The following is a 57,671-nucleotide window of genomic DNA, read 5'->3' as shown; positions in this document are numbered from 1 at the left end:
GACCGCCTCGAGCGGCAGCTCGACGCCGAGGTCACCACGGGCGACCATGATGCTGTCGAAGGCATCGATGATCTCCTCGAGCGCGTCGACGGCCTGGGGCTTCTCGACCTTGGCGATCACGGGGAGGCGCTTGCCCTCTTCGTCCATGATCTCGTGGGCCCGGACGACGTCCGAGGCGTTGCGGACGAACGACAGCGCGATGAGGTCCGCACCGATGCGGATGCCCCAGCGGAGGTCGGCCTCGTCCTTCTCGCTGAGGGCGGGGACGTTCACCGCCACGCCGGGGAGGTTGATGCCCTTGTTGTTCGAGACGGTGCCGCCGACGACGACCTCGGTGCGCACGCGCACACCGTCGGTGTCGAGGACGCGCAGCCGGACCCGGCCGTCGTCGATGAGCAGCGGGTCACCGGGCTTGACGTCCTGCGGCAGGCCCTTGAACGTCGTGCCGCAGACGTCCTTCGTGCCGGGGATGTCCTCGGTCGTGATGGTGAACTCATCACCGACGGCCAGCTCGTGGGGGCCGTCCGCGAACTTCGCGAGACGGATCTTCGGACCCTGCAGGTCGACGAGGATCGCGACGGGCTTGCCGAGCTCCTCGGCGGCACGACGGACGTTGACGTAGTTGGCCTCGTGCACGCTGTAGTCACCGTGGCTGAGGTTCAGGCGGGCCACGTCGACCCCGGCCTGGATGATCTGCTTGACGACCTCGTAGTCGGCGGTGGCAGGTCCGAGCGTCGAAACGATCTTTGCGCGTCTCAATGGATTCCTTCGTGTGGTGGTGTGGCTTCGGGAACGACGAGAGGCCACCAGCACCCTATCGAGTGCGGGTGGCCTCTCGTCTACGGGGAGGGGACCATCAGACCGAGATCGCCCGGTCCGTCGCCTTGACCGGGGCCGGCAGGATCGTCGAGCCCTCGAGGTACTCGTCCACCTTCGAGGCAGCGGCGCGGCCCTCGGCGATCGCCCAGACGATCAGGGACTGACCGCGACCGGCGTCACCGGCGACGAAGACGCCCGGCTCGTTGGTCGTGTAGTCGGCCTGGCGGCTGACCACACCCGAGACGCTCGTCGGCAGACCGAGCTGCGGCTCGAGTGTGTCGGTCTCGGGACCGGTGAAGCCCAGCGCGATGAGTACCAGGTCCGCCGGGATCTCCCGCTCGGTGCCGGCCTTGGGGACACGACGGCCGTCGAGGTACTCGGTCTCGGCCACGCGCAGGGCGCGGACCTCACCGGCCTCGTTGGCCAGGAACTCGACCGTGGACGCGAGGAACATGCGCTCCCCGCCCTCCTCGTGGGCGCTCGTGACCTCGTAGACGGTCGGGAACATCGGCCAGGGCTGCTCCGACGGACGCTCGAGCGGCGGCTGGTTGCCGATCGCCAGGTTCGTCACGCTGAGCGCGCCCTGCCGGTGGGCGGTGCCGATGCAGTCCGCACCGGTGTCACCGCCGCCGATCACGACGACGTGCTTGCCCTCGGCGCTGATCTGGTTGTCGACGACCGTGCCGGCGTTCGCGCGGTTCTGCTGGACGAGGTAGTCCATCGCGAAGTGCACGCCGGAGAGATCGCGGCCCGGGATCGGCAGGTCGCGCGGCACCGTGGCGCCGGTGGCGACGACGACCGCGTCGTAGCGGGACTTCAGGTCGTCCCAGGTGATGTCCCGGCCGATCTCGACGCCGGCGCGGAAGCGGGTGCCCTCGGCCTGCATCTGGGCGAGGCGGGCGTCGATCTGCCGCTTCTCCATCTTGAAGTCCGGGATCCCGTAGCGGAGCAGCCCACCGATGCGGTCGTCACGCTCGTAGACGGCGACGGTGTGGCCGGCACGGGTGAGCTGCTGCGCGGCGGCCAGGCCGGCAGGACCGGACCCGACGACGGCGACGGTCTTGCCCGTCAGGCGCTCCGGCGGGTGCGGGGTGACCCACCCGTTCTGGAACGCGTCGTCGATGATCGACACCTCGACCTGCTTGATGGTCACCGGCGGCTGGTTGATCCCCAGCACGCAGGAGGCCTCACACGGGGCCGGGCAGAGGCGACCGGTGAACTCCGGGAAGTTGTTCGTCGCGTGTAGCCGCTCGATGGCCTGACGACCCTCGCCGCGCCAGGTGAGGTCGTTCCACTCCGGGATCAGGTTGCCGAGCGGGCACCCCTGGTGGCAGAACGGCACGCCACAGTCCATGCAACGACCGGCCTGACGCTTCAGCGCACCGGACTCCTGCTGCTCGTAGACCTCTTTCCAGTCCATGAGGCGGACCGGCACGGGGCGGCGGGGCGGCAGTTCACGTTCCTGGACCTTCAGGAACCCCTTGGGGTCAGCCACGGGTCACCTCCTGGGTGCGGGTCGAGCGGGTCGAGCGGGAGTGGGGAGAGCGAGTGCGGTCAGCCACCGGTGACCTCCAGGATGCGGTTCCAGACGACGGTGCCGTCCGGGTCGAGGCCCTCGTCGACGGCCTGGCGACGCAACTCGAGCACGGCCGCGTAGTCGCGCGGCAGCACCTTGACGAACTCGGACAGGTCGCCCGAGTCGAGCAGACCGGCGGCGATCGTCGAACCGGTCTCGTCGGCGTGCCGGCGGAGCAGGTCGGTGACGATCTCCACGTCGGCGCTGTCCAGCGGCTCCAGGCGGAGCTCGCCGGAGGCCAGCGCGTCGGTGTTGACGAGTTCGTGCCGGAGCCCGCGGACGTACGCCGTGCCTCCCGACATGCCGGCGCCGAGGTTCCGGCCGGTCTCGCCGAGGATGAGCGCGAGCCCACCGGTCATGTACTCGAGCGCGTGGTCGCCCACGCCCTCGACGACCGCGGTCGCGCCGGAGTTGCGGACCAGGAAGCGCTCCCCCACGATGCCGCGGATGAACATGCTGCCCTGGGTCGCGCCGTAGCCGATGACGTTGCCGGCGATGACGTTCTCGGCCGGGTCGAACCCGACGTCCTCCGCCGGACGGACGACGATCTCGCCACCGGACAGGCCCTTGCCGACGTAGTCGTTGCTGTCGCCGATCAGACGGAGCGTGATGCCCGCCGGCAGGAACGCGCCGAGCGACTGGCCGGCCGACCCACGCAGCGTGATGTCGATCGAGCCGGTCGGCAGGCCGTGCTCGCCGTGCCGGAGGGTGACCTCGTGCCCGAGCATCGTGCCGACCGCGCGCTCCGTGTTGCGGATCGGCAGGTCGAGCGTCAGCGTGCCGCCGTGCTCGAGCACGTCGGACGCCTCGGCGATGAGTCGAACGTCGAAGTGCTGCTCGAGCTCGTGGTCCTGGGCCCGGCGGCGGCTGCGCGGCTCGTCGGGGGCGAACTCCGGTCCCTTGAGCACCGGCGCGAGGTCGAGCCCCGAAGCCTTCCAGTGCTCCACCGCGCGGTCGACGTCGAGGGCGTCGGCGTGACCGATCGCCTCGTCGAGGCTGCGGAAGCCGAGCTCGGCGAGGAGCTCGCGGACCTCCTGCGCGATGAACTCGAAGAAGTTCACGACGAACTCCGGCTTGCCGGAGAAGCGCTTGCGGAGCTCCGGGTTCTGCGTCGCGACGCCCACCGGGCAGGTGTCGAGGTGGCAGACGCGCATCAGGATGCAGCCCTCGACCACCAGCGGGGCGGTGGCGAAGCCGTACTCCTCGGCGCCGAGCAGGGCGGCCACGACGACGTCGCGACCGGTCTTCATCTGCCCGTCGACCTGCACCGTGACGCGGTCGCGCATGCCGTTGAGCATGAGCGTTTGCTGCGTCTCGGCGAGACCGATCTCCCATGGTGTGCCGGCGTGCTTCAAGGAGTTCAGCGGGCTGGCGCCGGTGCCCCCGTCGTGACCGGAGACGAGCACCACGTCGGCCAGGGCCTTCGTCACGCCGGCTGCGACCGCGCCGATGCCGGACTGGCTGACGAGCTTGACGTGCACGCGGGCCGAGGGGTTGGCGCGCTTGACGTCGAAGATCAGCTGCTTGAGGTCCTCGATGGAGTAGATGTCGTGGTGCGGCGGCGGCGAGATGAGGCCGACGCCCGCGGTGGCGTGGCGGGTGCGGGCGACCCACGGGTACACCTTCTGCGGGGGCAGCTGACCACCCTCGCCGGGCTTCGCGCCCTGCGCCATCTTCAGCTGGATGTCGGTGGCGTGCGTGAGGTACATGCTCGTCACGCCGAACCGCCCGGAGGCGACCTGCTTGATCGCGCTGCGCCGCTCGGGGTCGAGCAGTCGCTCGACGTCCTCGCCGCCCTCGCCCGTGTTCGACCGCGCACCGAGACGGTTCATCGCGATCGCGAGGGTCTCGTGCGCCTCCTGTGAGATGGACCCGTAGGACATCGCACCGGTGTTGAAGCGCTTCACGATCTCGGCGATCGGCTCGACCTCGTCCAGCGGCACCGGGGTGCGGTCGCCCGCGGTGAAGCCGAACAGGCCGCGCAGCGTCATCAGCTGCTCGGACTGGTCGTCGACCGCCTTCGAGTACTCGCGGAACACGTCGTACCGGCGGGCACGGGTGGCGTGCTGCAGGCGGAAGACGGTGTCCGGGTTGAACAGGTGCGGCGGTCCTTCGCGGCGCCACTGGTACTCGCCGCCGGTCTGCAGACGCTCGTGGGAGAGCACCGCGCCGTCCTGCGGGTACGCCTGGGCGTGACGTTCGGCGTTCTCGGCCGCGATCACGTCGACGCCGACCCCGCCGAGGATCGACGACGTGCCGGTGAAGTACCGGTCGACGAACTCCTGGCTGAGCCCGACCGCCTCGAACGCCTGCGCGCCGGCGTAGCTCGACACCGTGGAGATGCCCATCTTCGACATGATCTTCAGGACGCCCTTGCCGAGCGCCTTGATGACGTTCTTGACGGCCTGCTCCGGGGTGAGCCCGGTGATCATGCCGGAGCGCACGAGGTTCTCGCACGTCTCCATCGCCAGGTACGGGTTGATCGCCGAAGCGCCGTACCCGATCAGGGTCGCCACGTGGTGCACCTCGCGCACGTCGCCGGCCTCGACGATCAGGCCGACCTTCATGCGCTGCTCGGTGCGGATCAGGTGGTGGTGCACGGCGGCGAGCAGCAGCAGGCTCGGGATCGGCGCGCTCTCGGCGTTGCCGTCGCGGTCCGACAGGACGATGAACTGCTTCCCCGACTCGATGGCCGCGTCGACCTCGTCACAGACGGCCTGGAGGCGCTGCTCCATCGCCGTCTCGCCGGCGTCGACCCGGTAGAGCCCACGGATCGTCACGCTCAGGTGCCGACCGGACGCCGTCTCGAAGTGCTGGACCTTCGCCAGCTCGTCGTTGTCGATCACCGGGAAGTCGAGGACGATCTGCTTCGCGTGCTCGGGTCCGGCGCTCAGGAGGTTGCGCTCCGGCCCGAGACCGAGACCCATCGACGTGATGACCTGCTCGCGGATCGAGTCGAGCGGCGGGTTGGTGACCTGCGCGAACTGCTGCGTGAAGTAGTCGAACAGCAGGCGCGGGCGCTGCGACAGCACCGCGATCGGGGTGTCGGAGCCCATCGCACCGAGCGGCTCGGCCCCGGTCTGCGCCATCGGACGCAGCAGGACACGGACCTCCTCCTCGGTGTACCCGAACGCCCGCTGACGACGGGTGACCGAGGCCGGGGTGTGCACGATGTGCTCGCGATCCGGCAGGTCGTTGAGGTTGATGCGGCCGGACTCGAGCCACTCGGTCCACGGGCCCGAGGTCGCCAGGTCGCGCTTGACCTCGTCGTCCTCGATGATCCGGCCGTTCTCGGTGTCCACCAGGAACATCCGGCCCGGACGGAGACGCCCCTTGCGGACGACCTTCGCGGCGGGCACGTCGATGACACCGGTCTCGCTGCCCATCACGATGAGGCCGTCGTCGGTGACCAGGAAGCGACCGGGACGCAGCCCGTTGCGGTCGAGCGTCGCGCCGACGAGCGTGCCGTCGGTGAAGGTGATCGCGGCCGGGCCGTCCCACGGCTCCATGAGCATCGAGTGGTACTCGTAGAACGCCCGGAGCTCGGGGTCCATGTCGGTCTGGTTCTCCCAGGCCTCGGGCACCATCATCGACATCGCGTGCGGCAAGGACCGGCCGGTCAGCGTCAGGAGTTCCAGGACCTCGTCGAACGAGGCCGAGTCGCTCGCACCGGGGCTGACGATCGGCAGCAGCGGCGCCATGTCACCGAGCAGTTCGCTCTCGAGCTGCGACTGCCGCGCTCGCATCCAGTTGCGGTTGCCGCGGACGGTGTTGATCTCGCCGTTGTGCGCGAGCGAGCGGAACGGCTGCGCGAGCGGCCACGACGGGAACGTGTTCGTGGAGTACCGCGAGTGCACGATGGCCAGGCGGGACGCGAAGCGCTCGTCGCTGAGGTCCGGGTAGAAGGGCTCGAGCTGCAGCGTCGTGACCATGCCCTTGTAGACCATGGTGCGGCTGGACAGCGACATGAAGTACAGCTCAGTGCCCTGTTCCGCGCGCTTCCGAAGTCGGAAGGCCTGGCGGTCGAGTTCGATGCCCGAGCGGAGCGCACCGTGCTCGTCGTGGTGGGTCGACGCGACGAAGACCTGCTCGAAGGCGGGCATCGCGGCGCGGGCGAGCGTGCCGAGGACCTCGGGCCGGACCGGCACCTCGCGCCAGCCCAGGACACGGAGCCCCTCGGCGACGGCGAGCTGCTCGACCGCGGCCTTGGCGTCCGCGCGCGCGTCGGCGTCGAGCGGCAGGTAGGCGGTGCCCACGGCGTACTGCCCGGCGTCCGGCAGGTCGAAGTCGACCACGTCGCGGAAGAACGCGTCCGGCACCTGGCAGAGGATGCCGGCGCCGTCACCGGTCCCGGCGTCGGACCCGACCGCACCGCGGTGCTCGAGGTTGCGGAGCGCGCCGAGGGCGGCGTCGACGATGTCGTGCCCGGGCGTCCCGCGGAGCGTCGCCACCATGGCGAGACCGCAGGCGTCCTTCTCGTTCGCCGGGTCGTACATGCCGGCGGCGTCGGGGATCGCGGAGAACCGTCGGTGCGGCGAGCGGAGCCCGGACGGGGCTGACGCGCCGTTCGGGACTGCAGAGGGCTGGGGTGGCAGGAGCGCCATGGGGAACCGTCCTCACGAGGAAGTGGAACAGGGACAGCGATGGCCCGGTGGTGCGTTCCGCCCGAGCGGGCGGGACTGGTGCCCGTGCTCGCCGTCAGGCTGTGCCCTGACGGCGTGCGAGGAGTGGGGTCCGCTTGTGGCGGACCGCAAGCGCGGTGTGGTGCTGCGTTCGGGAGAGGCTGGGGACCTCAGTGTCGGTCGGCGACGGCGGCGACCGGCTCCGGATCGGCGACACCGGTGGTGGTGTCGTGCTCCGAGTAGGTGTCGTCCGAGTCTACATCGGACTTCGAGCGAGGCTCGCGACCCGGCAGGTACGGGCTCGGCTCCTTGCCGACGTGTCGTCGGGTCTGGATCGCGAAGATGATGATGCCGAGCAGGATCGCGGCGAAGGACATCCAGACGTTGGTGCGGATGCCGGCGAAGGTCTCGCTCGTGTCGACGCGGATGGACTCGAGCACCGAGCGGCCCAGGCCGTACCAGACCAGGTAGAGCGCCATGACGCGGCCCCACTGCAGGCGGAAGCGGCGGTCGAGCAGCAGGATCAGCACGGCGCCGACGACGTTCCAGATGATCTCGTACAGGAACGTCGGGTGGAACAGCACGCCCTCCGGCAGGCCCTTCGGGTACGCCGGGTTGGTGGCTTCGATCTGCAGACCCCACGGCAGGCTCGTCGGCATGCCGAAGAGCTCGTGGTTGAAGTAGTTGCCGAGACGACCGGCCGCCTGGGCGAGGAGCACACCGGGAGCGGCGGCGTCGATGAAGGCCGAGAAGCGGAGACCCGCCATGCGGCAGCCGATCCAGGCGCCGACCGACCCGAGGATCAACGCCCCGAAGATGGCGAGCCCGCCCTCCCAGATGTAGAAGATCGAGAACGGGTCGATGCCCGGGCCGAAGTAGTCGCTGACGTGCGAGAAGACGTGGAACAGGCGACCGCCGATGATGCCCGCCGGCACCGCCCAGATCGCGATGTCGATGATGATCCAGCGCTCGGCGCCGCGGGCGTTCAGCCGGTTGTTCGTGAGCAGCACGCAGATGACGATCCCGATCAGGATGCAGATCGCGTACGCGTGGATCCGGAAGTCGAGCGGCAGCGTCACGTTGAACGTGTCGTGCAGCCACGCGGTCAGGTCGAAGTACTGCCAGGCCGTGCTCGGGCTCGGGATGCTCAGGAGGGGCATGTGCGACTGTCGCCTTTCACGTGTGGAGCTGGTCAGCCGGTGGGGCTGGCGGCCCCGTGCGTTGCGGGCCTCCGGGCCCGGTCGGCCCGGATCACTGTAGCGCGGGTCAGCGCCGTGCTGCGCCGGACGACAGGTCGGCGGCGCGGTCGGCCACCCCGGTCACGCCGAGGTCGGCGAGGGCACGGACGAACGCCGAGCCGATGATCGCCCCGTCGGCGTACTCGAGCACCTCGGCGACCTGGTCGGCGGTGGATATCCCGAGGCCGACACAGGTGCGCTGGACGCCGGCGTCGCGCAGGCGCGAGACCACCGTGCGGGCTGCCGTGTCGACGCCCACCCGGGCACCGGTGACGCCCATCGTCGAGACCGCGTACACGAACCCTCGGCTGCGATCGACGGCCTGACGCATCCGGGTGTCGGTCGAGGACGGCGCAGCGAGGAACACCCGGTCGAGCCCGGTGCGCTCGGAGGCGTCGATCCACTGCTGGCCCTCGTCGGGGATGAGGTCCGGCGTGATGAGACCGGCGGCACCGGCGGCGACCAGGTCGTCGGCGAACCGTTCGACGCCGTAGCGCAGCACCGGGTTCCAGTAGGTCATCACGAGGACCGGCACGTCGACGCGCTCGGTGATCGCGTTGACGGCGTCGAACACCTGGGCGACCTTGAAGCCGTTGGCCAGGCTCTCCTCCGCCGCCCGCTGGATGACGGGGCCGTCCATGACGGGGTCGGAGTACGGCAGGCCGAGCTCGATGACGTCGACGCCGTTCTCGGCGAGGGCGACGGCGGCGTCCACGCTGGTCTGCAGGTCGGGGTAGCCAGCGGGCAGGTAGCCGACGACGGCCCCGGCGCGCTCGGCGTTGGCGTGGTCGATCGTCTCGGCGACGGTCCTGTTCGTGCTCACGACTGGACCGCCGTCTCGTCGAGGATGCCGAAGTACCGGCTGGCCGAGGCCACGTCCTTGTCGCCACGACCGGACAGGTTCACGAGGATGACGCCCTCGGGCCCGAGTTCCTTGCCGAGCTTGATCGCGCCGGCGAGGGCGTGCGAGGACTCGATCGCCGGGATGATGCCCTCGGTCCGGCTCATCAGCCGGAAGGCCTCCATCGCCTCGGTGTCCGTGATCGGCTCGTACTTCGCCCGCCCGATCGACGCCAGGTACGCGTGCTCCGGACCGACGCTCGGGTAGTCGAGCCCGGCGGAGATGCTGTGGCTCTCGATGGTCTGGCCGTCCTCGTCCTGCATCAGGTAGGACTTGGCACCCTGCAGCACGCCTTCGCGGCCGAGCGTGATGCTGGCCGCGTGCCGACCGGTCTCGACGCCGTCACCGCCCGCTTCGAAGCCGTGCAGACGGACCGACTCGTCGTCGAGGAACGCCTCGAAGATGCCCATCGCGTTCGACCCGCCACCGACGCACGCGGCGACCGCGTCCGGCAGGCGTCCGACGCGGTCGAGCACCTGCTGCCGGGCTTCTTCGCCGATCACCTTGTGGAACTGGCGGACCATCTCCGGGAAGGGGTGCGGACCGGCGACGGTGCCCAGCAGGTAGTGGGTGGACTCGACGTTCGCCACCCAGTCGCGGAGGGCGTCGTTGATGGCGTCCTTCAGGGTGCGGGAACCGGTCTCGACCGGGATGACCTCGGCGCCGAGCAGACGCATCCGGGCGACGTTGAGTGCCTGGCGCTCGGTGTCGACGGCACCCATGTACACGACGCAGTCCATGCCGAACAGGGCAGCCGCGGTCGCGGTGGCGACACCGTGCTGGCCGGCTCCGGTCTCCGCGATCAACCGGGTCTTGCCGAGGCGGCGGGCGACGAGCGCCTGCCCGAGCACGTTGTTGATCTTGTGCGAACCGGTGTGGTTCAGGTCCTCGCGCTTGAGGATGATCCGGGCACCACCGGCGTGCTTCGCGAACCGCGGCACCTCGGTGATGATCGAGGGGCGGCCGGTGTAGTCGCGCTGGAGGGTGTCCAGTTCCTCGCGGAAGGACGGGTCCGCCCACGCGGTCCGGAACGCGGTCTCGAGCTCGTCGAGCGCCAGGACGAGCGACTCGGGGACGAACCGCCCGCCGAAGTCGCCGAAGTAGGGGCCTTGCAGGTCACGGAGTGAGGTCACGGTGGTGCTCCAAGGAGTCCGGTCTGCACCGGACGGGTTGTCAGCCGTCGATGAACGACGCGAGCGTGGCGGCGGGGTCGGCGCCGGTGACCAGCGCTTCCCCGACGAGGACGACGTCGGCACCGGCGGACCGGTAGTGGGCGACGTCGGCAGGGGTCTTCACGGCGGACTCGGCCACGCGGACGACCCCGTCGGGGATGCGGTCGGCCAGGGACCCGAAGAGGTCACGGTCGAGCGAGAAGTCGGTGAGGTCGCGGGCGTTCACCCCGAGGATGCGCGCACCGGCGTCGAGGCCACGGGAGACCTCGTCGGCGGAGTGCGCCTCGACCAGGACGCGCATGCCGAGCTCCTCGGCCAGGCCGTGGAGCTGCACGAGGGTCGGCTGGTCGAGTGCCGCGACGATCAGCAGCACGATGTCCGCCCCGGCCGCACGCGCTTCGACGACCTGGTACGGGTCGGCGATGAAGTCCTTGCGGAGCACCGGCACCCCGACGCGCGCCTTGACGGCTTCGAGGTCGGCCAGGCTGCCGAGGAACTTGCGGCCCTCGGTCAGGACGCTGATCGCCGAGGCGCCGCCGCGCTCGTAGTCCGCGGCGAGGGCTGCCGGGTCGGCGATGGTGGCCATCGCGCCACGGGACGGGCTCGCCCGCTTGACCTCTGCGAGGATCTTCACCCGGTCGCCGGGGGCCAGGAACTCGAGCGCGTCGAGCGGCGAGGCCACCCGGTCGAGGTCGCGTTCGACGTCCGCGTACGGACGGTCGAGCCGACGAGCGGCCGCGTCCTCGAGCGCCCCGGCGACCAGGCTCTGCAGCAGGTTCGTACCGGGGACGGACGGGGTCGGCGCGGGCGTTCCGTTCGGGGTTGCAGCCGACATGCGCTCAGCCGCCGTGGTGCTTGGTGACGTACTTCGGTCCGTTCACGCCGTAGCCGGCCTTGCCCATCGCGAAGCCCACGATCAGGCCGATCACGACGACGGCGGCAGACGCCCACACACCCCAGGCGAGGTCGAACCAGAAGCACAGCGTTCCGGCGGCGAAGCCGATCAGCATGATGACGACGGCCGTCCAGGCCGCCGGCGAGTGGCCTTCGCCGAGTTCTGCGGGCTCAGTGTTGCTCACGGTGCTCCTCGTTGTCGCTGGCGCCACCGGTCGGGCGGCGCTCCGTCGATCCTACCGTGTCCAGGGTGTCGGGCTGCCCGGCGGCGGCGTCCCCCGCGGTCGGGTCGACACCGGCGCTGAGGTCGTCCCAGTCGACCACCGCATCGCGGACGACGGGTCGTCGGACGGCGTCCGCGCCGGACGCCGGACCCCCGGCGGCGGTGGCGGACCCGGGCGTGGCGGCGTCGCCGTACTTCCGGCTCGGACCGGGCCAGGACCGCTGCAGGAACAGCACCGCGACACCGAGGAGCGCGGCGAGGACCCCGCCGATGATCCCGACGACCGGCCAGAGGCTGACGTCGACGCCGGTGACGACCCGTCGGACCGCGCCGACGTCACTGACTCCGGCCACCGAGCCGATGGCGCTCTGTGCGGCGGCGACCGGGTCGGACAGGGCGGTCACACCCGAGACGACGACGGCCACCCCGAGCAGGACCTGCACGACCGCGAGCACGACCCGGACCACGCGCCCGGCGATGGTCATGGCGAGGAACAGCGCGAGGCTGGCGATCGCGACGGCCGTGTACTGCGGGACGACGGTGGCGCCGTCCGCGTCGACGGTCTTGACGACGGCCGCGGTGTGGTCGAGGTGCACGGTGAACCAGGTCTGCGTCCACGAGAGCATCACGAGCCCGGCGACCAGCAGCCCGATGACGACGACGAGTGGGCGGGAACGCTTCACGGGGTGACCACGGTCATCCGGTTGGCGGTCGCCACGGCACGCAACGGAGCAGCGGCCTTGTTGACGGACTCGAGGTGCTCGCTCATCGGGTCCGAGTCCGCGACCAGTCCGGCGCCGGCCTGCACGCGGGCGACGCCGTCCTGGATGAGGGCGGTGCGGATCGCGATCGCGACGTCGGCGTCCCCGGCGAAGTCGAAGTAACCGACCACCCCCGCGTACGCCCCCCGCTTCGCGGGCTCGAGCTCGTCGATGATCTGCAGCGCACGCGGCTTCGGCGCTCCGGAGAGCGTGCCGGCCGGGAAGGTCGCGCGGAACACGTCGATGGCGGACATCCCCGGGCGGATCGCGCCCTCGACGCTGGACACCAGGTGCATGATGTGGCTGAACCGCTCGACCGTCATGAACTCAGTCACGGCGACGGTGCCCGGCTCGCACACCTTCTGCAGGTCGTTGCGGGCGAGGTCGACGAGCATCAGGTGCTCGGCGCGTTCCTTCGGGTCCGCCAGCAGCTCGTCACCGAGTCGGACGTCCTCTTCCGTGGTGGCGCCGCGCGGCCGGGAGCCGGCGATCGGGTGCGTCATCGCCCGACCGTCCTGCACCTTCACCAGGGCCTCCGGCGAGGCGCCGACGATCCAGAACGGTTGGCCGTCGCGTCCCTCGAGGGACAGGAAGTACATGTAGGGGCTCGGGTTCAGCGTGCGGAGGACCCGGTAGACGTCCAGCGGGTCGGCCGTCACGTCGTGGTCGAACCGCTGCGAGATGACGACCTGGAACACGTCGCCGTCGCGGATGAACTGCTTCGACCGCTCGATCGACGCCGCGTACTCCTCCGGGGTGGACCGGGAGCGGGCGGTCGGCTCGGCGATGTCGAACGCCTCGGCGACGGTCGCGATGCTCGGCTGCACCAGGTCGGCCTGCATCCGGTCGAGTCGGGCCTGCGCGTCCGACCACAGGGTGTCGGCGTCGTCGGTGCCGTCGTTCAGTGCCGTCGCGACCAGCAGCACGAGCCCGGTGCGGTGGTCGAGGGCGGCGAGCTCCGACACGAACGAGAGCGCCTGTCCGGGCACGTCGAAGTCGGCCGGCGGCGCGTCCGGCAGGTGTTCGAGCTGCCGCACGGCCTCCCACCCGATGAAGCCCACGGTGCCGCCGACGAGCGGCGGCAGACCGGGGACGCGGGGCGTCGCCCAGCGCTCGTGGAGTCGCGCCAGGACCTCGAGCGGTTGCCCGTCGAGGGACCCGACGGCGCGCTCCGCGGAGATCCCGGTGTCGATCCAGGCGGCACGGTCGCCGTCCTGGGTGAGGACACCGAAGCTGCGGACGCCGACGAAGGACCAGCGCGACCAGAGCCCGCCCTGCCCGGCGGACTCGAGGAGGAACGAGCCGGCGCGACCGTCGGCGAGCTTCCGGTAGACGCCGACGGGGGTCTCGCTGTCGGCGAAGAGCGCGCGGACGACGGGGACCACGCGGTGGCCCTCGCGGACGAGCCCGTCGAAGTCGTCGCGGAGTGTGGTGCGGGGCGAGTCGCTCATCGTGCGACACCGCCCGTCGCCGTGCCGGGAGCGGAGGCCTCCACCGTGTCGGGCGCCGACGCCGTCACCGGGTCGAGCGGATCGACGTCGAAGCACCGGTGGGCCCCGGTGTGACACGCGGCACCGACCTGGTGCACCGTGACGAGGAGCGTGTCGTCGTCGCAGTCCAGGGCGGCGGCGCGGACGTACTGGGCATGGCCGGACGTGTCGCCCTTGCGCCAGTACTCGCTCCGGGACCGCGACCAGAAGGTCACCCGGCCCTCGGTCAGGGTGCGGCGGAGGGCTTCCCGGTCCATGTACCCGAGCATGAGGACGTCCTTCGACGATTCCTCCTGCACGATGGCGGGGAGCAGTCCGTCCGCACCGAAGCGCGCACGGTCGAGGACCGCTTCGGTGCTGGTGCTGGTGCTGTCGGTCATGAGGGCACCAGCCTACGGCCCCGCCCGGCGCGCTGGCTGCGGACGGGCACGCCGGACGGGAGGCCCGACCCGGCTTGCCGGGACGGCGTCAGCGGACGACGTGGCCGGTGGCGCGCAGCGCGTCCTTGACGTCGCCCACGGTCATCTCGCCGCGGTGGAAGACGCTCGCGGCGAGGACCGCGTCCGCACCGGCGTCGACGGCGGGGGCGAAGTGGTCGACGTGCCCCGCGCCTCCCGAGGCGATGACCGGCACCGAGGACACCGCACGGACCGCGGCGACGAGCTCGAGGTCGAAGCCGTTCTTCGTGCCGTCGGCGTCGATCGAGTTGACGAGGAGCTCCCCCGCACCGCGCTCGACGGCGTCGTGTGCCCAGGCGATGGCGTCGATGTCGGTCTCGGTGCGGCCGCCGTGCGTCGTGACCACGAAGCCGGACGGCATCCGGTCGGAGCGCTTGACGTCGAGCGACAGGACGACGGCCTGTGCGCCGAACCGGTCGGCGATCTCGGAGACCAGCTCGGGCCGGGCGATCGCGGCGCTGTTGACGCCGATCTTGTCCGCGCCGCACTGCTGCAGCCGGGCGACGTCGTCGACGCTGCGGACCCCGCCGCCGACCGTGAGCGGGATGAAGACCTGCTCGGCGGTGCGGGTGACGGTGTCCCACATCGTGGCGCGGTTCTCGACCGTGGCGCCGACGTCGAGGAACGTCAGCTCGTCGGCGCCCTGCTCGTAGTAGCGCGCGGCGAGCTCGACCGGGTCTCCGGCGTCCTGCAGGTCGAGGAAGTTGACGCCCTTGACGACACGGCCGCCCGAGACGTCGAGGCACGGGATGACGCGGACCGAGACGCCGCCCAGGGCGGTGGCGCCCGCGGGAGCGGCGGTCACAGGCGTGCGGCGTGGATCGGGCTGACCAGGATCGCCCGGGCGCCGAGGTCGTAGAGCGCGTCCATGATGAGGTTGGCGTCGTCGCGCGGGATCATCACGCGGACGGCCGACCAGTCGCGGTCGTGCAACGGCGAGACCGTCGGGGACTCGATGCCCGACGCGATCGCGGTCGCCTGCTCGAGCAGGGCGGACGGGATGTCGTAGTCGAGCATGACGTACCCGCGGGCGACCAGGACGCCCTGCAGCCGGCGGCGGAGCACGTCGATGCCGGCGATCGTCTCGTCGGTGGTGATGAGCACCGCGGTGGACTCGAGGATGACCGGGCCGAAGATCTCCAGCCCGGCGGCGCGGAGCGTGCTGCCGGTGGAGACGACGTCGGCGACGGCGTCGGCGACCCCGAGCCGGACGGCGCTCTCGACCGCGCCGTCGAGCTTGACCAGGGTGGCGGTGACGCCGTGCTGCGCGAGGAACTCCCCGACCAGGCGGGGGTAGCTCGTCGCGACGCGGACGCCCTCGAGGTCCTGCAGCGTGCTGTACCGACCCGGCGCGCCGGCGAACCGGAAGGTGGAGTCCGCGAAGCCGAGCGCGTCGACCTCGTGCGCGGTGGAGCCGGAGTCGAGCAGCAGGTCGCGGCCGGTGATGCCGACGTCGAGTGCGCCGGAGCCGACGTAGGTGGCGATGTCGCGCGGGCGGAGGAAGAAGAACTCCACCCCGTTGCGCTCGTCGATGAGGTGCAGCGCCTTCGGGTCACGGCGACCGGCGTACCCGGCCTCCCGCAGCATCTCGGAGGCGGTCTCGGACAGTGAGCCCTTGTTGGGCACGGCGATGCGGAGCATCAGGTCTGCTTCCTGGAGGTGGTGTCGGTGACGGGTCTGCGGTGCGCGGGGTGACGCGCTCCCTACAGATGTCGCCAGATGTCCGCCGGGGTCAGGCCCTTCGCGATCATGAGGACCTGCAGGTGGTACACGAGCTGCGAGATCTCCTCCGAGGTGCGCTCGTCGCCCTCGTACTCGGCCGCCATCCAGACCTCGGCGGCTTCCTCCACGATCTTCTTGCCGATCTGGTGCACGCCGGCATCCAGTTCGGCGACGGTGCCGGAGCCGTCCGGGCGCGTGCGCGCCTTCTCGGTCAGCTCCGCGAACAGGTCGTCGAACGTCTTCACTCCTTCAGGCTACCGGTCCGCGAGGGCCCGCTGCGCCGCCGCTCGGAGTTCGGTGATGCGCGCGGCCGGCTCGCCGCCGTAGACCGCGGAGCCGGCGACCAGGGTGTCGGCGCCGCTCCGGACCGCCTCGGGCACGGTGTCGACCGCGATGCCGCCGTCGACCTCGAGCCAGACGTCGAGTCCCGACGCGTCGACCGCGGCCCGGGCGTCGGCGAGCTTCGGCATCACCGAGGTCATGAACGCCTGCCCACCGAACCCGGGTTCGACGGTCATGAGCAGGATCATGTCGTAGGCGTCGAGGTGGTGCAGCACCTGGGTGACCGGGGTGCCGGGCTTCACGGCGACGGCGGCGCGGGCCCCGTTCGACCGGATCGCCGCGGCGGTCGCCACCGGGTCGGTCGCCGCCTCGAAGTGGAAGGTGACGCTCGATGCCCCGGTCTCGGCGTACTTCGGTGCCTCGGTGTCCGCGTCGGTGATCATCAGGTGCACGTCGAGCGGCACCGGCGACACCTGCTGCAGGCGCTGGACGATCGGCAGGCCGAGCGTCAGGTTCGGCACGAAGTGGTTGTCCATCACGTCGACGTGCACCATGTCGGCGGTCTCGATGCGGTGCAGTTCGCGCTCGAGGTTCGCGAAGTCGGCGGACAGGATGCTCGGCGAGATGCGGATCGTCACCCGACGAGCCTACCGGCCGGCGCCGGGCCGGCCGTCGGACCGTCGGTGGTCGGACGACCCGGCGGTCAGGCCGTCCGACGGAACAGCGCGATGAACATCGCATCGGTGCCGATCCGGTGCGGCCAGAGCTGCACCGTCCGGCCGTCCGCCACCTGCGGGTCGCGGGCCGCCACCGAGCGGACCACCGAGGCGGTGTCGAGCTGCTCGAGCAGGTCGCCGTGGCGGCGCATCAGGGCGTCGACCTGACCGCGCGTCTCGGCCAGGTGCGGCGAGCACGTCACGTACGCCAGCGTGCCGCCCGGGGCGAGCACCCGGACCGCCGCCTCGAGCAGTTCCTCCTGCAGGACCGCCAGTTCGGCGACGTCCTCCGGTTGCTTCCGCCAGCGGGCCTCCGGACGCCGACGGAGCGCGCCGAGCCCGGTGCAGGGCGCGTCGAGCAGGATGCGGTCGTAGGTGACACCCGCACCGTCATGGCCGTAGCGGCGGCCGTCGCCTTCGACCACGGTGACGGTGTCGCGGAAGTCGCGGAGGGCCTCCCGGACCAGTCCCACCCGGGCCGGGACGAGCTCGTTGGCGGTGAGGGTGGCACCGGCCTGCGCGGCCTCGGCGGCGAGGAGCGCGGCCTTGCCACCGGGGCCGGCGCACAGGTCCAGCCAGCGTTCGCCGGCGTGCACCTCGGACGATCGCGACAGTGCGAGGGCCGCGAGCTGGGACCCCTCGTCCTGCACGCGGAGACGGCCGGCGGCGACGCCGGGGACGCGCGCCGGGTCACCGGTGACGCCGCGGATGCCGACGGGCGAGACCGGCAGGTCGGGCGCGGGTGAAGCGGGCTCCGTAGCGCTGTCGCCGTCGCGGTCGGGCTGGTCGTGGTCGGGCTGGTCGGCCGCGTCGGCGTCGTCGCTGGCCGGACCGACGGGAGACTCGTCCCCCGCCACGTCGTCGTCCACCGTCGTGCGCGTGGTCGCCTGCTCGACGTCCTCCGCCGTGGCGACACCGGGCAGCGCGGCGAGCTGGACGCGCGGTGCCTCGTTGTCGGCGGCGAGGAGCGCGACGAGTTCGTCACGGGACCGTTCCGCGGCCAGGGCGTCCCGGAGCGCGGAGACGACCCAGACCGGGTGCGACCAGCGCGTCGCGAGGAGGGCCTCGCCGCCGAGGCCGGCCGTCACGAGGGCGTCCCACTCTTCCGGGGTCTTGCCGGCGACCTTCCGCATCACGGCGTTCACGAAGCCGGTGGCGCGGGCGACGCCGACCTCGCGGGCGAGCTCGACCGTGGCGGAGACCGCGGCGTGCGTCGGGGTCCGCATGCCGAGGAGCTGGTGCACGCCGAGGCGCATCACGTCGAGCACGTCGGCCTCGATGAGGTCCGCCCGGCGCCCGGACGCGACGGCGACGACCACGTCGTAACGGCCGATCATCCGGATCGTGCCGTAGGTCAGCTCGGTGGCGAAGCCGGCGTCGCGGGCGCTGAGCCCGGCACGGCGGATGCGCGTCGGCAGGAGCAGGTTCGCGTAGGCGTCGTCGACCTGGACGGCGCGCAGGACGTCGAACGCCACACGCCGGGCGCTGACCTGACGGGGCTCCCGCGGCCGGCCCCCGGGTCGTCCGCCGGTCCGCCCGACGCCGGCGCCGCGCTGGCCGGCACCGCCACCGCGCTGGCCACCGCCGCTCCCGCCGCGCTGGCCGCGCTGGCCGCGCTGGCCGCGATCGTGTTCCGCGCTCATGCGAGCACCTTCCCGTCGAGCGGTCCGAGCCCTCGGGCCCAGGCCGCGGCGTCCATCGCCTTCTTGCCGGCCGGCTGCACCTCGGTCAGCACGAGCGGTTCGTCCGCCGTCCCGACCAGCAGGGCACCGTCCACGAGCCGGAGCGCACCGGGGGCGAGGTGCGGGGCGGTGTCCCCCGAGCCTCCCGGGCGGCCGTCGTGCGTCGCGAGCCGGTGCGTCCGCAGCAGCTTCACCCGGGTCTCGCCGAGGTGCGCGAACGCGCCCGGTTCCGGGGTGACGCCGCGGAGCCGGGCGTGCACCACGGATGCCGGGGCGGTGAAGTCGGTGCGGCCGTCCTCGAGCGTCAGTTTCGGGGCCGTCGTCGGCGATCCGACCTGCTCGGTCGCCGTCGCCGTGCCCGCGGCGAGGGCGTCGACGACCCGGACCACCACGTCGGCGCCGGTCTCCGCCATCGCGGCGAGGACCTGGCCGGAGGTGGCCTCCGGGTCGATGGTGAACGGCTCGGACGCGTAGACCGGACCGGCGTCCAGGGCCTCGACCAGCTGGAAGACGGTGGCCGCGGTGGTGGTGTCGCCGGCCATCACCGCACGCTGCACGGGGGCGGCGCCGCGGTACGCCGGCAGGTCGGAGAAGTGCAGGTTGACCCAGCCGAGGCGGGGCGCGTCGAGGGCCGGGCGGCGCAGCAGCGCGCCGTAGGCGACGATCACGCCGAGGTCGACGTCGAGCGCAGCGATCCGGGCGGTGACCTCGGCGTCCACGCGGGAGGCCTCGATCACCGGCAGGCCCAGTTCCGCCGCGACCTGCGCGACCGGCGTCGGCGTGAGCACGCGCTTCCGGCCCTGCGGCGTCGGCGGGCGGGTGAGCACCGCCGCGATCTCGTGGTCGGACGCCGCCAGGGCACGGAGTGTGGGGACCGCGGCAGCGGGGCTGCCGGCGACGACGAGACGCATCCGACCAGTCTCCCACGCGGCGCACAGCCGCAGAGGCAGCGCGCCCGGCACGGAACTGTCCTCGGTGCGAGGATCCACCGCGCCGCCGAACGTCACCGTCGGCGCACGGGTACGTTCACAGGCGATTCCCGGAAAGGAACGAACATGACAGACCGACTCTCCACCCCAGCACCCACCAGCTTCGCCGAGACGCCCGTGCAGAAGGGCGCCCTCGTCGTCGGCATCGTCTTCCTGCTCGTCGGCATCGCCGGCTTCATCCCGGGCCTCACCTCCGGTGACCTCGGCGGTGCCGGCAACGACTCGATGGGCATGCTGCTCGGCATCTTCCAGGTGTCCGTCCTGCACAACATCGTCCACCTGCTCTTCGGCATCGTCGGCGTCCTGGCTGCTCGTCGTGCCAGTGGTGCGCGGCTCTACCTGGTCATCGGTGGCGTCGTCTACTTCGTGCTCTGGATCTACGGCCTGTTCACCGCGAACAGCGACAGCGCGGCGAACTTCGTGCCGCTGAACTCGGCCGACAACTGGCTGCACCTGGTCCTCGCGATCGGCATGGTCGCCCTCGGCGTCGTGCTCTCGCGTGGGCGTCGGGCACCGGTCGGCGCGGAGCGCACCGCCCGCTGACGCGACGCGGCACATGACGGGAGGCCCGTGGCGGGATCGCCACGGGCCTCCCGTCATGTCCGGGGCAGCGTCGGCTCAGACCTCGGAGAACGGTTCGGCGTCGTCCATCCGGACCCGGAGCGCCGGGGCCGCACGTCGCTTCGTCCCGCCCTTGACGACCCGCCGGGTCGACGACCGGCGGATCACCTCGGCCTTGAGGGTCGCGGCCACCTCGGTGCCGTGCCCGTAGGGGAACCGGACGATCGCCCGCACCGTCCCCGGGGTCGGGTCGTCGACGGGCACCGGACCGAGGACCGGACCGACCGGCGCGTCACCGAGGGCCTCGATCGCGCCGGTCACCGCCTCGTCCGTGCCGGTCAGGGTCGCGACCCGCACCGCCGGGGGGAAGAACAGCTCACGGCGGTCGGTGAGTTCGTCGTGCGCGGGGACGTCGAGCCGCCAGAGGGCCATCGCGTTCGCGAGCTTCCCACCGATGCCGACGAGGTACACCGGCGCTCCGGGTGCGCCCTTCGCCGCGGCGTTCGCCCAGATGCGGAGGACGTCCTCCTGCACACGGAGCCCCTCACGCGCCAGCATCCGCTCGCCGTCCAGCAGCAGCACGCAGGCGTACCCGCCGGCGACGTCCGGCTCGGCGCCGCGCGTGGCGACGACGACCGCGGGGCGAGCGGGGACCGCGTCGATCGGACGTGACCCGTCCGCCACCACGATGCGGGTGTTCGGGAACGCCCGGCCGAGTTCGTCGGCGGTGCGCTGGGCACCCTGGCCGACGGGCTTGAGCTTGCCGTTGCCGCACGTCGGGCAGCGGTACCCGGCCGCCAGCGCCCCGCAGAACCGGCACTGCGGGGTCGACCCGGCGTGCGGGCTGCCGAGCGGACCACCGCACACCCGGCAGTGCGCTCGTTCGCCGCACTGGGTGCAGACCAGGCCCGTGCCGAAGCCCGGGTTCGACACCTGCACGAGCACGGGGCCGTCGTGGCTGGCCTCGCGCGCCGCGCGCCAGGCACTGCTCGGGATCCGGGCCTGCGCGGCGTAGCCGTCGGCGTTCGTCTGGTGGGCGGTCGGGACCACCTTCGGCACCCGGGCGCGGTGCGGACCGATCTCCTGCAACCACCCGAGCTCGACGAGCCGCTGGACGTCGGTGCTCCGGGCGTGCGACACCATCAGCAGCGCGGCCCCCGACTGGGACGTCCGCACCAGGGCGACGTCGCGGGTGTGCACGTACGGTGCGCGCTGCTCAGCGAACGACGGGTCGCCGTCGTCCCAGAGCGCGATGAGGCCGAGGTCCGACGCCGGCGCGTACACGGCTGCCCGGCTGCCGATCGCGACGACCGGGTGCGTGCGTGCCGTGAGGAGTGCCCGGGCCCGCTGCCCGTTCGTCTGCTTGGCGTCGAACCGGACCACGCGCTCGGCGGGCACCAGGACGAGCAGGGCGCGCTCGAGGTCGGCGACGTCGCGGAAGTCGGGGACGGCGATGACGGCGGAGCGCTCCCCCGCCAGGGTGTGTGCGGCGGCCTGTGCGAGGGTCGCTGCCCAGCCCGGGACCCAGGTGGGGTCGGGCGTGGCGGTGGCCTCGGCAGCTTCGGAGCCCTCGGCGGCCGGCGTCGGGGCGGTGAGCAGGACCGGGTGCGGGACCGCGCTGACGGCGGCACGGCCTCCGGCGTCGATCACGGACTCGATGACCGCGTCGCCGTAGCCCTCGACCGGCGCCGCCGTCACACGAGGTGGCACGTGGTCGAGGTCACGCGCGAGCCAGGCCTTCTCCGGCCGGACCTGGCGGGTCGGCACGGCGAGTCGCAACACGTCACTGGCGACGCCGGCGGCCCGGTCGGCCACGGCTCGGGCGAGCCGCCAGACCTCCGGCGCGAGCACCGGCACCGGGCTGACGAGCTCCTCGATCGCGCTGAGCTCCCCCGGGAAGTCGTGCTCCGGGGAGAGTGCGTCGTCGGACACGACCTCGACCACGTAGGCGTCGGTCATCCGGGCGCCGGAGCGCAGCGGGACCCGGACCCGGACCCCCGGCACGCAGTCGTCCTCGATCTCGGCCGGCACCCGGTAGTCGAACAGACGGTCGAGCTGCGGGAGCGGCGAGTCGAGGACGACACGCGCGACGGTGGCCACGAGGGCCTCAGACGGTGGCGGAGACGAGTCCTGCCGCGGTGCGGAGCTCCTCGACGCGGTCGAGCTGCTCCCACGTGAAGCCCGGCAGTTCCCGACCGAAGTGCCCGTAGGTCGCGGTCTGCGCGTACTTCGGGGTCAGCAGGTCGAGGTCGCGGATGATCGCGGCCGGACGCAGGTCGAACACCTGCGTGATGGCGGCCTCGATCGTGGCGTCGTCCACGTGCCCGGTACCGAAGGACTCGACGTACAGACCGACCGGCTTGGCGCGGCCGATGGCGTAGGCGACCTGGACCTCGAGGCGGTCGGCGAGACCGGCCGCGACGGCGTTCTTCGCGACCCAGCGGAGCGCGTACGCCGCCGAACGGTCGACCTTCGACGGGTCCTTGCCGCTGAACGCGCCGCCACCGTGACGGGAGGCCCCGCCGTAGGTGTCGACGATGACCTTGCGGCCGGTGAGCCCGGCGTCGCCCTGGGGCCCGCCGATCTCGAAGCGGCCGGTCGGGTTCACGATCACGTCGACGTGCGCGGAGTCGAGGTCCACCAGGTCGAGGACGGGACGGATGACGTGCTCGGTGATGTCGGCGGTCAGCTGCTCGAGCGAGACGCTCGGCGCGTGCTGAGTCGACAGGACCACGGTCTCGACGGTCTTCGGCGTGACGCCGTCGTACCCGACCGTGACCTGGGTCTTGCCGTCAGGACGCAGGTAGGTCAGTTCGCCGGACTTGCGCACCGCGGCGAGCTTCTCGGCCAGACGGTGGGCGAGCCAGATGGCGACCGGCATGTACTCCGGCGTCTCGTTCGTCGCGAAGCCGAACATGATGCCCTGGTCGCCGGCACCCTGGCGGTCGAGCGGGTCCATGCCGGCACCCGAGCGGGTGTCGAGGGACTCGTCGACACCCTGGGCGATGTCCGGGGACTGCGCGCCGATCGAGATCTCGACGCCGCAGGTACGACCGTCGAAGCTCACGTCGGAGGAGTTGTACCCGATGCCGGTGATGACGTCGCGGACCAGCTGCGGGATCTCGACGTACCCGGAGGTCGTGACCTCTCCCGCGACGTGCACGAGCCCGGTCGTCACCATCGTCTCGACGGCGACCCGCGCGTGCGGGTCGACCGTGAGCAGGGCGTCCAGGATCGCGTCCGAGATCTGGTCGCAGATCTTGTCGGGGTGGCCTTCGGTCACCGATTCCGACGTGAACAGACGGAGCGCACTCACCGGGATCAGGCGGAGGGCTGCTGCTGCTTGGTGACGGTCAGCTTGTCCTCGTTGATCTCGTGGAGCGCGACCGAGAGCGGCTTGTCGTCGATCGTCGAGTCGACGAGCGGACCGACGTTGTCGAAGAGCGAGCCTTCGTGCAGGTCGGCGTAGTAGTCGTTGATCTGGCGAGCACGCTTCGAGGCGAAGATCACGAGCGCGTACTTCGACTCGACCTTGCTGAGCAGGTCGTCGATGGGCGGGTCGATGATGCCCTGGGGGTTGGCCATGGGATTGCTCCTCGTCGTCGGTGCACCCGTCAGGGCGCAGAGAACAAGTCTACGACCTCGCGTGCCGCCGTGCTGACATCGGAGTTCACGATCCGCACGTCGAACTCGTCCTGGGCCGCGAGCTCCACCTTGGCGGTCTCGAGCCGGCGCGCCTGTTCCTCCGGCGATTCGGTCCCGCGGCCGATGAGCCGACGGACCAGTTCGTCCCAGGTCGGCGGCAGCAGGAACACCAGGACCGCCTCGGGCATGGCGTCCCGCACCTGGCGGGCGCCCTGCAGGTCGATCTCGAGCATGACCTTCTCGCCGGCGTCGAGCGCGCGGTCGATCGGCGGACGCGGGGTGCCGTACCGGTACGAGTTGTGCACGGTCGCGTACTCGAGCAGTTCGCGGTCGCGGACCATCCGGTCGAACTCGGCGTCGTCGACGAAGTAGTAGTGCACGCCGTCGACCTCGCCCGGACGGGGCTTCCGGGTCGTCGCGGACACGCTGAGGTTGACCTCGGGGTACTGCTCCCGGATGTTCGCACTGACCGTCCCCTTGCCGACCGCGGTGGGCCCGGCCAGGACGACCAGCTTCGACGCGGCACGCTTCCGGCCGCGCTGGGCGAGCCAGTCGGCGAGCTCGGTCCGCTGGCGGCTGCCGAGTCCCCCGAGGCGCTTCGACGGCGCGATGCGGAGGGCCCCCATGACGGCTTCCGCCCGGGCGGGTCCGACACCGGGCAGGCTCGTCAGCAGGTCACGGACCCGCAGCGAGCGTTCCGCCGAGGTGGTCGCGACGACGGACTCGTCCTCGGACCACGCGGAGCGGGCGACCTCGAGCGGCGACCGGTCCCCGGCGGCTACCGCGGACTTCACCGCGGCGCGGGCACGCCGTGCGGCGACTGCGGCCTTCGCGGCGGCGACGCGGTCGACCTCCGGCGGGTTGCGGTGCGCCGGCAACGCCGACCGGTCGGCGGCGGGACCGCTGCCCGCCTGCTCGTCGCTCACGCTGCCGACTCCAGGGCCGCGCGGATGCGGGCGGCACGGTCGGCCACGAGGGCGGCGACACCGTCCGGGCCGTCGCCGAGCAGACCGCGGGACTCGTTCACGAGCACCTGCTCGGCACGGCTGCCGTACAGCGCACGGAGGTCCTCGATCCGGGCACCCTGGGCGCCGAAGCCCGGCGCGAGCACCGGGGCGGTACCGATCTCGTCGGCCGTGATGCCGAAGTCGTCGAGGTCGAGGGTCGCGCCGAGCACGAGCCCGACGTCCCCCAGGGCCTGGTCGGCCGTCGTCCGGTTGTCGTCTGCCACGTCGACGACGATACCGGCAGCCACGGTCCGCCCGGCACGCGGGCCCTCGGCCAGCACCGCGGTCTGCAGGACCCGGGCCTCCGGGTTGCTCGTCGCGGCGAGCACGAACACACCGGCGCCGTTCTGTCGGGCGACGGCGATCGTCCCGGCCAACGAGCCGTAGCCCAGGTAGGGCGACACGGTCATCGCGTCCGCCGCGAACGGTCCGTCGCGGTCGAGCCACGCCAGCGCGTAGTCGTCACCGGTGGACCCGATGTCGCCACGCTTGACGTCCGCCACGACCAGGAGGCCCGCATCACGTGCACGACGGATCGTCGCGTCGAGTGCGCGGAAGCCAGGCACCCCGGCCGCCTCGAAGAACGCGATCTGCGGCTTCACCACGGCCGCGCGACCGGCGGCCGCGTCGACGAGGGTCGCGCCGAAGGCGGTCAGTCCGGCCTCGTCGCGGCCGAGCCCCCACGCCGCCAGGGTGGCGGCGTGGGGGTCGATGCCGACGCACAGCGCGGACCGCGACCCGATGGCGGCGGCGAGCCGGACGCCGAACGGGGTCGGGCCTCCAGGCCGGGCTGGGGTCACCAGCCGGCTCGTTCGAGCGCGTAGTCCTGCAGGCTCCGGACGCTGTGCGGCGTGCCGATCGTCTCGATGGCCGCGACCGCCGCGCCGAGCTGCGAGATCGTCGTGAACAGCGGCTTGTCGGCCGCCACGGTCGCCGCACGGATCTCGTACCCGTCCGCGCGACCGGCGGCACCGCTCGGCGTGTTGATGACGATGTCGACCTCGTTGCGGGCGAGCAGGTCGACGACGCTCTCCTGCCCCTGGCTGAACTTGCCGACGACGCCCACCAGGATGCCGTTGCGGCGGAGCACCTCGGCGGTGCCCTCGGTCGCGATGATCGTGAAGCCGAGCTGCTGCAGACGGTGCACCGGCAGGACGATGGCGCGCTTGTCGGTGTCGGCGACGCTCACGAACACGGTGCCGCTGGTCGGCAGCCCGCCGTACGCGGCCTCCTGGCTCTTGAGGAACGCCCGCGGGAAGTCGCGGTCGATGCCCATCACCTCACCGGTGGAGCGCATCTCGGGGCTGAGCACCGAGTCGACCACCTGGCCCTCGCGGGTGCGGAAGCGTCGGAAGGGCAGCACGGCCTCCTTGACGGCGATCGGGGACTCCATCGGGACGAAGGCACCGTCGCGGCTCGGCAGCAGTCCCTCGGCGACCAGGTCGTCGATGCTCGTGCCGGTCATGACGCGGGCAGCGGCCTTGGCCAGGGCGATGCCGAGCGCCTTCGAGACGAACGGCACCGTGCGGCTGGCGCGGGGGTTCGCCTCGAGCACGTAGAGCACACCGGCCGCGATGGCGAACTGCACGTTGAGGAGTCCGCGGACGCCGACCCCGCGGGCGATCTTCTCGGTCGCGTCGACGACGGCCTGGATCTCCGCGCGACCGAGGCCGACCGGGGGCAGGGTGCAGGAGGAGTCGCCGGAGTGGATGCCGGCCTCTTCGATGTGCTCCATGACGCCGCCGACGTAGAGCCGGTCGCCGTCGTAGAGCGCGTCGATGTCGATCTCGACCGCGTCGTCCAGGAACCGGTCCACGAGCAGCGGCAGGTCCGGGCCGATGATCGCCTGGTCGGCCATCCGGTCGAAGTAGTCGGCGAGGGTGTCGGAGTCGTAGACGATCTCCATGCCGCGACCGCCGAGCACGAAGGACGGGCGGACGAGCACCGGGTAGCCGATGCCCTCGGCGACCGCGGTGGCGCTGGCCAGGTCGTGCGCGGTGCCGTTCTTCGGCGCGAGCAGGCCGGCGTCGTCGAGGATGCGCGAGAACGCTCCGCGCTCCTCGGCCAGGTCGATCGCGTCCGGGCTGGTGCCGAGGATCGGGATGCCGGCGGCCTCGAGCGGCTTCGCCAGGCCCAGGGCGGTCTGGCCGCCGAGCTGCACGACGACGCCGACGACCTCGCCGGAGGCCTGTTCGGCCGCGATGACCTCGAGGACGTCCTCCACCGTGAGCGGCTCGAAGTAGAGCCGGTCCGAGGTGTCGTAGTCGGTCGAGACCGTCTCCGGGTTGCAGTTCACCATGATCGTCTCGAACCCGGCGTCGCTCAGCGCGAAGGACGCGTGCACGCACGAGTAGTCGAACTCGACACCCTGGCCGATGCGGTTCGGGCCGGAGCCCAGGATGACGACCTTCTTGCGGTCGCTCGGGGCGACCTCGGTCTCGGTGTCGTAGGACGAGTAGTGGTACGGCGTCAGGGCCGGGAACTCGCCGGCGCAGGTGTCGACGGTCTTGAAGACCGGGCGGATGCCGAGCGCGTGGCGCTGGTCACGGGCCTCCTGCTCGGTGACGCCGCGGAGCGAGGCGATCTGCACGTCGCTGAAGCCGTGCTCCTTGGCCCAGCGGACGGTGTCGGCGTCGAGCGTCTCGGCGGCACGGACCTCGTCGGCGACCTCGTTGATGAGGACGATCTGGTCGATGAACCACGGGTCGATCTTCGTGGCCTCGAAGACCTCGGCCGCGGTGGCACCGGCGACGAGCGCCTGCTGCACCGTGACGATGCGGCCGTCGGTCGGGATCGACGACTTCTCGAGCAGCGCGGCCTTGTCGAGCTGGTCGGCCGGGACGTCCCAGTGGAAGCTCGACCCGCGCTTCTCGAGCGAGCGGAGCGACTTCTGCAGCGCGGTGGCGTAGTTCCGGCCGATGGCCATCGCCTCGCCGACGCTCTTCATCGTCGTGGTGAGGGTGGCGTCGGCGGCCGGGAACTTCTCGAACGCGAAGCGCGGGGTCTTCACGACGACGTAGTCGAGCGTCGGCTCGAAGCTGGCCGGGGTGACGCGGGTGATGTCGTTCTGGATCTCGTCCAGGCGGTACCCGATGGCGAGCTTCGCGGCGATCTTGGCGATCGGGAAGCCCGTGGCCTTCGACGCCAGCGCGCTCGACCGCGAGACGCGGGGGTTCATCTCGATGACGATCAGGCGCCCGTTCGACGGGTCGACCGCGAACTGGATGTTGCAGCCGCCGGTGTCGACGCCGACGCGACGGATGATGTCGATGCCGATGTTCCGCATGTTCTGGTACTCGCGGTCGGTCAGCGTCAGCGCCGGGGCGACCGTGATCGAGTCGCCGGTGTGCACACCGACCGGGTCGACGTTCTCGATCGAGCAGACGACGACCGTGTTGTCGGCGTTGTCCCGCATGAGCTCGAGCTCGTACTCCTTCCAGCCGAGGATCGACTCCTCGAGCAGGACCTCGGTCGTCGGGCTGGACTGCAGCCCGTCGCCGACGAAGCGGACGAGTTCCTCCTCGGTGTACGCGAAGCCGGAACCGAGCCCACCCATCGTGAAGGACGGCCGGACGACCAGCGGGTAGCCGAGGTCCTTCGCGAACTCCTTCGCCTCCTCCAGCGTGTGGGCGATGTGGCTGCGCGCCACGTCGGCACCGGACTCGAGGACGAGCTCCTTGAAGAGCTGGCGGTCCTCACCGCGCTGGATGGCGTCCACCTTGGCGCCGATGAGCTCGACGCCGTACTTCTCGAGGATGCCGGCCTCGTCGAGGGAGATCGCCGCGTTCAGTGCGGTCTGCCCACCGAGGGTCGGCAGGACGGCGTCCGGCTGCTCGATGCGGATGATCTCCTCGAGCGACGCGTTGGTGATCGGCTCGATGTACGTCGCGTCGGCGAAGTCCGGGTCGGTCATGATCGTCGCCGGGTTCGGGTTCACCAGGATGACGCGGACGCCCTCGGCGCGGAGCACGCGGCAGGCCTGGGTGCCGGAGTAGTCGAACTCGGCGGCCTGCCCGATGACGATCGGGCCGGAGCCGATGACCAGGACAGAGCTGATGTCGGAGCGCTTGGGCATCAGTTGCCCTCCTTCGTGGTGTCGGAGCCGTGCGTCGGGTCGGCGGCGGGCGTGGTCGCGTCGGCGGTGGCCGCGTCGAGCGGCTCCCCCTGCCGGCGGGCGACCACCATGTCCCGGAAGCGGTCGAAGAGGTACATGCTGTCGTGCGGTCCGGCAGCGGCCTCGGGGTGGTACTGCACACTGAACGCGGGGATGTCGAGCGCCCGGAGGCCCTCCACCACGTTGTCGTTGAGCGAGTAGTGCGAGACCTCGACGCGGCCGAAGCCGACCGGGGACTCGATGACCTGCCCGACGGGCGCGTCGACCGCGAAGCCGTGGTTCTGGCTCGTGATCTCGACCTTGCCGGTGGTGGTGTCGAGCACCGGCTGGTTGATGCCGCGGTGTCCGAACGGCAGCTTGTAGGTGCCGAAGCCGAGCGCGCGGCCGAGCAGCTGGTTGCCGAAGCAGATCCCGAAGAACGGCCGGCCGTCGCGGAGACTCTCCTGCAGCAGGGTCACCTGCGCGTCGGAGGCCGACGGGTCGCCGGGGCCGTTCGAGTAGAAGAGCGCGTCGGGGTCGAGCTCACGGAGCCGTTCGACCGTGACGTCCTGCGGCAGCACGTGCACCTCGAAGCCGCGCTCGGACAGGTAGCGGGTGGTCGACGACTTCACGCCGAGGTCGAGGACGGCCAGCGTGCCGATCCGTTCCCCGACCGGCTCGACGACGTACTCCTCGGCCGTGGAGACCTCGGCGGACAGGTTCTTGCCCGCCATGCCGGCCTGCTCGGTGACGACCCGGAGCTGCTCGTCGGCGTCGAGCGTGGCGTCGGCCCCGCTGAACACGCCGCCCTTCATGGCGCCGGCGTCGCGGATGCGGCGGGTCAGGGACCGGGTGTCGATGCCGGAGATCCCGACGATGCCGTCGCGCACCAGGTGCTCGTCGAGCGAGGCGTCCGCGCGGTGGTTCGAGACCACGCGGCTGGGGTCGCGGACGACGTAGCCGGCGACCCAGATGCGACGGGACTCTGGGTCCTCGTCGTTGACACCGGTGTTGCCGATGTGCGGCGCGGTCTGCACCACGATCTGCCCGGCGTAGGAGGGATCGGTGAGGGTCTCCTGGTACCCGGTCATGCCGGTCGCGAAGACCACCTCGCCGAGCGTGCGCCCGCGGGCGCCGTAGGCCCAGCCGTCGTACCGGGTGCCGTCTTCGAGGACCAGTACGGCCCGTTCGCGTGTCATGAGTTCGTCCCTTCGCCCGCGGTCTGCGGGGAGTCGTTCGTCGTCGCCAGTCCCTGTAGGGCGGTGAGCGCTTCCGCGTCGCCCTCCGGGAACCGGAAGTAGGTGTCGAGGTCCGTCGCTGCTGCGGCGCCGGTCGCCGTCCATCGCAGTCGGACCAGTCCCCCGGGCTCGACCACACGGTCGATGGCCCACGTGGCCCGGTCGGCGCCGCGGACGGCACTCCGGGCGATCCACCGGTCGTCCACACCGGCGTGGTGCAGCACGACACCGGTCGCGTGCACCGTCACCCCGCCGCGGCCACGGAAGCCGAGTCCGCCGGCGGTGATCCGTTCGAGCGGCTGGTCGGCGCGGGTCGTCGCGACGGTGAAGCCGTCCCAGGACCCGGCCGCCGGACCGCGGTCGGCCGGCACTTGGACGGGAGGCACGGCCTCCGCCTGCCGTCGGCTGCGCGTCCGCCAGGTGCGGGCCATCGCGACGAACAGCGCGGCGACCGCGAGCAGGATGACCCCGCCCAGCAGCCAGCGTGCCGCGTCACCGCTCATGCCGTCGCCACCCGTGCCGCCGCTGCCCGTGCCGCGACGGTCTCGCTGTCGACGAGCTGTCCGTCGAGGAGCGTGGGCATGCCGTGGTGGAAGGTCGCCACGACCCGGCCGGGCAGCGGCATGCCGAGGTACGGCGAGTTCTGCGACTGCCCGTGCAGGTCGGCTGCCGAGAAGTCGCGGCTCGCGGCGGGGTCGTAGAGCGTGATCTCGGCCGGGGCACCCTCGGCGATCGCGTGGCCGTGGCCCTCGACCTGGCCGATCCGGGCCGGGGCGCTCGAGAGCACCCGGGCGACGTCGGCCCAGTCGAGCCGACCGTCCTCGACCACGGCGGCGTGCACGACGCGCAGCGCGGACTCGAGGCCGACCATGCCGTTCGCGGCGGCGGGCCACTCGCAGTGCTTCGCCTCGGCCGGGTGCGGGGCGTGGTCCGTCGCGACGATGTCGATCGTGCCGTCGGCGAGGGCCGCGCGGAGTGCCTCGACGTCCTCGCGGCGGCGGAGCGGCGGGTTCACCTTGTAGCGGGCGTCGTAGCCCGGGGCGCCGTCGTGTCCGGCGATGAGGTCCTCGGTGAGCAGGAGGTGGTGCGGGGTGACCTCGGCGGTGACGTCGATGCCGCGGGTCTTCGCCCAGCGGATCACCTCGACGCTGCCCGCCGTGGAGACGTGGCAGACGTGCAGTCGTGCGCCGACGTGCTCGGCGAGCAGGACGTCGCGGGCGATGATCGACTCCTCGGCCACGGCCGGCCAGCCCGCCAGGCCGAGCTCCGAGGACAGGCGGCCCTCGTTCATCTGCGCGCCGATGGTCAGGCGGGGCTCCTGCGCGTGCTGGGCGAGCACCCCGCCGAAGCCCTTGATGTACTCGAGCGCCCGACGCATGAGCAGCGGGTCGGCGACGCACGAGCCGTCGTCGGAGAACACCCGGACCTTCGCGCGGGAGGTCGCCATCGCGCCGATCTCGGACAGGTGCGTGCCCTGCAGCCCCTGCGAGACGGCGCCGATCGGCCGGACCGTGACGTAGCCGGCGTCGTCCCCGAGCGCCTGCACCTGCTCGACGACCCCGGCGGTGTCGGCGACCGGCGACGAGTTCGCCATCGCGTTCACGGCCGTGAAGCCACCGGCGGCCGCGGCCCGCGAGCCGGACAGGACCGTCTCGGACTCCTCGTGGCCGGGCTCCCGGAGGTGCGTGTGCAGGTCGACCAGACCGGGCAGGGCGAGCAGCCCGTCGGCGTCGACGACCGTCGCGCCGGCCGCGTCGAGACCGGACCCGACCGCGGTGACGAGCCGGCCCTCCAGGCGGATGTCGGCACGTGAGCCGTCGACCAGCTGCGCGCCACGGATCAGGTGTGCGGTCATGCGACGGACTCCTTCTGCTGGTCGCCGGTGAGGGCGAGGTAGAGCACGGCCATCCGGACCGAGACGCCGTTCGCGACCTGTTCGACGACCGTCGACCGGGCGTCGTCCGCGGCCACGCCGGCGATCTCGAGCCCGCGGTTCATCGGCCCCGGGTGCATCACGAGGGTGCGCTCCGGCAGCCGGGCGAAGCGGGCGGCGGTCAGGCCGAAGTGCCGCGTGTACTCGCGGGGGTTCGGGAAGAAGGCGTCGTTCATCCGCTCCTGCTGGATGCGGAGCGTCATCACGACGTCCGGGTCCTCGGCGAGGGCCGCGTCCAGGTCGTGGTGGACGGCGGCGCCGAACGGCCGGTCGACCGCGGGCAGGAGGGTCGGCGGGGCGGCGAAGGTGACGTGGGCGCCGAGCGTGCGGAGCAGCCAGGCGTTGCTCCGGGCGACGCGACTGTGCAGCACGTCGCCGACGATGAGCACCCGGACGCCGTCGAGGCCCTGGCCGCGGCTGTCCGCGCCGTGCAGGCGGCGGCGCATCGTGAACGCGTCGAGGAGCGCCTGCGTGGGGTGCTCGTGCGTGCCGTCGCCGGCGTTGACCACGGGCACGTCGATCCAGTCGGCCTCGGCGAGCACCCGGGGGGCGCCGGACGCGCCGTGCCTGATCACGATGCCGTCGATGCCCATCGCGTCGAGGGTCTGGACGGTGTCCTTGAGGGACTCGCCCTTCGAGACGCTGGAGCCCTTCGCGGCGAAGTTGATGACGTCCGCGGACAGTCGCTTGGCGGCGGCCTCGAACGAGATGCGGGTGCGGGTCGAGTCCTCGAAGAAGAGGTTCACGATCGTCCGACCGCGGAGCGCCGGGAGCTTCCGGACCTCTCGCGTGTTGACCTCGGCCATCTCCTCGGCGACGTCGAGGATCCGGACCGCGTCGTCGCGCGACAGGTCGGCGGTGGAGAGCAGGTGCCTCATGCCGCACCGCCCTGTTCGGTGCTGCCCTGTTCGATGACGACGTCGTCGACGCCGTCGGTCTCGGTCAGGTGCAAGGTGACCCGCTCGTCCCCGGCCGTCGGCAGGTTCTTGCCGACGTGGTCGGCGCGGATCGGCAGCTCCCGGTGGCCGCGGTCGACGAGGACCGCCAGCCGGACCGCACGGGGCCGCCCGATGCCCTGCAGTGCGTCGAGTGCCGCGCGGACCGTACGCCCCGAGTAGAGGACGTCGTCGACCAGGACGACGACCTTGCCGTCGACACCGCCGGCCGGGATCACCGTCGGGTGCGGTGCGCGACCGATGCCGCGGCGCAGGTCGTCGCGGTACATCGTGACGTCGAGGGCGCCGACCCGCTCACTGCCGATGCCCCCGGTGGCGGACTCCCATCCGGGCTCGATGCCGGCGAGGATGCGTCCGAGCCGCTCGGCCAGGACGGCGCCGCGGGTCGGGATGCCGAGCAACACCAGGTCCGAGCCACCGTGGTTGGCCTCGAGGATCTCGTGTGCGATGCGCGTCAGAGCGCGCGTGATGTCGGGTTGCTGCAGGACCGTTCTGGTACCCACGCAGACCTCCTTCCCCGTCTCTCTGGACGGCTCCCGTCTCTCAGGACGGCTTCAAGGATGCTGACGGGTTCGAGCCTAGTGGGACTCCTGGTCCTCCGCGACAGTCCGACCGGACGGTCCACGACCACCGGCGACGGCGCCGAGGACGCCGTTCACGAAGCCGGCCGAGTCGTCGGTGGACAGCGACTGCGCGAGCTCGACGGCTTCGGCGATCGCGACCGCGTCCGGGACCTCCGGGTTGAACCGGAGCTCCCAGACGCCCATGCGCAGGATGCAGCGGTCGAGCACCGGCATGCGGGCGATCGCCCACCCCTGCGCGTGGTCGGTGATGACGTCGTCGATCTCGTACCGGGCCTCGTCGATGCCCGTGACGATCTGCCGCGCGTAGTCCCAGCTGGAGGTGCGCTCCGGCTGATCGAGGTGGCGGACCGTCTCGGTCGCGAGGACGTCCGCGATCGGCAGCTCGCGCACCTCGGCCACGTAGAGCATGTCGAGGGCGCGCTTGCGCGCCTTGGAACGAGCACTCATCCGGTCAGCGCCTAGTCGTTGACGCGGCCGAGGTAGTTGCCGTCACGCGTGTCGACCTTGACCTTGGTGCCGCTCTCGAGGAAGAGCGGGACCTGGATCTGGTAGCCCGTGACGATCGTCGCCGGCTTGGTGCCACCGGAGGAACGGTCGCCCTGCAGGCCCGGCTCGGTCTCGATCGTGGTGACGATCGAGGTCGGGAGCTCGACGTAGAGCGGGTTGCCCTCGTTCATCGCGATGGTGACCTGCGCGGACTCGAGCAGGAAGTTCTTCGCGTCGCCGACGACCGTCGACGGGACGTTGATCTGGTCGTAGGTGTCCTGGTCCATGAACACGTACGAGTCGCCGTCCTCGTAGAGGTACTGGTAGTCGCGGCGGTCCACCACGGCGGTCACGATCTTCGCGCCGGCGTTGAACGTGCGGTCGACGACCTTGCCCGACACGACGTTCTTGAGCTTGGTGCGCACGAAGGCGCCGCCCTTGCCCGGCTTCACGTGCTGGAACTCGACGACCGACCAGAGCTGCCCGTCGATGATGAGAACGGCGCCGTTCTTGATGTCAGTGGTACTCGCCATTGGTCTTCCGTTCGATGGTGTTGTGAAGGTCTCACGGGCTCGTGGAGCCCCGGACGAGTGTAGCGGACGGGCTACTGCCGTCGGCGCGCGACCCAGGCGTCGATCGCCGCCCACACCAGCAGCACGACGCTGGTGCCACCGAGCAGGGCCCCGGCGACGAGCGTCGAGATGACCGCGGTCGGGCGGACCGGCTCGGCGAGGTACACCACGGACAGGAGGCCCGCCCCGGCTCCCAGGAGCACGAGCAGCACCCGACGGATCATGCCCGACACAGTCTGACGGTCCCGGCGGTCGCTGAGCAGGCGGATGTTCACCGACAGCTTGCCGGCCTCCACCGCCTCGGTGATCTTGTCGATCCGCCGGGGCAGGCGGCGCGCCGAGGTGACGAGGCCGAACAGCTCGCGGACCAGGACGCTCCGGATGGCCGCGGGGCGCAGCTGGTCACGGATCTGCTCGGCGGCGAGTCCGCGCGACTCCTCGAGCAGGTCGAAGGACGGGGTCAGCGTGCGGAGCGTGCCCTCGAAGATCGCGAGCGCGCGGGCCGCCGCCACGAAGTCCGCCGGCGCGCGGAGCCGGTAGCGGCCGAAGACCTCGACGGCGTCGTCGACCGTCTCGACGCCGATCCGGGCGCCCGGGCCGAGCTCCTCGGCGACGAACCGGGCCATGTCCCGACGGAAGTCCGCCTCGTCCTCCACGTTCTGGACCGGCGCCATCCGGAGCACCGTGTCGGCGATCCGCGCGGTGTCGTCCTGCAGGTACGCGGCCAACAGTTCCTGGACCGTGTCCCGGAGACCCGGGTCGAGCCTCCCGACCGATCCGAAGTCGATGAGCGCGGGCCGCCCGTCGGGCAGCACCAGCACGTTCCCCGGGTGCAGGTCCGCGTGGTAGACGCCGTCGAAGACGACCTGGCGGAGGAACGAGCGGAGGATCGAGCGCATCGGCTCGTCGAGGTCGCGGTCCGAGCGCTCAGCGCGGATCGCGCTGAGCGTGTCGCCCTCCAGGAACTCCATCACGAGCACGCGGCGGCTCGACAGGTCGCGGTACGGCTCCGGGAACCGCACCTCGTCGGGCCGGGCGCTGCGGGCCTGGGCGGCGCGGAGCGACTCGAGGTTCCGGAGCTCGGCCGAGAAGTCCACCTGCCGGATCAGGTCGGCGCCGTACTGTTCGGCGACCTGGACGATCCCGAGCTGGCGGGCCTGGGCCGAGGTCCGGGTCAAGAACCGCACGGCCCGGAGCGCGATGTCGACGTCTCGGCGGACGGCCGCGTCGATGCCCGGGCGCTGGACCTTCACGGCCACCGCGGTTCCGTCGGTGAGCCGCGCACGGTGCACCTGCGCGATCGACGCCGCGGCGACCGGCTCGGGGTCGAAGGACGCGAAGACCCGGTCCACGGGCGCACCGAGTTCGGCCTCGAGCAGGGCCGTGACCTCCTCGGGCGCGGCGGGACGGACGTTGCGCTGCAGGTGCGCGAGTTCCTCGGTCCACTCCTCCGGCAGCAGGTCGTCGCGGGTCGAGAGCAGCTGGCCCATCTTCACGAACCCGCCGCCGGCCTCCTCGAGCGCACGGCGGAGGTGGTCGGCCTGGCTGCGGCGGAGCTCGGACGTCGCCGGGTCGTGCGAGAAGTCGAGGCGCCGGAAGGGCAGCAGCGCGTGCCGTCGGGCGATGCCGAGGACCTCTGCGAAGCGTCGGCCCCGACTCCGGAACCCCGCGGGTTCCTGACGTTGCTGGGGGGAGAAGTCGCTGAGGCGGGGCGGGTTGGGCACGATGCCAGTCTGCTCCGCGGGCCTGGGGTCCAGCGGGGCGCGCTGCGGTCCCGGCGCCCGACCGGGTCACACGCTCAGGCGCCGACCTCCTGGTAGGCGGTGAAGAGCAGGTGGTCCTCGGGACCCTCGAGCGTCACGGGCTTGCCGACCGCGTCGAGGATGATGAAGCGGAGCATGCCGGCCCGTGCCTTCTTGTCGCGGCGCATGGTCGCGAGCAGGCTCTGCCAGCGGCCGAGCGGGTACGTCGTCGGCAGGGACAGCGAGTCCAGGATCGAGCGGTGCCGGTCGACCGTGGCGTCGTCCAGGTGCCCGGTGAGCCGTGCGAGCTCGGCGGCGAACACCATGCCGACCGCGACCGCCGCACCGTGCCGCCACTGGTACCGCTCGGCGTGCTCGATCGCGTGGCCGAGGGTGTGGCCGTAGTTGAGGACCTCGCGACGCCCCTGCTCGGTGAAGTCCTCCGACACGACCTGGGCCTTCAGCTCGATCGCGAGCTCGACCACGCGCCGGAACTCCGGGGTCGTCGGGTCGGTCACGCGGTCGACGTCCGCCTCGATCACGTCGAGGATCTCGGGCACCGCGATGAAGCCGGCCTTCACGATCTCGGCGAAGCCCGCCAGGATCTCGTTGCGCGGCAGGCTGCGGAGCAGGTCGAGGTCGCCGACCACGGCGCGCGGCGCCGCGAAGGCGCCGACCAGGTTCTTGCCCTCGTTCGTGTTGATGCCGGTCTTGCCGCCGACGCTCGCGTCGACGAGGCCGAGGACGGTGGTCGGCATCGACAGGTACGGCACGCCGCGCAGCCAGGTCGCGGCGACGAACCCGGCGAGGTCGGTGACCGCGCCGCCACCGAGGCCGATCACGGCATCGGTGCGGGTGAAGTCCGACTGGCCCATGACCTGCCAGCAGAACGAGGCGACCTCGATGCGCTTGGCGGCCTCGGCGTCGGGCACCTCGGCGATGAGGGCTTCGAGCCCGGCGCCGACGAGCAGCTGGCGGAGGTCCTCGGCACGGGCGCCCAGGGTCGGGGCGTGCACGATGAGCACCTTCGCGACCCGCGGGCCGAGCAGGGCGGGGACCGAGGCGAGCAGACCGTTGCCGATCGCGACGACGTAGCCGCCCTCACCGCCGACGCGGATCTCGGTGGTGCCTTCGGGCAGGGTCGGCTCGGTCACGGTGCTCCTTCGTCGGAGGTGGGTGCTGCGGGGCTGGGTGCTGCGGGGCTGGGTGTTGCGGGACCGGGTGTTGCGGGACCGGGTGCTGCGGGCGTCGGCTCCGCGTCGCTGCCCGGGGTGCTGCGGACCCAGGCGACGATGTCCTCGGCGACCCGGGACATCGGCCGTCGCGAGGTGTCGAACACGGCGTGGGCCAGCTCGGCGTAGGTGTCGGCCCGCTCGTCGAGGATGCGCTGCCACGCCGTGATGCCGCCGGCAGCGATCAGCGGGCGGTCACTCCCGACGATCCGTGCGGCGACCGCCTCGGCCGTGACGGTGAGCAGGACGACGTGCGCCCCGGCCATCGCGGCGCGGGTGTCCGGGTGCATGACCGCTCCCCCGCCGACCGACACGACTCCGCCGGTCAGCACGGCCTGACGGACCGCGGCGGCCTCGAGTTCGCGGAACGCCGGTTCACCGTGCTCGGCGAAGAACTGCGGGAGCGGACCGTGCTCGCGGACGATCACCCGGTCGGTGTCGGTGAACGGGACGCCGAGGGCCTTCGCGACCCGGCGGCCGACGCTCGACTTGCCGGCACCCATCGGACCGATCACGACGATCGGCGCTGCGGTCGACCCCTGGAGCATGACGACCATCCTCCCACAGCGACGACGGGCGGCGTCCGGTGCCCCGTGTGGGACACCGACCGCCGCCCGTCGCGTGGTCGTGCTGGTGGTCGCGTGGTCGTACTGGTGGTCCGAGTGCCTACTGGTAGTTCGGGTGTGCCCGCAGCCAGGCCTGGAACTGCTTGACGGCCTGTTCGTGCTGCGCGAGCGTGTCCGAGAACACCGTCTCCCCGGTCTCCAGGTTCACCGTCACGAAGTAGCGCCAGTTGCCGGTCGCCATCTTGGTCACCGCGTTCAGGGCGAGGTCACCCGGGTTGGAGATCGGCGCGGGCGGCAGCCCCTCGTGCTGGTAGGTGTTGTACCGGTTCGACTTGTCCGCTCGCTCGGCGTCCGTCGTCGTCACGCGGTGGGTGTTGCCCGTGCCGTAGGCGACGGTCGCGTCGGACTGCAGGAGCATCCCGTCGTCGAGCCGGTTCTGGAACACCCGGGCGACCTTCGGGTAGTCGGCGGCGAGACCGGCCTCCTTCTGCACGAGCGACGCGAACACGACCACCCGCTCCTGGTCGGCCTCGGCGACGCCGGCGGACTTCAGGTGTTGCTTCATGGTGTCGACCATGGTCTTGAAGTACTGCTCCGCCGTCCACTTCGGGTTGATCGGGTAGGTGGCCGGGAACAGCCAGCCCTCGAGCGTGGTGACGCCGGACGGCAGACCGTAGGCGGAGAGGTCCTTCGCAGCGGCCTCGACGTCGGCCTTGCTCAGCCCGGCCTTCGAGACCATGCCGGCTTCGATGTCCGTGAGGGCCGTGCCCTCGGGGATCACGATGGACGGGTCCTGGACCCGGTTGGCCTTGTCCTGCAGCGCCGTCAGCGCGGCCTTCGAGCTCATCTTCTTCTTCAGCGCGTACGAGCCCGGCTGGAACTGCACGTTCGGCGAGGCGAGCAGCAGCTGGTAGAACACCTTCGAGGTCTTCACGACCCCGCTCCGCTGCAGCGTCGCGGCGACGTCCTCGCCGATGTCGCCGTCCTTGATCGTGATCGTCACCTTCGAGGTGCCGTCACCGGTGTAGTCGTCGCTCTCCTGCGAGCCTGAGATCGCGCTGGCGATGGCCTGGATCTTCGGGGCGGCGAAGTTGTAGGCGACGGCACCGCCGGCGACCACGATCGCCACGATGACGATCCCGGCGATCAGCGGGCCCTTGCGTCGCGGTGGACGTTCGTCGCGCGGCAGCCGGGAGGCTCCACCACGTCCGCCACGTCCGCCACGTCGGCCTCCGTCGTTGCCGCCTCGGCCACCGGCACCGCGGCCGGCGCCGGCGTGGCCGCCGCCGGTGAGGTCGTCGCCGGTGAGGTCGTCGCCGGCGAGGCCGTCGTCGCTGGGGCCGTCGTCGAGGGGGCCGTCCGCCGGCCGGGCGTCGGTCGCGTCGGCGCTGGCTGCGGCATCCGCAGCCGCCCCGGCACTCGCGTCCTCGCCGCGCGCTCCCGGCACCGGACCGCTGTGGAGGGAGCCGCCGAGGAGGGCGTGCACGTCGGGGTGGACGTCACCGTCCGTGGGGGCTGCGCCGGCGACGGGTCGGGGGGCGGGCCTCCCGGCATCGTCACGCCGGACGTCGTCGCGGGGAGCGTCGTCGCTCGCCGTGCCGTCGCTCGCTGCGCCGTCGCTCACCGCGCGGTCACGGGGGGCGTCGCCGTCGGTCGGAGTCTCGTCGAGACGGGCGGCCGCTTCGGCTCGTGCCCGTGCTGCCCGGGCTTCCCGACGCGAGAGCGGCGGTCCGTCCGTGGGTGTGTCGGTGGGGTCCTCGCCTCGGCGGGTCCCCGTGCGGTCACGGCGCTCGGCGTCGCTGCCGGGCGCGATGATCGCGTTCCAGTCCAGATCGTCTGCCAACGGTCCTCGGTCTCTCGGTCGGGAACCCCGTGCGGCTCCGGAGGCGCTGGGGCGGGTCCGGGAGGGCAGCTGTCAGGGGAGTTCGGCCCCGGGTGGGGCGCCGGCTGCGCGCTCGTGGTCGAGCGCATGTTGCAGAATGATAACAGCGGCGGCTTGGTCGATCACGGCCCGGGACTTCTTGGTGTTCTTCCCCGCCTGGTGCAGCCCGCGCTGCGCGGTGACCGTCGACAGCCGTTCGTCGACGAGCCGGACCGGACGGTGCGCCGCGATCCGGGCGGCGAAGTCCCGCGCGTCCGTGGTCGACGCGGTGTCGCCGCCCGACATCGACAGCGGCAGTCCGACGACGACCTCGAGGACGTCGTACTCGTCCGCGATCGCCAGGATCCGGCGGACGTCGGCGGAGTCGTCGCGACGGACGGTCTCGACCGGGGTCGCGAGGAGTCCGTCTCGGTCACACACGGCGACCCCGATCCGGGCGCGGCCGACGTCGATGCCGAGCCGGCGCCCGGAGCGGATCGTCACCGTCAGGCCGCGATGCGGTCGGACACGGCGCGGAGGGCCGCCGGCAGCGCCGACGCGTCGGTGCCACCGCCCTGCGCGAGGTCCGGCTTGCCACCGCCACCGCCGCCGAGGACACCGGCTGCCTCCTTGGCGAGCGGACCCGCCTGGACGCCTGCGGCGCGGGCGGCGTCGTTCGTCGCGACGATCACGACCGGCTTGCCGCCGACGACGGCACCGAGCACGACCACGGCCGCGTCCGAGCCGAGCTGGCCACGGACGCCGGTGGCCAGGGCGCGGAGGTCGTCGCCCGACGAGAGCCCGTCGACGACCTGGGCGACCAGCGCGACGGCACCGACACGCTCGGCGGTCCGGGCGATCGTCGGCACGCGCTGCTGCAGGTTGGCCGACTCGAACTCCGCGATCCGCTTCTGGGCCGTCTTCAGGTCCTCGAGCAGCGACTGCACACGGCCCGGGAGGTCGTCACGCGGTGCCTTGAGCGCGCTGGAGAGCTGCGACACGATGGTCCGCTCGACCGCGAGCTCGCGGAAGCCCTCGAGCCCGACGAGGGCCTCGACGCGGCGGTTGGTCGACCCGACGCTGGACTCGCCCACCAGGTTGACGAGGCCGACCTGGGCGCTGGAGGCCACGTGGATGCCACCGCAGAGCTCACGCGACCACGGGCCGCCGATGTCGACCATGCGGACCTCGGAGCCGTACTTCTCGCCGAACAGCGCCTGGGCACCGAGCGCCTTGGCGTCGTCGATCGGCAGGATGCGCGTCGAGACCTCGAGGTCGGAGCGGATCGCGGTGTTCACGACCTCCTCGATCTCGGTGCGGGTCTCGAGTGACACCGGCTGGCTCCAGGAGAAGTCCAGGCGCATGTAGCCAGCCTTGTTGTACGAGCCGGCCTGCAGTGCCTCCGGGCCGAGGACGTCACGGAGCGCCGCGTTCACCAGGTGCGTGGCCGAGTGGGCCTGCGTCGCACCGCGGCGGTACTCGGCGTCCACCAGGGTGGTCGCCGGGTCACCGACGCCGACCTCGCCCGAACGGACCTGGACGGTGTGGCTCCAGAGGCCGGAGACCGGGCGCTGCACGTCGAGCACCTCGAGGTCGAAGCCGTTGCCGACGATCGAGCCCTGGTCGGCGTCCTGGCCACCGGACTCGGCGTAGAGCGACGTCTCGCTGAGGATGACCTCGGCGATGTCGCCGGCGACCGCACGGTCCACGCTCCGGCCGTCGACGATGAGGCCGAGGATCCGGCTCTCGGCCTGCAGCCCGTCGTAGCCGAGGAAGACGGTCTCCCCCGCCGCACGGAACGCGCTGTAGACGCTGAGGTCGGCGAGGGCGGTCTTCTTGCTCTTGGCGTCGGCCTTGGCGCGCGAGCGCTGCTCCGACATGAGGGTCTCGAACGCGGAACGGTCGACGTGCACGCCGGCCTCTTCCGCCATCTCCATCGTCAGGTCGATCGGGAACCCGAAGGTGTCGTGCAGCAGGAACGCGGTGTCCCCGCCGATCGACGGTCGGCCGTCCTGCTTGGCGCGGTCGACGGCGACGTCCAGGATCGTCGTGCCCTGCGCGAGGGTGCGGAGGAACGTCTCCTCTTCGGCGTAGGCGATGCGGGCGATGCGGGCGTACTGCTCGCCCACCTCGGGGTAGGCGGCCTGCATGGCGTCACGCGACGCCGGGAACAGCCGGGGGAAGGTCGCACCCTCGACCCCGAGCAGCCGCATCGCGCGCACCGTGCGGCGGAGCAGTCGGCGGAGGATGTAGCCGCGGCCCTCGTTCGACGGCGAGACGCCGTCGGTGATGAGCATGAGCGCCGAGCGGACGTGGTCGGCGATGACCCGCATCCGGACGTCGTCCTCGTGGTCGGCGCCGTAGCGTCGGCCGGACACCGCGGCGGCCTTGTCGAGGACCGGGCGCACCTGGTCGATCTCGTACATGTTGTCGACGCCCTGCTTGATGAAGGCGACGCGCTCGAGCCCCATGCCGGTGTCGATGTTCTTGTTCGGCAGCTCGCCGGTGATCTCGAAGTCGTACTTCGACCGCACGTCAGCGATCTGGTACTGCATGAAGACCAGGTTCCAGATCTCGACGTAGCGGTCGTCGTCGGTGGCCGGGCCACCGTCGATGCCGTACTCCGGGCCGCGGTCGAAGAAGATCTCCGAGCAGGGGCCGGCCGGACCGGGCTGCCCGGTGGACCAGTAGTTCGTGTCCTTGCCGAGGCGCTGGATCCGGTCGTCGGGCAGCGTCGAGTGCCGCTTCCAGAACTCGATCGCCTCGTCGTCCTCTTCGTAGACGGTGACCCACAGGTCGTCGGCCGAGAACCCGAGCCCACCGTCGGACTCCGGGTTCGTCAGGAACTCCCAGGCGTACTGGATCGCCTGCTCCTTGAAGTAGTCCCCGAACGAGAAGTTGCCGTTCATCTGGAAGAACGTGCCGTGCCGCGGGGTCTTGCCGACCTCTTCGATGTCGTTGGTGCGGATGCACTTCTGGACGCTCGTCGCGCGGGGGTACGGCGCCGGGATGAGCCCGGTGAGGTACGGGATGAACGGCACCATGCCGGCCACCGTGAACAGCAGCGACGGGTCGTCCGAGACGAGCGACGCGGACGGGACGACGGTGTGGCCGCGGTCACCGAAGAACTGGAGCCAACGACGGCGGATCTCTGCGGTCTGCATGGTGCTTCCTGTAGGGCGTGTGGCGGGGACGGGAGGCTCGGGGTGGGTCAGGTGGGCGTGTGGCCGTTCGGGCGCAGCTCGGCTTCGCGCGAGCGGTACCCCTCGGCCACGGCGCCCGTGAAGGCCTTCGCCCGGGCGTCGACCTGGGCGAGGAGGTGCGCGGCGGACGGCGTCCGGCTGACGCGCTGTGCGGCGACGAACCCGATGACCACGCCGACGGCGACGAAGAACAGCTGCTTCACGATGCCTCCCTCTCGCGTACGCCGGAGCGCACGTCGGACAAGCGTATCGCGGGGACGCAGAACGGCGGGCCGCCCTCCGAGGAGGACGACCCGCCGTTCACACAGGTGCTGGGATCAGCGTGCTGCGTAGTACTCGACGACGAGCTGCACTTCACAGGTCACGGGGACCTCGGCGCGCTTCGGACGACGCACCAGGCGGGCCTGGAGCTTGTCGATCTCGACCTCGAGGTAGCCCGGGACCTTCGGGAGGACTTCCTGGTGACCACCGGCAGCGGCGACCTGGAAGGGCTCGAGCGACTCGGAGCGCTGCTTGACGTGGATCAGCTGGCCCTCCTTGACGCGGAAGGAGGGGCGGTCGACGAGCTTGCCGTCGACCAGGATGTGACGGTGCACGATCAGCTGGCGGGCCTGCGAGGTGGTGCGGGCGAAGCCGGCACGGAGCACGAGGGCGTCCAGACGCGTCTCGAGGGTCTCGACGAGGTTCTCACCGGTCAGACCGGCGGCCTTGCGGGACTCTTCGAAGACGATGCGGAGCTGCTTCTCGCGGATGCCGTACTGGGCGCGCAGACGCTGCTTCTCACGGAGACGGACGGCGTAGTCGCTGTCCTGACGACGGCGCGTACGGCCGTGCTCACCGGGCCCGTAGGGGCGCTTCTCGAGGTAACGGGCCGCCTTCGGCGTCAGCGGGATGCCGAGCGCGCGAGACAGGCGGGTCTTGCTGCGGGTGCGTGACTTGGTAGACACAGGGTCCTTTTCTCTGTACTGAACTGAAGTTGTCACGGGTCTCGGAGCGCGCACGCTCCGACGGACCCCGTGACGGGATCCAGAGGGATGAGCCTGTGGGATCGGGCGGCTACAGCCCGAACCTCTGCCCCCGTGACGGTCAGGTCCGTTCAGGACGTGACTGACACTGTGTCCTCGACGCAGCCGCACGCGAGGACCAGGACGTAGGCCCGTCAACGATAACAGCATCCGGTCCCGCCGTGGGGACCAGACCGACCGCGCGTCGCGTGCCCGGTCAGTCGCCGCGGATGATCCCGCGCAGTCGGTCGAGCCGCGGCCCGATCTCGCGCTCGAACCCGTTGGCGGTCGGCGTGTAGTACTCGGTGCCGTCCAGGGCGTCGGGCAGGTACTGCTGGGACGCGACCCCGTGCTCGGCGTCGTGCGAGTAGATGTACCCCTTGCCGTGCCCGAGCCGTTTCGCCCCGGCGTAATGCGCGTCCCGGAGGTGGTTCGGCACGACGCCCATCCGCCCGGCCTTGACGTCGGCCACGGCCTGGTTCACGCCGTTGTACGCCGCGTTCGACTTCGGCGCGGTCGCCAGGTAGACCACGGCCTCGGCGAGCGGGATCCGACCCTCGGGCATGCCGATGAGCTGGACGGCCTGCGCGGCGGCGACGGCGATCGGCAGCGCCTGCGGGTCCGCCATGCCGATGTCCTCGGACGCCGAGATGATGATCCGCCGGGCGATGAACCGGGGGTCCTCGCCGGCCTCGATCATCCGCGCCAGGTAGTGCAGCGCCGCGTCGACGTCGCTCCCCCGGACCGACTTGATGAACGCGCTGATGACGTCGTAGTGCTCGTCGCCCTGCCGGTCGTAGCGGAGCAGCGCCCGGTCGACTGCGGCGGCGACGGTGTCGGCGTCGACGACCGGGACCGTACCGGACTCGCGCTCGTCGTCGTCCTGCGCCGCCACGGCGGACGCGGCCGCGGCCTCCAGCGCCGTCAACGCGCGTCGGGCGTCCCCGGACGCCAGGCGGATGATCGCGGCCCGTGCTTCGTCGCCGAGCACGACCGACCCCCGGAGGCCCCGGGCGTCCTCGACCGCGCGGTCGACGAGCATGCCGAGGTCAGCGTCCGTCAGGGGCTTGAGCGTGAGCAGCAGGGAGCGCGAGAGCAACGGCGAGATGACCGAGAAGGACGGGTTCTCGGTGGTCGCCGCGATGAGGATCACCCAGCCGTTCTCGACCCCGGGCAGCAGGGCGTCCTGCTGCGCCTTGCTGAAGCGGTGGATCTCGTCGAGGAACAGGACCGTCGTCGCGCCGTAGAGGTCCCGGTGCGTGAGGGCCTTCTCCATGACCTCGCGCACGTCCTTGACGCCGGCGGTGACCGCGGACAGCTCGACGAACTCCCGGCCGGACTGGCGGGCGATCGCCTGCGCCAGGGTGGTCTTGCCGGTGCCGGGCGGCCCCCAGAGGATCACCGAGACGCCGCCGGGGCTCTCGCGCGAACCGGTCGCCAGCTGAACCAGCGGCGATCCCCGGCCGAGCAGGTGCTGCTGACCGGCGACTTCCTCGAGGCTGGTGGGACGCATCCGCACGGCGAGGGGCACGGACCCCTGCGAGAGGCCGGTCCGGCCGCCCGTCGTGGGCGCGTTCATCCCCGACCGGTCAGTTGCCATGCCTCGATCGTACGGGCCGACACCGACTTCTCCGGCGTCCGGGCCGGCACCGCCGGGCCCGCGACGGGCGAACCGGTACGCTCGTCGGACACCGCGACGAGAGGTCAGAAGAGCACCGTGGCACCGAAGAACCAGAGCCGTGAAGCCCGCGAGCGACTCCGTCTCTACCAGGCCAGGCAGGGCCTTCACGAGCGTCAGCGTCGACGTCGGGTCCGGGACAACGTCATCGGTGCCGGGGCGCTGGTGCTCGTCGCCGCACTCGCCACCGGCTCGCAGCTCGTGCACGCCTCGACGCAGGGCGCCGACAGTGCGTCGGCCAGCGCGACCTCGACCGCCGCCCCCACACCGTCGGCCAGCGCGACCGCCGGCAACACCGGGGACGTGCCGAGCAAGGGCATCGCGAAGGGCGCGACCTGGACCGGCACCCTGACGTTGAACAAGGACATCCGGCTGGGCATCGAGCTCGACGGCGCGAAGGCCCCGCAGGCCACCAGCGTCGAGATCGACCTGATCCGCAAGCAGTTCTACGAGGGCACGAAGTGCCACCGCCTGGCCGACAGCACCGGCTTCCACTTCCTGCAGTGCGGCTCGGCGAACGGCGACGGCACGGGTGACGCCGGCTTCCAGTACGGCCCGCTCGAGAACGTGCCGAGCGACGGCACCTACGCGAAGGGCACGATCGCCATCGCCCGCGGCGCGACCCCGTCGTCACAGACGACGCAGTTCTTCATCGTCACCGACGACACCACGCTCGACCCGTCCACCGGCGGCTACACCGTCGTCGGCAAGGTGACCAGCGGGCTGTCGCAACTGGTGTCGAAGGTGACGTCGAAGGGCATCGCCGACGCCGGCTCCGACGGCTCCGGCGAGCCGAAGGTGGCCACCGAGATCACCGGCGCGACCATCGCGCAGCAGAAGTAGTCCACAGCGAAAACGCACACGCCCGTCGCACGGCGCGGCGGTGCAATAGGCTGACGACCTGACCGTGCCGACGGTGACGTCGGTGATGCACGACCACGATCGAGGCGAGACCTGTGGCATCTGACGAAGCAACGACCTGGGGCCGGGTAGACGAGAACGGGACGGTCTACGTCCGGTACGAGGACTCGGAGCGGGTCGTGGGCGAGTACCCCGACGCCTCCGCTGAAGAGGCGCTGGCCTACTTCGCCCGCAAGTACGCCGACCTCGAAGGCCAGGTGAAGATCGCGGAGCAGCGCGTCAATGGCGGCGCGTCCGCGAACGACGTCGCCCGGACCGTCGAGCACTTGCGCAGCCTGGTCGCCGAAGCCCGTGTCGTCGGCGACGTCAAGTCGCTCGAGGACCGCATCGGCGCCCTCACCGACCAGGTGGGCTCGCTCACGAAGGAGCAGGCCGCGCAGGCGCAGGCTGCCCTGACCGAGGCGCTCGCCTACCGCACCGCCCTGGTGGAAGAGGCCGAGGCACTCGCCGCGGTCGACCCCGCCCGCGCGCAGTGGAAGCAGGTGACCGCGCAGCTCGACGACGTGTTCGCCCGCTGGCAGCAGCACCAGCACGACGGCCCGCGCATCCCGAAGAACGACGCGAACGACCTCTGGAAGCGGTTCCGCACCGCCCGCTCGACGGTCGACCAACACCGCCGCGCGTTCTACTCCGAGCTCGACTCGCAGCACCGCGACGCCCGTGCCCGCAAGCAGGAACTCGTGCAGCAGGCCGAGGCGCTCGCTCCCCGCGGGTCCGACGCCATCCCGGCCTACCGAGAGCTGCTGGACGACTGGAAGAACGCCGGTCGGGCAGGCAAGCGCCACGACGACGCGCTCTGGGCACGCTTCAAGGCCGCCGGTGACGTCCTCTTCGAGCAGCGCCACGCCGAGAACACGGCCGAGAACGAGGAGTACTCGGGCAACCTCGAGGCGAAGCTCGCGCTGCTGACCGAGGCCGAGCCGATCCTGCAGATCCAGGACCGGGTCGCCGCGCGCAAGGCCCTCACCGACGTCCAGCGCCGCTGGGACGAGATCGGCCGGGTCCCCCGCGCGGACGTCCGTCGCGTCGAGGACCGCATCCGTGCGGTGGAGGACCACGTGCGCAGCCTCGAGGACACCCACTGGAAGCAGTCCGACCCGGAGCGCAAGGCCCGTCAGACGGGTCTGGCCAGCCAGCTCGAGGACGCGATCGCCAAGCTGCAGTCCGAGCTCGCCGACGCGCAGGCGACCGGTGACGCCCGCAAGATCAAGGACGCGCAGGAAGCGCTCGACGCCCGCAAGATCTGGCTCGACGCCCTCGGCGGCTGATCCAGGGCACCACACACGAACGCCCCGCGACCGGATCGGTCGCGGGGCGTTCCTGTGTCTGCGTTCGCAGTCGCCGGACGTCAGGTCGTGACGGGCATGCCGAGGAGCAGTCGGATGTCCAGGTCGTCCTGCCGCATCTGCGCCGCGAGTTCGTCCATCCCGCCGAAGGCCACCATGCCCCGGACGTAGGCCGCGAACAGCACCGAGATCGTCTCGTCGTACAGGTCGATGTCGACGTCGAGCAGGTGCGCCTCGATCTGCTTCGCGGGGACGCCCTCGAAGGTCGGGTTGTTGCCGACCGAGACCGCGGCCGGGTAGGTCACGCCGTCATGCAGCACCCGGGCCGCGTAGACGCCGTCGGCCGGGACGAAGCCCTCGCACGCCGGCGCGAGGTTCGCCGTCGGGTACCCCATCGCCCGGCCGCGCTGGTTGCCGTGCACCACGACGCTCCGCACGGCGTGCTCACGGCCCAGCAGGCGAGCGGCTTCGGCGACCCGTCCGACGGACAGGAGCTCTCGGATCCACGTGGAGGACACGCGTCGCTCCCCCGCGGGACGGACGTCGTCGACCAGTTCCACGTCGTCGATGAGCTCGACCTGGAAGCCGTGCCGTTCCCCGAGCTGCCGGAGCAGGGTGACGTCACCGGAACCGCGGGCCCCGAACCGGAAGTCGCTGCCGACGAAGACGAGCTCGGCGTGCAGGGCGTCGACGAGGATCTCGGAAACGAACGCCTCGGCCGGCTTCGCCTGCAGCGCGGAGTCGAACCGGAGCAGCAGGGTGGTGTCCACACCGACCGCGTCGAGGAGCTCCCGGCGCTGTGCCGTGCTCGTCAGCGCCGGCGGCACCCGTCCGGGGTCGATGACGTTCAGCGGGTGCTGGTCGAACGTGACGACCGTCGAGACGAGCCCACGCGCCCGTGCGGCGTCCTCGAGGTGGGCGATGACGGCTCGGTGCCCGACGTGGACACCGTCGAACTTGCCGATCGTGACCGCGCTCGGCCCGAAGTCGTCGGGGACGTCGGCGACGTCGTCGTAGAAGTGCATGTGCGAGCCCTCCGTCGTCACGCTGCCGGGGCTCCGGACGCTGCGGTGCGGTGGTGCTTGCGGAGCCACCACAGTCCGGCGATCGGGAGCACGAGCGGGGCGAAGGCGTAGCCCAGGCCGTAGTAGGACCAGATCGTGTCGTCGGGGAACAGCTGCCGGTCGAGCAGCGAGAGCGTCCCGATCACGAGCACGCCCGTCATCTCGAAGACGATCGTCACGCAGGCGACCCGGTACCAGAACCGCCCGGGTGCGATGAGGGCGACCATGGCGACGATGTACACGACGGCGGCGATCGCGCTCAGGGTGTACGCGAACGGTGCGAACGAGAACTTCTCGGCGATCTGGACGATGCTGCGCCCGGTGGCGGCCAGGGCGAGGATGCCGTAGACCGCGATCAGGACCCGTCCGACACCGCTGGCCAGGGACGACGTCCGACGACTCCGAGCCGGCCGGTCGGTACCTGCGGAGGACTTGATCACCATTGCACCGATCCTACCGATCGTCGCAGGGTCCCGGGCACGGGGCGCGGGCGGCGGACGACCGCGCCGGACGCCCACAGCGGACGTGCCAGGGCCGCGACTGGACCGGGACCGGGACCGGGACCGGGACCGGACGGTCAGTTGAGCGCGAACCAGATCTGGTACATCCGGTAGACCATCACCGCGGCGGTGAACGCCCCGGCACCGAGCACGACCGTGCTCCAGCGGGTGCGGTCGACCAGTGCCCAGATGATGGTCGCCGGCGGGACCAGCACCACCGACACCGCGTAGACCCAGAACTCGAGCACGTTGCCCTGCGGTGGGTTGCCGACCGCCGGGGCGACGAGCGAGACCACCAGCTGCGCCAGGAGCAGCAGCTCGACGAGCGCGAGCGCCCCGACGGTGTAGTCGTCGGGCTTCCGACCGACGAGGCCGAGGACGACGGCGGCCAGCCCGATCACGCAGGCGATGCCGAACTGGACCCACATGAACCACTCGATCACGGCGTCGCTCCTGTCGCGGTCGGGAAGTTCGTGATGACCCGGAGCTGTCCGCGGCGGACGGCGACCAGGCCGACGAGTCGGTCGGCGCCGGTGGCGATCGCAGCGACCGGGCCGTCGGTGTCGGGGTGGTCGGCGGTGATGCGTTTGCCGTCCCCGAGGTCCTTGGCCTGCGGTCCGTCGAGCTGCACGACCGGGAAGAGCCGACGTGCCACGTCGGTGGGACGCGCGAGCGCTGCCCGGACATCGACGGCGTCGTCCTCGAGGTCGACGGCGTCCTCCACCGAGAACGGGCCGACGACGGTGCGTCGGAGTGCAGTGAGGTGGGCGCCGGTACCGAGGGCCGTCCCGACGTCGCGTGCCAGCGCCCGGACGTAGGTGCCGGACGAGCAGGAGACGACGACGTCGAGGTCGATCACGGGCACGTCGGCGCCGTGCACCGAGACGACCCGGTCGACGCGGCCCTCCACCTCGAACCGGTCGACGGTGATGCGACGGGCCTTGAGGGTGACCTCTTCACCCTTCCGGGCGAGGTCGTAGGCACGACGGCCGTCGACCTTGATGGCGCTGACCGTGGACGGCACCTGGTCGATCGGACCGCGGAGCGTCGCGACGGCCGACTCGATCGCCGCGTCGCTGACCGCGTCCGCCGGGGCTCCGAGCGCCGCGACGGGGTCACCGTCCGCGTCGTCCGAGTCCGTGCCGACACCGAGGCGGATGGTGGCCGTGTAGGTCTTGCCGAGGCCGACGAGGTGCGTCAGGAGCCGGGTCGAGGGGCCGACACCGAGGATGAGCAGGCCGGTCGCCATCGGGTCGAGCGTGCCGGCGTGGCCGATCTTCTTGAGGTCCAGACGTCGCCGGGCGATCGAGACCACGCGGTGGCTCGAGATGCCCTGCGGCTTGTCGACGAGGAGGATGCCGTCGGGCGGGGTCACGAGCACCGGACGAGACTAGCAGCGGGACGGCCGTCGAGCGCCAGTCAGCAGGCGTCGTTCCACTCGCGCCGGGGGTGCTCCGGGTCGGTGACGTCGAGCACGGCGGACGCGGCGATCTTGACGTCGGCCCGTCGTCCGAGCCGGCCGGACTCCTGCTCCACCCACAGCGACCAGCGCCAGAGCGTACGGGTGCTCGGGGCGAGGAGCCCCTGGCCGTGCACGACGAGCACGCCCTCGCCCGCGCCGGTGGTCCGGAACGGGGTCACCAGCTCGCTGCGCAGGGCATCGACGTCCGCGGACGGTGCGGCCGCGGCCATCGCCTGGACCCCGTGCTGCTCGAACCCAGCGACGAGTGCCGCCGCGACGTGCTCGAGGTCGGTGCCGTCCTGACCGTCGACGGCGATCACCGTGCGGTTCGTGCCGACCTGTGCCACCACCTCGCTCGCGATCGCGGCCATGGTGTCGATCTCCTGCGGTGCCCAGCGTGCCATGTCCACCACCGTAGGCTGTCGTGGTGAACGTGGGCAGAGCCTCCAGTCCGTCTGTGGACGACGCGACCATCCACAGGGCGGCTGCGATCTCGTCCCCCTTGTTGGCCTGGTACCGCCAGGAGGCCCGCGACCTTCCCTGGCGACGGCCCGGCTTCCCCGCCTGGGGCACGCTGGTCAGCGAGATCATGCTCCAGCAGACCCAGGTGGCGCGGGTCGTCCCCCGACTGGAGGCGTGGCTCACCCGGTGGCCGACGCCGGCGGACCTCGCGGCGTCACCCCCGGCGGACGCGGTGCGTGCCTGGGACCGGCTCGGCTACCCGAGACGTGCCCTGGCCCTGCACGCAGCCGCGACCGTCATCGCCGAACAGCACGACAACGTCGTGCCCCGTGACGTCGACGCGCTCCTGGCCCTCCCCGGCATCGGCGACTACACGGCACGGGCCGTCGCGGTCTTCGCGTACGGCGACCGGCACCCCGTCGTCGACGTCAACGTCCGCCGGGTCCTGGCGCGGGCGGTGCTCGGGCAGGGCGAACCCGGGCCCGCGAAGCCGAAGCAGGACCTGCCGCTGATGGACGCGACGCTGCCGGACGACCGTGACGACGCGGCCGCCACCAACGCAGCCGTGATGGAGCTCGGTGCCCTGGTGTGCGTCGCCCGCTCCCCCGCCTGCGACGCCTGCCCGATCGCGGACCGCTGCGCCTGGCGTGCCGCGGGGTACCCGGAGCACGACGGCCCACGCGCACCCAAGCAGTCGCGGTTCGCCGGCAGCGACCGGCAGGTCCGCGGGATGATCATGGCCGAGCTGCGGGCGAGCGACGTCCCCGTGACCCGGGACGAGATCGCGATGGTGTGGCCGGACGCGGCGCAGCGGGACCGGGCGCTCGCGTCGCTGCTGCGGGACGGGCTCGCCGAGGGGGACGACGTCGAGGGGTACCGGCTGCCGCGCGGCTGAGCCCGCGCAGCTGTGCCCGCGCACGCGAGAGCGCCCGCCGCCGGGTGGTGACGGGCGCTCTCGTGTGTCTCGACCGGTGTCAGGCGCGGGGGGCGTCGGAGGACGACGCGGGGCCGTCCTCGTCCGCTGCGTCGTCCTCGTCGTCCTCGTCGTGCTTGTACGGGTCGGCGTCGCCGGCGTAGGTGGCACCGACGGCGACCTGCTTGACCTGCAGGTCGCGCATCTGGGCCTGCGCGAGCAGGTCCTCGAGGTGCGCCGAGGTGTCCGGCAGGGCGTCGGCGATGAACTCGAGCGACGGGGTGAGCCTCGCCGTGATGTTCTTGCCGACCTCGGTGCGGAGCATGCCGGTCGCGGCCTTGAGCGCCGCCGCGGAGTCGGCGCGCTCCTCGTCCGAGCCGTACACGGTGTAGAAGATCGACGCGTGCTGCAGGTCCCCGGTCACCCGGACGTCGGTGATCGTCACGAAGCCGAGGCGCGGGTCGCGCAGGCCCTTGTCGAGACGACGGGCGACGACTTCCTTGATGCGGTCGGCCATCTTGCGTGCGCGCTGCGGGTCAGCCATGGGTTCCTCCTTGCGGAACGGGGTGAGGCCCCGCCTCCTCCGGACGGAGGAGGCGGGGCCCAGGGTACTCAGTGCGATCAGTCGCGCGGCTTCTCGACGAGCTCGGTCGTCTCGATCTCGTCGCCGGGCTGGATGTCGTTGAACTTGCCGAGACCGATACCGGCCTCGTAGTCCGTGCGGACCTCGGTGACGTCGTCCTTGAAGCGACGGAGCGACTCGATCGCCAGCCCGTCGGCCACGACCACGCCGTCACGGATGACGCGCGCCTTGGCGTTGCGCGTGATCGTGCCGGACCGGACGATGACACCGGCGATGTTGCCGAACTTGGAGGAACGGAACACCTCGCGGATCTCCGCGACACCCGACTGGACCTCTTCGTACTCGGGCTTGAGCATGCCCTTGAGCGAGTTCTCGATGTCCTCGAGTGCGTTGTAGATGACCGAGTAGAAGCGGACGTCGATGCCTTCACGGGCAGCGCGCTCGCGGGCCTTGACGTCCGGACGGACGTTGAAGCCGACGACGATCGCGTTGTCGATCGTGGCGAGGTCGATGTCCGACTCCGTGATCGCACCCACACCGCGGTGCAGGATGCGCAGCTGGACGCTGTCGTCCACCTCGATGTCCAGGAGCGACTGCTCGAGTGCCTCGACGGCACCGGAGACGTCACCCTTGATGATGAGGTTGAGCGAGTCGACCTTGCCCTCTTCGAGCGCACGGGTGAAGTCCTCGAGCGAGATGCGCTTGCGGGCCTTGGCCAGCTGGGCATTGCGCTGTGCGGCTTCACGCTTCTCGGCGATCTGACGGGCGGTGCGGTCGTCCTCGGTGACGAGGAACGTGTCACCGGCGCGGGGCACCGACGACAGACCCTGCACCTGGACCGGACGGGCCGGCGTCGCGGCGTCGACCGCGGTGCCGTTCTCGTCCGCCATCGCACGGACACGGCCGTACGCCGTGCCGGCGACGATCGCGTCACCGACGTGCAGCGTGCCGGACTGGATGAGGACGGTGGCGACTGCACCACGGCCCTTGTCGAGCCGTGCTTCGATCGCGACGCCTCGGGCGTCCTTGTCGGGGTTCGCACGCAGGTCGAGACCGGCGTCCGCGGTCAGCAGCACCGCGTCCAGGAGGTCCTGGATGCCGATGTTCTGACGAGCGGAGACGTCGACGAACATGACGTCGCCGCCGTACTCCTCGGCCACCAGGTTGTACTCGGTGAGCTGCTGACGGACCTTGGCCGGGTTCGCCCCGTCCTTGTCGATCTTGTTCACCGCGACCACGATCGGCACACCGGCCGACTGGGCGTGGTTCAGCGCCTCGATCGTCTGCGGCATGATGCCGTCGTCCGCCGCGACCACGAGGATCGCGATGTCCGTCACCTGGGCACCACGAGCACGCATGGCCGTGAAGGCCTCGTGACCCGGGGTGTCGATGAAGGTGATCGGGCGCTCGATGCCCTCGTGCTCGGTGACGATCTGGTACGCACCGATGTGCTGCGTGATGCCGCCGGCTTCGCCCTCGACGACCTTGGAGTTGCGGATCGCGTCGAGCAGTCGGGTCTTACCGTGGTCGACGTGACCCATGACGGTGACGACCGGGGGACGCTTCTGCAGGACGGAGTCGTCCTCGTCGGCGTACTCGGCGTCGATGTCGATGTCGAAGCCCTCGAGGAGCTCCTTGTCCTCGTCCTCCGGCGAGACGACCTGGATCTTGTAGCCCAGTTCCTCGCCGAGGACCTCGAAGGTCGCCTCGTCCAGGGACTCGGTCGCGGTCGCCATCTCACCGAGGTGGAACAGCACCGTCACCAGGTTGCCGGGGCTCGCGTCGATCTTGTCCGCGAAGTCCGAGATGCTCGCACCGCGACGGAGACGGATGACCGTGTTGCCGTCGCCACGAGGGACCTGCACACCGCCGAGCGACGGCGCCTGCCGCATCTCGTACTCGGCGCGCTTCGTCCGCTTCGACTTGCGGGCACGGCTCTTGCCGCCACCGCGACCGAACGCACCAGCGGTGCCACCACCGGGGCCACGGCCACGGCCGCCACCACCTGCGGGGCGCGGACCGGTGAACGCGGGACGGGCGAAGCCGCCACCTGCGCCGGCACCGGCACCACCGGGACGGTTGAAGCCGCCACCGGGGCCACCACGACCGCCACCACCCTGGCCCGGGCGCTGCCCGAAGCCGTTGGGGCGGTTGTTCTGACCGGGACCACCGGGACGCGGAGCACCCGGGCGGGGCGCACCGGGACGCGGCGGCTGGGGACGCGGGATGCCGTTGCCGGCACCGGCGGCCGGGCGCTGGCCCATGCCCTGGTTGGAGGCGAACGGGTTGTTGCCCGGGCGCGGCGGACGTGCGCCCATGCCCTGGCTCGACGCGTACGGGTTGTTGCCGGGACGGGCACCGGGCTTCGGGCCACCGGGCTTCGGGGCCGAACCGGAACCGGACGGCTTGCTGCCACCGGGCTTGACGGCGTCGCTCGGACCGGAGTCCGTCTGGTCGCCGTCGGGCTGCTGTGCAGCTGCCTGCTCAGCGGCCTTCTGCTCGGCCGCGGCCTTGCGGGCGGCCTCTGCCTCGGCCTGACGCTGCGCGACGGACTTCGGGGCGGCCGGGGTCGGGGCACCGTCGACGGCCGGAGCCGCTGCGGGTGCTTCCTCGACGACGGGCTCGGGCTCCGGAGCGGGACGCTTCGGGCCGGGCTTGGGGCCACCGGGCTTCGGGGCGCCGGAACGCGGGGCCGCAGGGGCCTTCGCGGCGGCGGGGGCTGCCGGGGCTGCGGACGCAGAGGCGCCCTCGGCCTGCAGTGCCGCACGGAGCTTCCGTGCGACGGGGGGTTCGATGCTCGAGCTCGGGCCCTTGACGAATTCGCCGAGTTCCTTGAGCTTCTCCATTGCGGTCTTGCTGTCGACGCCGAGCTCGCTTGCGATCTCGTGTACGCGTGGTTTCGCCACTGTTCTCCTTCACGGGTCCCACCCCGTCAAGGGGCAGGACTCAATGGTTGACGGGTCTCATTTCGAGCCGCTCATCAGTTGTCCATAAGCCGTTCAGCCTGTTCTGTCATGTCCTGGCGCTCGAGCGCTGTGCTGTTCGGGCCATCGGGCCCCAGCCCAGCGAGGTACTCGCGCACCGCGGACGTGTCGGGATCACGCTCCAGCCGGAGCGCACGGCGGAATGCCCTGCGCTTGACGGCCAGTTCGTACGCTTCGACGGTCGGTGTGAGCCATGCCCCCCGGCCCGGCATGACTGCCTTCGGATCCGCTACCACGGAGCCGTCACTGTGAGCGACGACACGGAGGAGGGAGGATCGGGTTGCGCGACGACGACTGCCGATGCACGTTCTGACGGCGTCCACTCTACTCCTTGACTCCGACGACCGCGATCCGGCACGCCCGAGGCCTGTCGCCACGAGCGAACCGGATCGCGTCGATGTGGGTGGTGCTCAGTCGTCGCCGTCGAGGATCGAGTCCGGCTGGATGTCGATCCGGGCGCCGGTCAGCTTCGCGGCGAGGCGGGCGTTCTGCCCTTCCTTGCCGATCGCGAGCGACAGCTGGTAGTCCGGCACGAGGGCGCGGACGGCCTTCGTCGAGGCGTCGAGCACGAACGCGCTCGTGACCTTGGCGGGCGACAGCGCGCTGGCGACGAACGTGGCGAGGTCGGAGGACCAGTCCACGATGTCGATCTTCTCGGCTCCGAGCTCGTTCGTCACCGAACGCACGCGGGCACCGAGCTCGCCGATGCACGCACCCTTGGCGTTGACGCCGGGCTCGTTGGCCTTGACCGCCATCTTCGTGCGGTGCCCGGCTTCCCGCGCCAGCGAGGTGATCTCGACGACGCCGGAGGCGATCTCCGGGACCTCGAGGGCGAAGAGCTTCCGGACCAGGCCCGGGTGGGTCCGCGACACGGTGATCTGCGGGCCCTTGTGGCCGCGACCGACGCTCGTCACGTAGACGCGCAGACGGGTGCCGTGCGCGTAGGTCTCCCCCGGCACCTGCTCTTCGGGCGGCAGGATCGCCTCCACCGTGCCGAGGTCGACCATCACCATCTTCGGGTTCGGCCCCTGCTGCACGATGCCGGCGACGATGTCGCCTTCCTTGCCGCGGAACTCGCCGAGGATCTTGTCGTCGCCGATGTCACGGAGACGCTGGTTGATGACCTGTTTGGCGGCGAACGCCGCGATCCGGCCGAAGTCGCTCGGCTGGTCGACGGACTCGCCGATGACGTTCTCGTCCTCGTCGCGCTCGGGCACGAAGACGGACACTTCGCCGGACTTGCGGTCCAGCTCGACGCGGGCCTGAGCGTCGACGGGCTCGTCGTTCTCGGCGCCGTGCTTCTGGTAGGCGGTCAGGATGGCAGATTCGATGATCTGGACGAGCTCGTCGAACGGGATCTCCCGTTCACGCTCCATGAGTCGCAGGACTGCGAGGTCGATCTTCACCGAGGTGCCTCCGTATTCAGATGAGTCACTCCCGCGGATGGGACCACGCGGAAGCCGTCGTCGATCGTACCGCAGGAATGACGGGAGGCCCCTGGGGGGTCCGCCCCCGGCCGCCCGGCGGGCGGCGGGCGCCGCCGCCCCCGCGGCAGCTGGCGCGGCCCGCCGGGGGCCGGTACGCGGCCGG

At 71.5% G+C, this 57,671-nt stretch carries 52 protein-coding genes (1 of these 52 running past the window's edge); 4 read left to right on the top strand and 48 right to left on the bottom strand.

All coding sequences use genetic code 11. The features are described 5' to 3' along the window. The 17 genes from pyk to QCD68_RS04185 form a co-directional block, all read right to left on the bottom strand. On the bottom strand, nucleotides 1-759 hold the 5' portion of the coding sequence (gene pyk, locus QCD68_RS04265; protein ID WP_111073559.1) for a pyruvate kinase. 687 nt of this gene lie to the left of the window's left edge; the window shows 759 of its 1,446 coding nt (coding positions 1-759); it begins with the start codon at nucleotides 757-759; its stop codon lies off the left edge, out of view. A gap of 97 nt (nucleotides 760-856) precedes the next feature. Beyond that, complete coding sequence (locus tag QCD68_RS04260) at nucleotides 857-2,314, bottom strand: glutamate synthase subunit beta (RefSeq protein ID WP_253463208.1); 1,458 nt, start codon at nucleotides 2,312-2,314, stop codon at nucleotides 857-859. A gap of 59 nt (nucleotides 2,315-2,373) precedes the next feature. Next, on the bottom strand, nucleotides 2,374-6,891 hold the full coding sequence (gltB, locus tag QCD68_RS04255; protein ID WP_301222141.1) for a glutamate synthase large subunit: 4,518 nt from the start codon (nucleotides 6,889-6,891) through the stop codon (nucleotides 2,374-2,376). Between the two features lie 296 nt (nucleotides 6,892-7,187). Then, nucleotides 7,188-8,177 carry a prolipoprotein diacylglyceryl transferase gene (gene lgt, locus QCD68_RS04250; protein ID WP_290156446.1) on the bottom strand — a complete coding sequence of 330 codons (990 nt, stop codon included), beginning with the start codon at nucleotides 8,175-8,177 and terminating at the stop codon, nucleotides 7,188-7,190. Between the two features lie 106 nt (nucleotides 8,178-8,283). Then, nucleotides 8,284-9,078: a tryptophan synthase subunit alpha gene (trpA, locus tag QCD68_RS04245; RefSeq protein WP_253463210.1), complete on the bottom strand. Its 795-nt coding sequence runs from the start codon at nucleotides 9,076-9,078 to the stop codon at nucleotides 8,284-8,286. Beyond that, nucleotides 9,075-10,289 carry a tryptophan synthase subunit beta gene (trpB, locus tag QCD68_RS04240; protein ID WP_111073563.1) on the bottom strand — a complete coding sequence of 405 codons (1,215 nt, stop codon included), beginning with the start codon at nucleotides 10,287-10,289 and terminating at the stop codon, nucleotides 9,075-9,077. Before trpB ends, trpA begins: the two co-directional genes overlap by 4 nt. 40 nt (nucleotides 10,290-10,329) lie before the next feature. After that, nucleotides 10,330-11,103 carry an indole-3-glycerol phosphate synthase TrpC gene (gene trpC / locus QCD68_RS04235; RefSeq protein ID WP_111073710.1) on the bottom strand — a complete coding sequence of 258 codons (774 nt, stop codon included), beginning with the start codon at nucleotides 11,101-11,103 and terminating at the stop codon, nucleotides 10,330-10,332. 64 nt (nucleotides 11,104-11,167) lie between these two features. After that, the gene (locus tag QCD68_RS04230) at nucleotides 11,168-11,407 is read right to left on the bottom strand and encodes a DUF6704 family protein (RefSeq protein WP_111073564.1); all 240 of its coding nucleotides are present in this window, start codon (nucleotides 11,405-11,407) and stop codon (nucleotides 11,168-11,170) included. Beyond that, on the bottom strand, nucleotides 11,394-12,128 hold the full coding sequence (locus tag QCD68_RS04225) for a Trp biosynthesis-associated membrane protein (protein WP_301222131.1): 735 nt from the start codon (nucleotides 12,126-12,128) through the stop codon (nucleotides 11,394-11,396). The genes QCD68_RS04230 and QCD68_RS04225 overlap by 14 nt, the downstream gene beginning before the upstream one ends. Next, on the bottom strand, nucleotides 12,125-13,657 hold the full coding sequence (locus QCD68_RS04220; protein WP_221850281.1) for an anthranilate synthase component I: 1,533 nt from the start codon (nucleotides 13,655-13,657) through the stop codon (nucleotides 12,125-12,127). Before QCD68_RS04220 ends, QCD68_RS04225 begins: the two co-directional genes overlap by 4 nt. Further along, on the bottom strand, nucleotides 13,654-14,076 hold the full coding sequence (gene hisI, locus QCD68_RS04215; protein WP_253463213.1) for a phosphoribosyl-AMP cyclohydrolase: 423 nt from the start codon (nucleotides 14,074-14,076) through the stop codon (nucleotides 13,654-13,656). The genes QCD68_RS04220 and hisI overlap by 4 nt, the downstream gene beginning before the upstream one ends. A gap of 88 nt (nucleotides 14,077-14,164) precedes the next feature. Then, nucleotides 14,165-14,959 (bottom strand): imidazole glycerol phosphate synthase subunit HisF, encoded by a 795-nt coding sequence (gene hisF / locus QCD68_RS04210; RefSeq protein WP_258376620.1) that lies wholly within the window; start codon nucleotides 14,957-14,959, stop codon nucleotides 14,165-14,167. Next, nucleotides 14,956-15,795 (bottom strand): ATP phosphoribosyltransferase, encoded by an 840-nt coding sequence (gene hisG, locus QCD68_RS04205; RefSeq protein ID WP_301222130.1) that lies wholly within the window; start codon nucleotides 15,793-15,795, stop codon nucleotides 14,956-14,958. Before hisG ends, hisF begins: the two co-directional genes overlap by 4 nt. Nucleotides 15,796-15,857: 62 nt before the next feature. After that, complete coding sequence (locus tag QCD68_RS04200) at nucleotides 15,858-16,121, bottom strand: phosphoribosyl-ATP diphosphatase (protein ID WP_301222129.1); 264 nt, start codon at nucleotides 16,119-16,121, stop codon at nucleotides 15,858-15,860. A 9-nt stretch (nucleotides 16,122-16,130) separates the two neighbouring features. Further along, entirely contained in the window at nucleotides 16,131-16,796 is a 666-nt protein-coding gene (gene rpe / locus QCD68_RS04195) for a ribulose-phosphate 3-epimerase (protein WP_301222128.1), read from the bottom strand. Nucleotides 16,797-16,861: 65 nt separating this feature from the next. Next, the gene (locus QCD68_RS04190) at nucleotides 16,862-18,517 is read right to left on the bottom strand and encodes an RsmB/NOP family class I SAM-dependent RNA methyltransferase (RefSeq protein WP_301222127.1); all 1,656 of its coding nucleotides are present in this window, start codon (nucleotides 18,515-18,517) and stop codon (nucleotides 16,862-16,864) included. Continuing rightward, the gene (locus QCD68_RS04185; protein ID WP_301222126.1) at nucleotides 18,514-19,467 is read right to left on the bottom strand and encodes a methionyl-tRNA formyltransferase; all 954 of its coding nucleotides are present in this window, start codon (nucleotides 19,465-19,467) and stop codon (nucleotides 18,514-18,516) included. Before QCD68_RS04185 ends, QCD68_RS04190 begins: the two co-directional genes overlap by 4 nt. Nucleotides 19,468-19,611: 144 nt before the next feature. Here QCD68_RS04185 and QCD68_RS04180 point away from each other — a divergent pair, with 144 nt between their 5' ends. Then, the gene (locus tag QCD68_RS04180; RefSeq protein WP_221850287.1) at nucleotides 19,612-20,088 is read left to right on the top strand and encodes a DUF4383 domain-containing protein; all 477 of its coding nucleotides are present in this window, start codon (nucleotides 19,612-19,614) and stop codon (nucleotides 20,086-20,088) included. 75 nt (nucleotides 20,089-20,163) lie between these two features. Here QCD68_RS04180 and QCD68_RS04175 read toward each other — a convergent pair whose 3' ends face one another. The 22 genes from QCD68_RS04175 to QCD68_RS04070 form a co-directional block, all read right to left on the bottom strand. Then, nucleotides 20,164-22,206, bottom strand: a complete 2,043-nt coding sequence (locus QCD68_RS04175) for a primosomal protein N' (RefSeq protein ID WP_301222125.1) — start codon at nucleotides 22,204-22,206, stop codon at nucleotides 20,164-20,166. Nucleotides 22,207-22,213: 7 nt separating this feature from the next. Then, a complete protein-coding gene (metK, locus tag QCD68_RS04170) occupies nucleotides 22,214-23,422 on the bottom strand; it encodes a methionine adenosyltransferase (protein WP_111073574.1) in 1,209 nt (402 codons plus the stop codon). Nucleotides 23,423-23,427: 5 nt separating this feature from the next. Then, nucleotides 23,428-23,691, bottom strand: coding sequence for a DNA-directed RNA polymerase subunit omega (gene rpoZ / locus QCD68_RS04165; RefSeq protein ID WP_110902190.1), 264 nt, complete (start codon nucleotides 23,689-23,691; stop codon nucleotides 23,428-23,430). Nucleotides 23,692-23,720: 29 nt separating this feature from the next. Continuing rightward, a complete protein-coding gene (gene gmk, locus QCD68_RS04160) occupies nucleotides 23,721-24,629 on the bottom strand; it encodes a guanylate kinase (RefSeq protein WP_301222140.1) in 909 nt (302 codons plus the stop codon). 44 nt (nucleotides 24,630-24,673) lie between these two features. Then, entirely contained in the window at nucleotides 24,674-25,558 is an 885-nt protein-coding gene (pyrF, locus tag QCD68_RS04155) for an orotidine-5'-phosphate decarboxylase (protein ID WP_301222124.1), read from the bottom strand. Next, a complete protein-coding gene (gene carB / locus QCD68_RS04150; protein ID WP_301222123.1) occupies nucleotides 25,555-28,833 on the bottom strand; it encodes a carbamoyl-phosphate synthase large subunit in 3,279 nt (1,092 codons plus the stop codon). Before carB ends, pyrF begins: the two co-directional genes overlap by 4 nt. Further along, a complete protein-coding gene (gene carA / locus QCD68_RS04145) occupies nucleotides 28,833-30,050 on the bottom strand; it encodes a glutamine-hydrolyzing carbamoyl-phosphate synthase small subunit (protein ID WP_221850292.1) in 1,218 nt (405 codons plus the stop codon). Before carA ends, carB begins: the two co-directional genes overlap by 1 nt. Next, the gene (locus QCD68_RS04140) at nucleotides 30,047-30,592 is read right to left on the bottom strand and encodes a PH-like domain-containing protein (RefSeq protein WP_301222122.1); all 546 of its coding nucleotides are present in this window, start codon (nucleotides 30,590-30,592) and stop codon (nucleotides 30,047-30,049) included. Before QCD68_RS04140 ends, carA begins: the two co-directional genes overlap by 4 nt. Beyond that, the gene (locus QCD68_RS04135) at nucleotides 30,589-31,944 is read right to left on the bottom strand and encodes a dihydroorotase (protein WP_301222121.1); all 1,356 of its coding nucleotides are present in this window, start codon (nucleotides 31,942-31,944) and stop codon (nucleotides 30,589-30,591) included. The genes QCD68_RS04140 and QCD68_RS04135 overlap by 4 nt, the downstream gene beginning before the upstream one ends. Then, the gene (locus QCD68_RS04130) at nucleotides 31,941-32,900 is read right to left on the bottom strand and encodes an aspartate carbamoyltransferase catalytic subunit (RefSeq protein WP_111073580.1); all 960 of its coding nucleotides are present in this window, start codon (nucleotides 32,898-32,900) and stop codon (nucleotides 31,941-31,943) included. Before QCD68_RS04130 ends, QCD68_RS04135 begins: the two co-directional genes overlap by 4 nt. Further along, on the bottom strand, nucleotides 32,897-33,481 hold the full coding sequence (gene pyrR / locus QCD68_RS04125) for a bifunctional pyr operon transcriptional regulator/uracil phosphoribosyltransferase PyrR (protein WP_301222120.1): 585 nt from the start codon (nucleotides 33,479-33,481) through the stop codon (nucleotides 32,897-32,899). Before pyrR ends, QCD68_RS04130 begins: the two co-directional genes overlap by 4 nt. Before the next feature lie 75 nt (nucleotides 33,482-33,556). Further along, complete coding sequence (nusB, locus tag QCD68_RS04120) at nucleotides 33,557-34,009, bottom strand: transcription antitermination factor NusB (protein WP_111073582.1); 453 nt, start codon at nucleotides 34,007-34,009, stop codon at nucleotides 33,557-33,559. Between the two features lie 11 nt (nucleotides 34,010-34,020). Continuing rightward, the gene (gene efp / locus QCD68_RS04115) at nucleotides 34,021-34,581 is read right to left on the bottom strand and encodes an elongation factor P (protein ID WP_111073583.1); all 561 of its coding nucleotides are present in this window, start codon (nucleotides 34,579-34,581) and stop codon (nucleotides 34,021-34,023) included. A gap of 71 nt (nucleotides 34,582-34,652) precedes the next feature. Continuing rightward, a complete protein-coding gene (locus QCD68_RS04110; protein ID WP_221850296.1) occupies nucleotides 34,653-36,344 on the bottom strand; it encodes an ABC1 kinase family protein in 1,692 nt (563 codons plus the stop codon). Nucleotides 36,345-36,418: 74 nt separating this feature from the next. Then, on the bottom strand, nucleotides 36,419-37,516 hold the full coding sequence (gene aroB, locus QCD68_RS04105; RefSeq protein WP_441005167.1) for a 3-dehydroquinate synthase: 1,098 nt from the start codon (nucleotides 37,514-37,516) through the stop codon (nucleotides 36,419-36,421). After that, on the bottom strand, nucleotides 37,513-38,142 hold the full coding sequence (locus QCD68_RS04100; RefSeq protein WP_301222119.1) for a shikimate kinase: 630 nt from the start codon (nucleotides 38,140-38,142) through the stop codon (nucleotides 37,513-37,515). The genes aroB and QCD68_RS04100 overlap by 4 nt, the downstream gene beginning before the upstream one ends. A gap of 118 nt (nucleotides 38,143-38,260) precedes the next feature. Continuing rightward, entirely contained in the window at nucleotides 38,261-40,003 is a 1,743-nt protein-coding gene (gene mltG, locus QCD68_RS04095; protein ID WP_301222118.1) for an endolytic transglycosylase MltG, read from the bottom strand. A 72-nt stretch (nucleotides 40,004-40,075) separates the two neighbouring features. Continuing rightward, entirely contained in the window at nucleotides 40,076-40,519 is a 444-nt protein-coding gene (gene ruvX / locus QCD68_RS04090) for a Holliday junction resolvase RuvX (protein WP_181439134.1), read from the bottom strand. 8 nt (nucleotides 40,520-40,527) lie between these two features. Beyond that, nucleotides 40,528-43,185, bottom strand: a complete 2,658-nt coding sequence (alaS, locus tag QCD68_RS04085; RefSeq protein ID WP_301222117.1) for an alanine--tRNA ligase — start codon at nucleotides 43,183-43,185, stop codon at nucleotides 40,528-40,530. A gap of 47 nt (nucleotides 43,186-43,232) precedes the next feature. Continuing rightward, nucleotides 43,233-43,427: a hypothetical protein gene (locus tag QCD68_RS04080; protein WP_221850300.1), complete on the bottom strand. Its 195-nt coding sequence runs from the start codon at nucleotides 43,425-43,427 to the stop codon at nucleotides 43,233-43,235. A gap of 114 nt (nucleotides 43,428-43,541) precedes the next feature. Continuing rightward, the gene (gene rpsD / locus QCD68_RS04075; protein WP_110902175.1) at nucleotides 43,542-44,171 is read right to left on the bottom strand and encodes a 30S ribosomal protein S4; all 630 of its coding nucleotides are present in this window, start codon (nucleotides 44,169-44,171) and stop codon (nucleotides 43,542-43,544) included. Between the two features lie 274 nt (nucleotides 44,172-44,445). Continuing rightward, the gene (locus QCD68_RS04070) at nucleotides 44,446-45,828 is read right to left on the bottom strand and encodes a replication-associated recombination protein A (RefSeq protein ID WP_441005166.1); all 1,383 of its coding nucleotides are present in this window, start codon (nucleotides 45,826-45,828) and stop codon (nucleotides 44,446-44,448) included. Nucleotides 45,829-45,945: 117 nt separating this feature from the next. On the opposite strand from QCD68_RS04070, the gene QCD68_RS04065 reads away from it, so the two are divergent. Both QCD68_RS04065 and QCD68_RS04060 read left to right on the top strand, forming a co-directional pair. Continuing rightward, a complete protein-coding gene (locus QCD68_RS04065) occupies nucleotides 45,946-46,749 on the top strand; it encodes a peptidylprolyl isomerase (RefSeq protein WP_221850301.1) in 804 nt (267 codons plus the stop codon). Between the two features lie 113 nt (nucleotides 46,750-46,862). Then, entirely contained in the window at nucleotides 46,863-48,095 is a 1,233-nt protein-coding gene (locus QCD68_RS04060) for a DUF349 domain-containing protein (protein WP_301222116.1), read from the top strand. Nucleotides 48,096-48,175: 80 nt separating this feature from the next. On the opposite strand, the gene QCD68_RS04055 is transcribed toward QCD68_RS04060, so the two are convergent. The 5 genes from QCD68_RS04055 to QCD68_RS04035 form a co-directional block, all read right to left on the bottom strand. Then, nucleotides 48,176-49,138 carry a bifunctional riboflavin kinase/FAD synthetase gene (locus tag QCD68_RS04055; RefSeq protein WP_301222115.1) on the bottom strand — a complete coding sequence of 321 codons (963 nt, stop codon included), beginning with the start codon at nucleotides 49,136-49,138 and terminating at the stop codon, nucleotides 48,176-48,178. Nucleotides 49,139-49,155: 17 nt separating this feature from the next. Further along, the gene (locus QCD68_RS04050; RefSeq protein ID WP_221850304.1) at nucleotides 49,156-49,620 is read right to left on the bottom strand and encodes a hypothetical protein; all 465 of its coding nucleotides are present in this window, start codon (nucleotides 49,618-49,620) and stop codon (nucleotides 49,156-49,158) included. A 134-nt stretch (nucleotides 49,621-49,754) separates the two neighbouring features. Further along, entirely contained in the window at nucleotides 49,755-50,120 is a 366-nt protein-coding gene (locus QCD68_RS04045; RefSeq protein WP_221850305.1) for a hypothetical protein, read from the bottom strand. Next, a complete protein-coding gene (gene truB, locus QCD68_RS04040) occupies nucleotides 50,117-51,058 on the bottom strand; it encodes a tRNA pseudouridine(55) synthase TruB (protein WP_301222114.1) in 942 nt (313 codons plus the stop codon). The genes QCD68_RS04045 and truB overlap by 4 nt, the downstream gene beginning before the upstream one ends. A gap of 38 nt (nucleotides 51,059-51,096) precedes the next feature. Then, the gene (locus QCD68_RS04035) at nucleotides 51,097-51,543 is read right to left on the bottom strand and encodes a hypothetical protein (protein WP_221850307.1); all 447 of its coding nucleotides are present in this window, start codon (nucleotides 51,541-51,543) and stop codon (nucleotides 51,097-51,099) included. A 53-nt stretch (nucleotides 51,544-51,596) separates the two neighbouring features. Between QCD68_RS04035 and QCD68_RS04030 the strand changes: the two genes are divergently transcribed. After that, complete coding sequence (locus QCD68_RS04030; RefSeq protein WP_301222113.1) at nucleotides 51,597-52,496, top strand: A/G-specific adenine glycosylase; 900 nt, start codon at nucleotides 51,597-51,599, stop codon at nucleotides 52,494-52,496. 79 nt (nucleotides 52,497-52,575) lie between these two features. Here QCD68_RS04030 and rbfA read toward each other — a convergent pair whose 3' ends face one another. The 4 genes from rbfA to nusA all read right to left on the bottom strand — a co-directional run bounded on the left by rbfA (nucleotide 52,576) and on the right by nusA (nucleotide 57,487). Further along, nucleotides 52,576-53,058: a 30S ribosome-binding factor RbfA gene (gene rbfA, locus QCD68_RS04025; protein WP_301222112.1), complete on the bottom strand. Its 483-nt coding sequence runs from the start codon at nucleotides 53,056-53,058 to the stop codon at nucleotides 52,576-52,578. A gap of 77 nt (nucleotides 53,059-53,135) precedes the next feature. Next, nucleotides 53,136-56,003 (bottom strand): translation initiation factor IF-2, encoded by a 2,868-nt coding sequence (gene infB, locus QCD68_RS04020; protein WP_301222111.1) that lies wholly within the window; start codon nucleotides 56,001-56,003, stop codon nucleotides 53,136-53,138. A 74-nt stretch (nucleotides 56,004-56,077) separates the two neighbouring features. Next, nucleotides 56,078-56,404, bottom strand: a complete 327-nt coding sequence (locus tag QCD68_RS04015) for a YlxR family protein (RefSeq protein ID WP_111073598.1) — start codon at nucleotides 56,402-56,404, stop codon at nucleotides 56,078-56,080. 87 nt (nucleotides 56,405-56,491) lie between these two features. Beyond that, nucleotides 56,492-57,487, bottom strand: a complete 996-nt coding sequence (gene nusA, locus QCD68_RS04010; protein WP_301222110.1) for a transcription termination factor NusA — start codon at nucleotides 57,485-57,487, stop codon at nucleotides 56,492-56,494. Nucleotides 57,488-57,671 lie beyond the last annotated feature (184 nt).

Origin of the sequence: Curtobacterium sp. PsM8, assembly GCF_030433875.1 — a bacterium.
GTDB lineage: Bacteria > Actinomycetota > Actinomycetes > Actinomycetales > Microbacteriaceae > Curtobacterium.
The sequence above is the reverse complement of the archived record's forward strand: the minus strand, read 5'-3'. Positions and strand labels throughout refer to the sequence as shown.

What these genes read in the sequence shown, in the direction of transcription:
- gltB (WP_301222141.1), bottom strand. Translation starts at nt 6,891, where the DNA reads ATGTACGACCCGGCGAACGAGAAGGACGCCTGCGGTCTCGCCATGGTG.
- lgt (WP_290156446.1), bottom strand. Translation starts at nt 8,177, where the DNA reads ATGCCCCTCCTGAGCATCCCGAGCCCGAGCACGGCCTGGCAGTACTTC.
- QCD68_RS04220 (WP_221850281.1), bottom strand. Translation starts at nt 13,657, where the DNA reads ATGAGCGACTCGCCCCGCACCACACTCCGCGACGACTTCGACGGGCTC.
- hisI (WP_253463213.1), bottom strand. Translation starts at nt 14,076, where the DNA reads ATGACCGACAGCACCAGCACCAGCACCGAAGCGGTCCTCGACCGTGCG.
- hisG (WP_301222130.1), bottom strand. Translation starts at nt 15,795, where the DNA reads ATGCTCCGCATCGCCGTGCCCAACAAGGGCTCACTGTCCGAGACCGCC.
- QCD68_RS04190 (WP_301222127.1), bottom strand. Translation starts at nt 18,517, where the DNA reads ATGAGCGCGGAACACGATCGCGGCCAGCGCGGCCAGCGCGGCCAGCGC.
- QCD68_RS04185 (WP_301222126.1), bottom strand. Translation starts at nt 19,467, where the DNA reads ATGCGTCTCGTCGTCGCCGGCAGCCCCGCTGCCGCGGTCCCCACACTC.
- QCD68_RS04180 (WP_221850287.1), top strand. Translation starts at nt 19,612, where the DNA reads ATGACAGACCGACTCTCCACCCCAGCACCCACCAGCTTCGCCGAGACG.
- rpoZ (WP_110902190.1), bottom strand. Translation starts at nt 23,691, where the DNA reads ATGGCCAACCCCCAGGGCATCATCGACCCGCCCATCGACGACCTGCTC.
- carB (WP_301222123.1), bottom strand. Translation starts at nt 28,833, where the DNA reads ATGCCCAAGCGCTCCGACATCAGCTCTGTCCTGGTCATCGGCTCCGGC.
- carA (WP_221850292.1), bottom strand. Translation starts at nt 30,050, where the DNA reads ATGACACGCGAACGGGCCGTACTGGTCCTCGAAGACGGCACCCGGTAC.
- QCD68_RS04140 (WP_301222122.1), bottom strand. Translation starts at nt 30,592, where the DNA reads ATGAGCGGTGACGCGGCACGCTGGCTGCTGGGCGGGGTCATCCTGCTC.
- QCD68_RS04135 (WP_301222121.1), bottom strand. Translation starts at nt 31,944, where the DNA reads ATGACCGCACACCTGATCCGTGGCGCGCAGCTGGTCGACGGCTCACGT.
- QCD68_RS04130 (WP_111073580.1), bottom strand. Translation starts at nt 32,900, where the DNA reads ATGAGGCACCTGCTCTCCACCGCCGACCTGTCGCGCGACGACGCGGTC.
- nusB (WP_111073582.1), bottom strand. Translation starts at nt 34,009, where the DNA reads ATGAGTGCTCGTTCCAAGGCGCGCAAGCGCGCCCTCGACATGCTCTAC.
- efp (WP_111073583.1), bottom strand. Translation starts at nt 34,581, where the DNA reads ATGGCGAGTACCACTGACATCAAGAACGGCGCCGTTCTCATCATCGAC.
- QCD68_RS04100 (WP_301222119.1), bottom strand. Translation starts at nt 38,142, where the DNA reads ATGCTCCAGGGGTCGACCGCAGCGCCGATCGTCGTGATCGGTCCGATG.
- alaS (WP_301222117.1), bottom strand. Translation starts at nt 43,185, where the DNA reads ATGCAGACCGCAGAGATCCGCCGTCGTTGGCTCCAGTTCTTCGGTGAC.
- QCD68_RS04070 (WP_441005166.1), bottom strand. Translation starts at nt 45,828, where the DNA reads ATGGCAACTGACCGGTCGGGGATGAACGCGCCCACGACGGGCGGCCGG.
- QCD68_RS04055 (WP_301222115.1), bottom strand. Translation starts at nt 49,138, where the DNA reads ATGCACTTCTACGACGACGTCGCCGACGTCCCCGACGACTTCGGGCCG.
- QCD68_RS04050 (WP_221850304.1), bottom strand. Translation starts at nt 49,620, where the DNA reads ATGGTGATCAAGTCCTCCGCAGGTACCGACCGGCCGGCTCGGAGTCGT.
- QCD68_RS04035 (WP_221850307.1), bottom strand. Translation starts at nt 51,543, where the DNA reads ATGGCACGCTGGGCACCGCAGGAGATCGACACCATGGCCGCGATCGCG.
- rbfA (WP_301222112.1), bottom strand. Translation starts at nt 53,058, where the DNA reads ATGGCTGACCCGCAGCGCGCACGCAAGATGGCCGACCGCATCAAGGAA.